At 40.8% G+C, this 57671-nt stretch carries 54 protein-coding genes, 1 tRNA gene and 1 rRNA gene (1 of these 56 running past the window's edge); 18 read left to right on the forward strand and 38 right to left on the reverse strand.

Going from position 1 to position 57671, the window contains the following annotated elements; translation table 11 throughout:
* Positions 1-221: ribosomal RNA gene (locus LQ216_RS03875) — 16S ribosomal RNA — on the reverse strand; the annotation flags it as partial.
* 758 nt (positions 222-979) lie between these two features.
* Positions 980-1876, reverse strand: a complete 897-nt coding sequence (locus LQ216_RS03880; RefSeq protein WP_230126900.1) for a DMT family transporter — start codon at positions 1874-1876, stop codon at positions 980-982.
* A 171-nt stretch (positions 1877-2047) separates the two neighbouring features.
* Here LQ216_RS03880 and LQ216_RS03885 point away from each other — a divergent pair, with 171 nt between their 5' ends.
* Both LQ216_RS03885 and LQ216_RS03890 read left to right on the forward strand, forming a co-directional pair.
* A complete protein-coding gene (locus LQ216_RS03885) occupies positions 2048-2755 on the forward strand; it encodes an MgtC/SapB family protein (RefSeq protein WP_230127475.1) in 708 nt (235 codons plus the stop codon).
* A gap of 102 nt (positions 2756-2857) precedes the next feature.
* A tRNA-Ala gene (locus tag LQ216_RS03890) sits at positions 2858-2930 on the forward strand.
* 133 nt (positions 2931-3063) lie between these two features.
* Here LQ216_RS03890 and LQ216_RS03895 read toward each other — a convergent pair.
* The 4 genes from LQ216_RS03895 to LQ216_RS03910 all read right to left on the reverse strand — a co-directional run bounded on the left by LQ216_RS03895 (position 3064) and on the right by LQ216_RS03910 (position 8627).
* Positions 3064-4164, reverse strand: a complete 1101-nt coding sequence (locus LQ216_RS03895) for an HD-GYP domain-containing protein (protein ID WP_230126902.1) — start codon at positions 4162-4164, stop codon at positions 3064-3066.
* A 576-nt stretch (positions 4165-4740) separates the two neighbouring features.
* Positions 4741-5757 carry an STAS domain-containing protein gene (locus tag LQ216_RS03900; RefSeq protein WP_230126904.1) on the reverse strand — a complete coding sequence of 339 codons (1017 nt, stop codon included), beginning with the start codon at positions 5755-5757 and terminating at the stop codon, positions 4741-4743.
* 144 nt (positions 5758-5901) lie between these two features.
* Positions 5902-6309: a YkvA family protein gene (locus LQ216_RS03905; protein WP_230126906.1), complete on the reverse strand. Its 408-nt coding sequence runs from the start codon at positions 6307-6309 to the stop codon at positions 5902-5904.
* 71 nt (positions 6310-6380) lie between these two features.
* Entirely contained in the window at positions 6381-8627 is a 2247-nt protein-coding gene (locus tag LQ216_RS03910) for a GGDEF domain-containing phosphodiesterase (protein WP_230126908.1), read from the reverse strand.
* Positions 8628-9039: 412 nt separating this feature from the next.
* Between LQ216_RS03910 and LQ216_RS03915 the strand changes: the two genes are divergently transcribed.
* A complete protein-coding gene (locus LQ216_RS03915; RefSeq protein ID WP_230126910.1) occupies positions 9040-10605 on the forward strand; it encodes a hypothetical protein in 1566 nt (521 codons plus the stop codon).
* A gap of 61 nt (positions 10606-10666) precedes the next feature.
* Here LQ216_RS03915 and LQ216_RS03920 read toward each other — a convergent pair whose 3' ends face one another.
* Positions 10667-11818 (reverse strand): CapA family protein, encoded by a 1152-nt coding sequence (locus LQ216_RS03920; RefSeq protein WP_230126912.1) that lies wholly within the window; start codon positions 11816-11818, stop codon positions 10667-10669.
* A gap of 230 nt (positions 11819-12048) precedes the next feature.
* On the opposite strand from LQ216_RS03920, the gene LQ216_RS03925 reads away from it, so the two are divergent.
* The gene (locus LQ216_RS03925) at positions 12049-12321 is read left to right on the forward strand and encodes a hypothetical protein (RefSeq protein WP_230126914.1); all 273 of its coding nucleotides are present in this window, start codon (positions 12049-12051) and stop codon (positions 12319-12321) included.
* A gap of 138 nt (positions 12322-12459) precedes the next feature.
* Here the strand turns inward: LQ216_RS03925 and LQ216_RS03930 are convergent, their stop codons facing one another.
* Both LQ216_RS03930 and LQ216_RS03935 read right to left on the reverse strand, forming a co-directional pair.
* Positions 12460-13419 carry a proline dehydrogenase family protein gene (locus LQ216_RS03930; RefSeq protein ID WP_230126916.1) on the reverse strand — a complete coding sequence of 320 codons (960 nt, stop codon included), beginning with the start codon at positions 13417-13419 and terminating at the stop codon, positions 12460-12462.
* A 67-nt stretch (positions 13420-13486) separates the two neighbouring features.
* Entirely contained in the window at positions 13487-14107 is a 621-nt protein-coding gene (locus LQ216_RS03935; RefSeq protein ID WP_230126918.1) for a LysE/ArgO family amino acid transporter, read from the reverse strand.
* A 130-nt stretch (positions 14108-14237) separates the two neighbouring features.
* On the opposite strand from LQ216_RS03935, the gene LQ216_RS03940 reads away from it, so the two are divergent.
* The gene (locus tag LQ216_RS03940; protein WP_230126920.1) at positions 14238-15686 is read left to right on the forward strand and encodes a PLP-dependent aminotransferase family protein; all 1449 of its coding nucleotides are present in this window, start codon (positions 14238-14240) and stop codon (positions 15684-15686) included.
* 625 nt (positions 15687-16311) lie between these two features.
* On the opposite strand, the gene LQ216_RS03945 is transcribed toward LQ216_RS03940, so the two are convergent.
* A complete protein-coding gene (locus LQ216_RS03945; protein ID WP_230126922.1) occupies positions 16312-17037 on the reverse strand; it encodes an MOSC domain-containing protein in 726 nt (241 codons plus the stop codon).
* Between the two features lie 168 nt (positions 17038-17205).
* Between LQ216_RS03945 and LQ216_RS03950 the strand changes: the two genes are divergently transcribed.
* Complete coding sequence (locus LQ216_RS03950; protein ID WP_230126924.1) at positions 17206-17604, forward strand: GNAT family N-acetyltransferase; 399 nt, start codon at positions 17206-17208, stop codon at positions 17602-17604.
* 278 nt (positions 17605-17882) lie between these two features.
* Here LQ216_RS03950 and LQ216_RS03955 read toward each other — a convergent pair whose 3' ends face one another.
* The gene (locus tag LQ216_RS03955) at positions 17883-18599 is read right to left on the reverse strand and encodes an SDR family oxidoreductase (protein ID WP_230126926.1); all 717 of its coding nucleotides are present in this window, start codon (positions 18597-18599) and stop codon (positions 17883-17885) included.
* Between the two features lie 169 nt (positions 18600-18768).
* The gene (locus LQ216_RS03960) at positions 18769-19197 is read right to left on the reverse strand and encodes a cell wall hydrolase (protein WP_117306897.1); all 429 of its coding nucleotides are present in this window, start codon (positions 19195-19197) and stop codon (positions 18769-18771) included.
* A gap of 325 nt (positions 19198-19522) precedes the next feature.
* Between LQ216_RS03960 and LQ216_RS03965 the strand changes: the two genes are divergently transcribed.
* A complete protein-coding gene (locus LQ216_RS03965; protein WP_230126928.1) occupies positions 19523-20893 on the forward strand; it encodes an amino acid permease in 1371 nt (456 codons plus the stop codon).
* A gap of 43 nt (positions 20894-20936) precedes the next feature.
* Here the strand turns inward: LQ216_RS03965 and LQ216_RS03970 are convergent, their stop codons facing one another.
* From LQ216_RS03970 to LQ216_RS03985, 4 genes are all read right to left on the reverse strand, one after another.
* A complete protein-coding gene (locus LQ216_RS03970; RefSeq protein WP_230126930.1) occupies positions 20937-21320 on the reverse strand; it encodes a YkvA family protein in 384 nt (127 codons plus the stop codon).
* Between the two features lie 29 nt (positions 21321-21349).
* Positions 21350-22243, reverse strand: a complete 894-nt coding sequence (locus tag LQ216_RS03975; RefSeq protein WP_230126932.1) for a DUF4349 domain-containing protein — start codon at positions 22241-22243, stop codon at positions 21350-21352.
* 126 nt (positions 22244-22369) lie between these two features.
* On the reverse strand, positions 22370-22576 hold the full coding sequence (locus tag LQ216_RS03980) for a hypothetical protein (protein WP_230126934.1): 207 nt from the start codon (positions 22574-22576) through the stop codon (positions 22370-22372).
* Between the two features lie 48 nt (positions 22577-22624).
* Positions 22625-26164 (reverse strand): bifunctional 2',3'-cyclic-nucleotide 2'-phosphodiesterase/3'-nucleotidase, encoded by a 3540-nt coding sequence (locus tag LQ216_RS03985; protein ID WP_230126936.1) that lies wholly within the window; start codon positions 26162-26164, stop codon positions 22625-22627.
* Positions 26165-26534: 370 nt separating this feature from the next.
* Between LQ216_RS03985 and LQ216_RS03990 the strand changes: the two genes are divergently transcribed.
* On the forward strand, positions 26535-26753 hold the full coding sequence (locus tag LQ216_RS03990; protein ID WP_230126938.1) for a DUF3006 domain-containing protein: 219 nt from the start codon (positions 26535-26537) through the stop codon (positions 26751-26753).
* Between the two features lie 195 nt (positions 26754-26948).
* Here the strand turns inward: LQ216_RS03990 and LQ216_RS03995 are convergent, their stop codons facing one another.
* The 5 genes from LQ216_RS03995 to LQ216_RS04015 form a co-directional block, all read right to left on the reverse strand.
* On the reverse strand, positions 26949-28202 hold the full coding sequence (locus tag LQ216_RS03995; protein ID WP_230126940.1) for a methyl-accepting chemotaxis protein: 1254 nt from the start codon (positions 28200-28202) through the stop codon (positions 26949-26951).
* 146 nt (positions 28203-28348) lie between these two features.
* Positions 28349-29575, reverse strand: a complete 1227-nt coding sequence (locus tag LQ216_RS04000; protein ID WP_230126942.1) for an MFS transporter — start codon at positions 29573-29575, stop codon at positions 28349-28351.
* 131 nt (positions 29576-29706) lie between these two features.
* Positions 29707-31023, reverse strand: coding sequence for an amino acid permease (locus LQ216_RS04005; RefSeq protein WP_230126944.1), 1317 nt, complete (start codon positions 31021-31023; stop codon positions 29707-29709).
* Between the two features lie 192 nt (positions 31024-31215).
* Positions 31216-32598, reverse strand: coding sequence for an amino acid permease (locus LQ216_RS04010; RefSeq protein ID WP_230126946.1), 1383 nt, complete (start codon positions 32596-32598; stop codon positions 31216-31218).
* Positions 32599-32887: 289 nt separating this feature from the next.
* Positions 32888-33715 (reverse strand): undecaprenyl-diphosphate phosphatase, encoded by an 828-nt coding sequence (locus LQ216_RS04015; protein WP_290369228.1) that lies wholly within the window; start codon positions 33713-33715, stop codon positions 32888-32890.
* A 249-nt stretch (positions 33716-33964) separates the two neighbouring features.
* Between LQ216_RS04015 and LQ216_RS04020 the strand changes: the two genes are divergently transcribed.
* A complete protein-coding gene (locus LQ216_RS04020; protein ID WP_230126948.1) occupies positions 33965-35251 on the forward strand; it encodes a glycoside hydrolase family 18 protein in 1287 nt (428 codons plus the stop codon).
* Between the two features lie 105 nt (positions 35252-35356).
* Complete coding sequence (locus LQ216_RS04025) at positions 35357-36367, forward strand: potassium channel family protein (protein WP_230126951.1); 1011 nt, start codon at positions 35357-35359, stop codon at positions 36365-36367.
* Here LQ216_RS04025 and LQ216_RS04030 read toward each other — a convergent pair.
* A complete protein-coding gene (locus LQ216_RS04030; RefSeq protein ID WP_230126953.1) occupies positions 36358-36768 on the reverse strand; it encodes a YugN-like family protein in 411 nt (136 codons plus the stop codon). The two genes, LQ216_RS04025 and LQ216_RS04030, sit on opposite strands and share 10 nt — an antisense overlap.
* A 489-nt stretch (positions 36769-37257) precedes the next feature.
* On the opposite strand from LQ216_RS04030, the gene LQ216_RS04035 reads away from it, so the two are divergent.
* On the forward strand, positions 37258-38040 hold the full coding sequence (locus LQ216_RS04035; protein WP_230126955.1) for a formate/nitrite transporter family protein: 783 nt from the start codon (positions 37258-37260) through the stop codon (positions 38038-38040).
* Positions 38041-38307: 267 nt separating this feature from the next.
* On the opposite strand, the gene LQ216_RS04040 is transcribed toward LQ216_RS04035, so the two are convergent.
* Entirely contained in the window at positions 38308-39657 is a 1350-nt protein-coding gene (locus LQ216_RS04040) for a glucose-6-phosphate isomerase (protein ID WP_230127479.1), read from the reverse strand.
* 179 nt (positions 39658-39836) lie between these two features.
* Complete coding sequence (locus LQ216_RS04045; protein WP_230126957.1) at positions 39837-41000, reverse strand: iron-containing alcohol dehydrogenase; 1164 nt, start codon at positions 40998-41000, stop codon at positions 39837-39839.
* Positions 41001-41145: 145 nt separating this feature from the next.
* Here LQ216_RS04045 and LQ216_RS04050 point away from each other — a divergent pair, with 145 nt between their 5' ends.
* Positions 41146-41379 (forward strand): DUF378 domain-containing protein, encoded by a 234-nt coding sequence (locus tag LQ216_RS04050; protein ID WP_230126959.1) that lies wholly within the window; start codon positions 41146-41148, stop codon positions 41377-41379.
* A gap of 150 nt (positions 41380-41529) precedes the next feature.
* On the opposite strand, the gene LQ216_RS04055 is transcribed toward LQ216_RS04050, so the two are convergent.
* The 4 genes from LQ216_RS04055 to LQ216_RS04070 all read right to left on the reverse strand — a co-directional run bounded on the left by LQ216_RS04055 (position 41530) and on the right by LQ216_RS04070 (position 45322).
* The gene (locus tag LQ216_RS04055) at positions 41530-42729 is read right to left on the reverse strand and encodes an ornithine--oxo-acid transaminase (protein WP_230127481.1); all 1200 of its coding nucleotides are present in this window, start codon (positions 42727-42729) and stop codon (positions 41530-41532) included.
* Between the two features lie 148 nt (positions 42730-42877).
* Positions 42878-43285: a S1 domain-containing post-transcriptional regulator GSP13 gene (gene yugI / locus LQ216_RS04060; protein WP_230126961.1), complete on the reverse strand. Its 408-nt coding sequence runs from the start codon at positions 43283-43285 to the stop codon at positions 42878-42880.
* A gap of 239 nt (positions 43286-43524) precedes the next feature.
* Complete coding sequence (locus LQ216_RS04065) at positions 43525-44781, reverse strand: hypothetical protein (protein WP_230126963.1); 1257 nt, start codon at positions 44779-44781, stop codon at positions 43525-43527.
* Positions 44765-45322, reverse strand: a complete 558-nt coding sequence (locus LQ216_RS04070; RefSeq protein ID WP_230126965.1) for an RNA polymerase sigma factor — start codon at positions 45320-45322, stop codon at positions 44765-44767. The genes LQ216_RS04065 and LQ216_RS04070 overlap by 17 nt, the downstream gene beginning before the upstream one ends.
* A 231-nt stretch (positions 45323-45553) precedes the next feature.
* Between LQ216_RS04070 and LQ216_RS04075 the strand changes: the two genes are divergently transcribed.
* Together LQ216_RS04075 and LQ216_RS04080 are read left to right on the forward strand one after the other, a co-directional pair.
* A complete protein-coding gene (locus LQ216_RS04075; protein WP_230126967.1) occupies positions 45554-45922 on the forward strand; it encodes a helix-turn-helix transcriptional regulator in 369 nt (122 codons plus the stop codon).
* A gap of 149 nt (positions 45923-46071) precedes the next feature.
* On the forward strand, positions 46072-47025 hold the full coding sequence (locus LQ216_RS04080) for a carbon-nitrogen hydrolase family protein (RefSeq protein WP_230126969.1): 954 nt from the start codon (positions 46072-46074) through the stop codon (positions 47023-47025).
* A gap of 501 nt (positions 47026-47526) precedes the next feature.
* Here the strand turns inward: LQ216_RS04080 and LQ216_RS04085 are convergent.
* Entirely contained in the window at positions 47527-48687 is a 1161-nt protein-coding gene (locus tag LQ216_RS04085) for an aminotransferase (RefSeq protein ID WP_230126971.1), read from the reverse strand.
* Positions 48684-49184, reverse strand: a complete 501-nt coding sequence (locus LQ216_RS04090) for an Lrp/AsnC family transcriptional regulator (RefSeq protein ID WP_230126973.1) — start codon at positions 49182-49184, stop codon at positions 48684-48686. Before LQ216_RS04090 ends, LQ216_RS04085 begins: the two co-directional genes overlap by 4 nt.
* Before the next feature lie 207 nt (positions 49185-49391).
* Between LQ216_RS04090 and LQ216_RS04095 the strand changes: the two genes are divergently transcribed.
* Positions 49392-50225 (forward strand): alpha/beta hydrolase, encoded by an 834-nt coding sequence (locus LQ216_RS04095; protein ID WP_230126975.1) that lies wholly within the window; start codon positions 49392-49394, stop codon positions 50223-50225.
* Between the two features lie 25 nt (positions 50226-50250).
* On the opposite strand, the gene LQ216_RS04100 is transcribed toward LQ216_RS04095, so the two are convergent.
* Positions 50251-50511 carry a DUF1871 family protein gene (locus LQ216_RS04100; protein ID WP_230126977.1) on the reverse strand — a complete coding sequence of 87 codons (261 nt, stop codon included), beginning with the start codon at positions 50509-50511 and terminating at the stop codon, positions 50251-50253.
* 83 nt (positions 50512-50594) lie between these two features.
* Here LQ216_RS04100 and LQ216_RS04105 point away from each other — a divergent pair, with 83 nt between their 5' ends.
* The gene (locus LQ216_RS04105) at positions 50595-51764 is read left to right on the forward strand and encodes a MalY/PatB family protein (protein ID WP_230126978.1); all 1170 of its coding nucleotides are present in this window, start codon (positions 50595-50597) and stop codon (positions 51762-51764) included.
* 56 nt (positions 51765-51820) lie between these two features.
* Here LQ216_RS04105 and LQ216_RS04110 read toward each other — a convergent pair whose 3' ends face one another.
* Together LQ216_RS04110 and LQ216_RS04115 are read right to left on the reverse strand one after the other, a co-directional pair.
* Positions 51821-52579, reverse strand: a complete 759-nt coding sequence (locus tag LQ216_RS04110) for a TraR/DksA C4-type zinc finger protein (RefSeq protein ID WP_230127483.1) — start codon at positions 52577-52579, stop codon at positions 51821-51823.
* A gap of 208 nt (positions 52580-52787) precedes the next feature.
* Positions 52788-53402, reverse strand: coding sequence for a PH domain-containing protein (locus LQ216_RS04115; RefSeq protein ID WP_230126980.1), 615 nt, complete (start codon positions 53400-53402; stop codon positions 52788-52790).
* Between the two features lie 131 nt (positions 53403-53533).
* Between LQ216_RS04115 and LQ216_RS04120 the strand changes: the two genes are divergently transcribed.
* The gene (locus LQ216_RS04120) at positions 53534-54331 is read left to right on the forward strand and encodes a DUF817 domain-containing protein (protein ID WP_230126982.1); all 798 of its coding nucleotides are present in this window, start codon (positions 53534-53536) and stop codon (positions 54329-54331) included.
* A gap of 144 nt (positions 54332-54475) precedes the next feature.
* Here the strand turns inward: LQ216_RS04120 and LQ216_RS04125 are convergent, their stop codons facing one another.
* The 4 genes from LQ216_RS04125 to LQ216_RS04140 form a co-directional block, all read right to left on the reverse strand.
* The gene (locus LQ216_RS04125) at positions 54476-54700 is read right to left on the reverse strand and encodes a hypothetical protein (RefSeq protein WP_230126984.1); all 225 of its coding nucleotides are present in this window, start codon (positions 54698-54700) and stop codon (positions 54476-54478) included.
* 97 nt (positions 54701-54797) lie between these two features.
* Positions 54798-55550, reverse strand: coding sequence for an AAA family ATPase (locus LQ216_RS04130; RefSeq protein WP_230126986.1), 753 nt, complete (start codon positions 55548-55550; stop codon positions 54798-54800).
* A gap of 84 nt (positions 55551-55634) precedes the next feature.
* Positions 55635-56225: a peptidylprolyl isomerase gene (locus LQ216_RS04135; protein WP_230126987.1), complete on the reverse strand. Its 591-nt coding sequence runs from the start codon at positions 56223-56225 to the stop codon at positions 55635-55637.
* Between the two features lie 166 nt (positions 56226-56391).
* The gene (locus LQ216_RS04140) at positions 56392-56700 is read right to left on the reverse strand and encodes an SRPBCC domain-containing protein (RefSeq protein ID WP_230126989.1); all 309 of its coding nucleotides are present in this window, start codon (positions 56698-56700) and stop codon (positions 56392-56394) included.
* Positions 56701-56915: 215 nt separating this feature from the next.
* Here LQ216_RS04140 and LQ216_RS04145 point away from each other — a divergent pair, with 215 nt between their 5' ends.
* On the forward strand, positions 56916-57302 hold the full coding sequence (locus tag LQ216_RS04145) for a kinase-associated lipoprotein B (protein ID WP_230126991.1): 387 nt from the start codon (positions 56916-56918) through the stop codon (positions 57300-57302).
* A gap of 237 nt (positions 57303-57539) precedes the next feature.
* Here LQ216_RS04145 and kapD read toward each other — a convergent pair whose 3' ends face one another.
* A protein-coding gene (kapD, locus tag LQ216_RS04150; RefSeq protein ID WP_230126993.1) for a 3'-5' exonuclease KapD crosses the window boundary here: on the reverse strand, positions 57540-57671 show its end. Its footprint extends 492 nt past the window's final position; the window shows 132 of its 624 coding nt (coding positions 493-624); its start codon lies off the right edge, out of view; its stop codon occupies positions 57540-57542.

The following is a 57671-nucleotide window of genomic DNA, read 5'->3' on the forward strand; positions in this document are numbered from 1 at the left end:
GCGTAAACCGTCTTTCCTTCTCTCTTCATGTGAAGAAAGAATCTATCCGGTATTAGCTCCGGTTTCCCGAAGTTATCCCAGTCTTACAGGCAGGTTACCCACGTGTTACTCACCCGTCCGCCGCTAATTTCAGAGAGCAAGCTCCCTGAAATTCGCTCGACTTGCATGTATTAGGCACGCCGCCAGCGTTCGTCCTGAGCCAGGATCAAACTCTCCGAAGAATGTTTGACTTGCTCACTTGCACATGGATGTGCTGGCATCGACGTTGTCACAGGACGTGACGAACTTAGTCGATGTTCCATTTGCTTTTAAAGTGTGTGCTCACTTAAAATTAACGTTGGCGCTTTGTTTTGTTCAGTTTTCAAAGAGCAATTTCGTTGTCGTTTCTCTCAGAAGCGACTTTAATATCATAGCATTTCTAGCTTGCTATGTCAACAACTTGTTTGAAATAATTTTTTAAAGTTATTTCAAAACTAGCAGGCCACTTACTTAGCGACAAGAGATAATATAACACGTAAAAAATATGTTTGCAATATATTTTTTGTTCTTTTTGGAATATGAATTTCATCATCATACAAGTTAGCAAATCGCTTAAATAATTAAGAAGTGAAGCAATCGAATTCAGGTTATCAGCATACTCCCTCAAAAACAGAATATTATCTTGTATATATAAGTTGAATTAATGATTTAATTTTGGCTCATTCATGTGAAACTAGAGTTTCACATGCCTTTCAGCAAAGCTGAAAGGTTGCTCCAACGGGATAGGCCGAGAGAAAGCTCGCTTTCTCCCCGGCCTATCCTGTTGGAGCTTAAATGAGCCAAAAATTTATTAATGCGTAATCTTTAGTTCAACTTATATAGAAGAAGTGTCAAAGAAACGACATCGGATCTATATCAATGGCATTCAATATCAGCGCTTTTCTTATATCATTTCACGAATGAAGCAGTAGGCCAGTCCAAGCTTACTGCTTTCTCGACATCAAAGTGAACTCTCAGCAGCTTCCGCTTTCTTTTTATCCCTAAGGAACAGCATTAACCCGGCAATTATGACAATGCCGCCTAATGCTTGAGTCCAAATGATCTTTTCGTCCAATATAAAGTAAGCTAAGATCGAAGCTCCCACTGGCTCCATTAAAATTGCCATCGAAATCGTTGTCGTGCTCAGCCATTTCAGCGACCAGTTAAACAAGGAATGTCCTAAAAGGTTCGGGAACACAGCAAGCAGGATGAAATAAATCCAATCTATGGCCGGGTATGGCCCAAAAGATTCTCCCGATACCAGAACATACAGAAATAAAGTAATCGTACTTATTCCATACACAACAAAGGTATACGTCGTCGATGAAATTCTTTTCCTGACTGCTTGTCCAAATAATAGGTAAGCTGTAATCAAAGCACATGCTGTTAAGGCAAGGATATCTCCCCATAACGCGAGCCCGCTGATTTGAAAATCTCCCCAACTGATGATGAGACTGCCTGCAATAGCAATGATTCCGCTAATGATAGCCGTGACCGAAAACCGTTCTTTGAAAAACAAAAACGCCCCGACAAAAGCAAATAGCGGCTGTAGTGTAACTAGGACAGTTGAACTGGCTACGGATGTGTAATTCAACGATTCGAACCACAATATAAAATGAAATGCTAAGAAAACTCCCGCTATAATAGAAAGAAAGAAATCTTTTTTACTGAGCATCTTTAATTCGGAAACGTTCTTTACTAAGAAAAAAGGCAGCATAAGCAGCACGGTAAACAATAAACGATAGAACGCGATGACCCCTGATGATCCTGATGAAGCCTTAACCAAAATGGCTGAAGCTGAAACGGATGCGACTCCTATTGCTAACGCTAAATATGGATTAAATTTAGGCTCTTGCATACAACAACCCTTTCCCACTATTCCGTAAAATTCTATATATAAGTGTACAACAAGTGTTGTACAATGTAGCTTAAGTTTATTGATTTAAGCATTTCTTTTTAGGGTATTAAAAAAAATGCAAAATCAGCAGGAGTCATTAATATTGTGAGATGGACGGTGTTTGTTATGGATATGAATTGGGCATTTAACCCTCAATTAGAAATTCAGATATTATTAAAGCTTGGCATTTCTGCCATTCTAGGTCTAATTATTGGACTCGAGCGGGAGATGAAACGAAAACCCGCCGGATTAAAAACGACGTTAGTTATTTCTATTGTAAGTTGTTTATTGACAATTGTCTCAATTGAATCAGCTTATATGTTTCCTGGGAGCGATGATGTAAATATAACGATGGATCCTTTGCGTCTGGCTGCCCAAATTGTATCAGGTATTGGTTTCTTGGGAGCCGGGGTTATTCTTCGCCGAGATAATAATAGTATCTCGGGATTAACGACGGCGGCGATTATCTGGGGAGCAGCTGGAATTGGGATTGCGGTCGGCGCTGGTTTTTATATTGAAGCAATATTCGGGGTAATCCTGTTAATGCTTAGCGTTGAATTTATTCCGTATAGCTTAAAATTAATCGGACCCAAGCAATTACGGCAAAAAGAGATTATGCTGAAGCTGATGATTCACAAGAAGGAAGATATCGCAAAGGTAATGTCCCAAATCAATGAAGAAAAAATTTTAGTGAAAAATATCAGGATCAAGGATCTTGAAGAAAACCGACATTCGGTTCATCTGCGCATAACAGTTGACGGAAAACGCAAAACAACCGATGTCTATTATGCGGTATCCCAATTTGATGAAATCGCTAAGGTTGAAATCGAAAATCTGTAAATAAAAAAATCCGTTTGAGCAGCTTCAAACGGATTTTTATTTTTTAAAGAAGCATATTGACTTTTTCTTAAAAATGACTAAAATAAATCTTGTGACTTATCCGGGGCATTAGCTCAGCTGGGAGAGCGTTTGGCTGGCAGCCAAAAGGTCAGCGGTTCGATCCCGCTATGCTCCATACATAAAACGCTTAGAGCCGTAAAGGTTCTAAGCGTTTTTTTAGTTTTCGGTAGTTTTTCTGATATCAAGTATTGCAATGAGATTTACTAATAAGGCTACAGACCATAATTTTAGAAATTAGAAAAATTTTATTATAGCAAAGTGTCTGCTCCAACAATCTCAACTGTTAAATTTTCATTAGCATACAAATCAATTTCATATGGTTTTACTTGTTGTCCTTCTTCATCATTAATAATTCTAATCATAGGTCGTCCCACTGCATTGAAGCTATATTCAGTTACGATTCCAGTCCTGCCATCATTTAATTTCACGGTCATTCCTTGAGGATATATCGCAATACAACCTTTAAACAATTCAAGCTGTCTGCTGTCAAACTCAGTCCCATTCCCAGCATAAAGCAGCTCCAGGCCTTTATGTGGCAAGATGGCACGTCGATATGTCCGGTGACTTGTCACGGCATCAAACACATTTGAAATACTTAAGATTTTTGCATAACGATGTATCTCGTCTCCCTCTAAACCTCTAGGATATCCGGATCCGTCGATTCTTTCATGGTGTTGAAGCGCACAATGAGATACAGGCAAAGGGATCTCGTGAACCTTTCTAAGAATATCGAACCCTAAATCAGTATGCGATTTAACAAGTTCGTATTCTTTCTCCGTTAACTTCCCGGGTTTATTTAAAATCTCCGGTGCTATAAACAATTTACCGACATCATGCAACATTGCGCCCAACCCTAGCTCTTCAATGTTTTTTAACGGGAAACCATTCTCAATTCCCATCTGACAAGCATATATGGCCACGTTTACACTGTGGGTATATACATAATTCTCTTGAACCTTTGTCGTGGCCAGTAAATTTAGCGCTTGTCGGTTTTCCATTAAAGAAGTCAGGATATCTTTAAATATCTTTTGAAAAGTTCTTATCGCCCTTCCTGTTTTAATCATACCCTTTACATTTGATGTATTTAACTCAGCGATTGTATTTAATCCTTCTGTTACTACATTTACAGCTTCTGAACGTAACTCTTCAGGTATAGACTCGATTATTTCTATTCCTTCTGATACTTCATCCTCTATATAAATGGTAAAAATATTTAATCGTATTAATCTTTCTATTAAACTGTCTGTTAGTTCAATTCCTTTTGTTAATAGTATTTGTCCATTTTCATTGTAAATCGATTTACCTAATAAAACCCCGGGTTGACAGCTGTCTAAGTTTATTGAACGCATTTTCTATATCTCCTCCTATCAAAAGTTATTTAAGGAACTGATATGTATGATTTACTTTTATTTTCGGTAAATTTCTCCAAATTTTAAGTTATTCTAAGAAATCTTCCTTTTGTCAGCTTATCTTGACATATATAGAAGGAATCTTTTTTCAAATACCTTTTCAGGAATTCCTGATAATTTTTGTGGTCACCCATGGTGTCTGCTTCCCCTTTAGATACTGAAATTGATTTCTAAACTATGCTTGCGGTGGAAGCGGCGAACATACCTGTCCGGCATGTGACGGCAAAGGCTGGACTAACGAAGATTAATATTTTATTTTAAATTAACTGTTTTTATTTCCCTGTATCAAACCGAACGTCTTTCCATTGGAGAGACGTTTTTTAGACATCTTAAGTAAAGAAAAGAGCAACCTAATAGGTTGCTCTGGCAAGATTTCACTGTACGAGGTAATGGTGAAAAGTATGTTTATGTTTCCTTTAATAGAGAGCGATAATCTCCTTGATCGACTTTTTCCCGGTTGTTAAATCGAGGTCAGCAATAAAGGCCTTTAATAATGTTCCCCTGCGTTGTCTGCTACTATCTTTCTATTATATCAAATCCGTTTTGTTCGAGAGCGTATTGAACACCGTGCTGCAAAGTAGAAAAGAATGTAATGCCGCTCATATCGACATTCGAATTGGTAATTGCCATGCTGAGAGATGGAGATATGCCTACTAGAATAGAGTTTCCTCCGATTAAATTAATTGCTTGTATCGTTTTTTGCAAGCCTTGAATCGTGAATTCGTCAAAGTGTTTGATTCCTGTCAAATCGAAAAGCATATATTTAGCTTGATGCCTGGAGAATTCATACAGAGCTTTTTGCATTAATTCTTCAAAGCGCTCTTCATTAAATTTACCGACGAGCGGAATGACAAGAATATCCTTTAATACGGGGATGACGGGTGATGACAGGTCTCTAATAAGTGATGATAGTTCTTCCGTTCTTTGTTCAACCTTGGCCTCCAGAGCGTTTATATGTTCTTGTTCCTTTTGTCTCGTTAAATTATGAATGTTTTTTGATGGCGTAGTTGATGATGCAAAAACCTCAATTTCGTCATAGTCATGGCCCGTTAACTGGCTTTGATTTATTTTATACCACATGTTTTCTTGAAACAGTCCGCTGAAAACCCCGGCCCAATGGCTTGGCAAAAGCACCCCTGCCTGATCTTTATCCATTAATTTAAAAATTCGGTGCTCCCAGCTATTTTTTAACTGAACGATTACTTTTTTCTCTTCTAAAGAATAATAAGCAATCGTGACCTTACCCCAACCGGCGTTTCGGTATATATCTTTATATTGATCAATGATTTCTTCAATGTCGAACCGACCTGCATAATACGTACTAACCAAATGTCCCATACGAAAACCGGTAGCTTCAAATACCGTAGTGGAAACGTCGCTGCCTGAGACTTCTTCAATCGTTTTCAAAAACAATTCAATCGCAGAATCCCAGAATAACAGGGCAGGTGCTCCGTCAAACGTAAATAAGCCTTCGCTTTTATCCCAAATAAACTCATTAGTATTAACCTGTACACGAACTTTTGGATCCGACATGCGATTGGTCCCCCTGATAGATTTCGTTCATTTAAATGATTATAAAAAATAATAAATGATAACGATTAATAGTTCAACTATTGAAGCTTCTCTCTGGAAAATATAAAAAAGCCAGGGCTTTACACCCTGGCACCACCATTTACACTATATAATTTTCCCGTCTATCTCAGATGTGTCTACGTCCGTTCCAAACCATTCTGTTAGTTTCGCTTTTGCTTTATCTTTCGTATCCTCATCAATGTACATCGCCACTTGAATGAGTGCTAGTCCCACCGCGCCTAAATCGTCGGTAAATCCGATCCCAGGCACAAGATCCGGAATTAAATCTAGTGGGAGTATGAAATAACCTAATGCTCCGATAATCGTCGCTTTTACCTTTGCAGGCACTTCCGGTTTTTGCAAGGTATAATAAAGAAGTAAAACGGCGTAAACCACTGATGAACCGGCTTTCTTTCCAAATCTCTTTAATTTACTCCAAAATTTCTCGTCTGAATAATGTTTTTCTGAATTCTTGAGTTTATCGATTGTTTCTGGTTCATTAGCGTGTACCATGAAAATAAACCCCCTTAAACTAACAAATAGTATAATCTTCAACTATTTTATCATCTTTAAACTATTTATGGTCAATCCTTATCTGTAAAAGTGAAATCCGGACTTTGCTCAGGTTTACCAATCAAATAGCCTTGTAAAATGTAGCATCCAAGTTGAATGAGACTGTCCATTTGCTCTTCTGATTCAACCCCTTCTGCGACTACCTGAAGACCCAAAGTCTCAGCCATATTCACGATCGCCTTCACTACCGCATAATCTTCGTTTTTGGTAAGCATATTCTTAATAAACATCTTATCAATTTTAAGGCTTGTAATCGGTAATCTTGTTAAGTAACTTAGTGAAGAATAGCCTGTGCCGAAATCATCAATGGAAATTTGGATTCCTGCTTCTTTTAATCGATCAAGTTTTGCATTCACTTTTTCCATACTGTACATAAATATGTTTTCTGTGATTTCCAGGTTTAAGTTTGAAGGTTCAAACTGCGTTTCTTCCAATATGTCCATAACCTCTTGATCGAAATCCTCACGGAAAATTTGACGTGGGGAAATATTTACACTGAGAGTCAGATCCGGCTGCTGCTCTTGCCAATCCTTAACTTGTTCGCACGCATTTCTTAATACCCACTCACCGATTGGAACAATCAAACCAGTTTCTTCAGCAAGATGTATGAAATCCATAGGAAAAACCATGCCTTGCTTGGGATGATTCCAGCGGACCAAAGCTTCTACACCAATTACTTTCTTCTCTAGCATATCCATTTGTGGCTGGTAATGAATCTCAAGCTCATTCCTATCTAAAGCTTCATAAAGATCATTTTCCAAAACAATTTTGAAGGAATTGATTGACTCGTCTCCATCTTTATAAAACTGAAAATTCCCCTTCTCCAGTTCTTTAGCTTTATACATAGCGGTATCTGCTTTTTTCAATAAGACCTTAATCGTTTCTCCATTGTCAGGGAAAATGGAAATCCCGGTGGTGGTTGCCGTCCTAAGCTTATGTCCTTCCAAAAGAAAAGGCGAGCTTATGCACTGCTGAATCTCTTCTGCCAGCTTTGCCGGATCATTTCTTTCAATATCAGGAAGGATGACTGTAAATTCGTCCCCGCCTAATCGGAAAACCATGCCTCTTTCCCCTACGCAATCGCTCAGGCGGGAGCCTACCTCTTTAAGCAACAGATCCCCCATCTCATGTCCTAATGTATCATTAATCGTTTTAAAACGGTCCAGATCCAACAAAAGTAAAGCAAATTTGCTCTTCTCTTTACTTGCCACCACGATTGATTTCTCTAGCTGCTCTTTGAACTTCCTTCGATTGGAGAGACCTGTCAACACATCGTGATAAGCGACATGAGTTAACTCTTGAATCGCTTGATTCAGCCGCTGATTGGTCCGGTTCAGCTGTCTTGTTCTAACTTCCACCTTTTGCTCGAGTTTTTCTGCCAGATCACTTAACTGATCGAGCAAATGATGATTTTCACGAATGGTTACGACCTGCCTTATAATGATTAATAGAATGGCTAGAGCCGACCCGATAGCCAGACTGTTTATGACTTGATTTTGAATAACCATAACGATAAACAGTAAAATGGTACTAATATACGATAATAGCAGTTTTACTGCATTTAACGTATTGCCGCTGATACGGGCTTCCTCTTTCTGGATGGATCCATTCCGCCCTGAAGTCCCTACTAATAAAATGGCCAGGGAAAACAATGGATCAATTAAGTTCCCTGATGAGTATTGTTGATTGGTTGTTAAAAAGCTATATATGGAATTAGTGCCTACCATAATAATAAGGCCGAAAAAAATATAAAAAAACTCTCGTTTGTGAAAAAAAGAGTTGCTTAGATAAATACTCATAGCGCCAAATAGAAGAATCAAATTGCCAATTGGACTAGCGACGGAAACAAGCAATGAAAAGGCTGATGAATCCACTTGCGATATAATAGGCAATATAGCAAAGTGCCAACTTAACGAAAATGCGGCAAACATGATGATACTAATATCAAATAAAAAACGGATAAAACTAAAAGTGTTTCTATTTTTTTGTAAGGTTGTAATAATAGCAATCAGAAAAAAAAGAAGATACAGTAAATAAAACAAATCTGTCCATCCAGGAAAAGGCACATCCACTTTTAAGATAAGTTCATAATAATTCCACACAGCCTCCGCAATAAAGTAATTAAAGTAAGCTGCAGATAATAGAAGCCAAAAAGTCTTCTTTGTTTTATTTAATTCGTTCTTATAACTGTTAGCTAAACACACAGAAGCAATAAGTGGGGCTATTAAAGAAAATTGGTTTCCACCCCATATGCTCACCGATTCGTCTCCTCGCCAGACAAAAAGCCAAGTATAATAGCTCACAACATAAATCATAGTAAAATACAACCAACGATGTGTTTTTAGTTTCTCCATAGATAGTACCTGTGCCTTCTGAAATTAGGATGATTCCACTCAAGAAAATTCTCTTTCAAGCTGTAAGCCAATCAATTTCTTGGTATAAGAACACTTGCCCTTATATAGGGTCCAATATACTAAGAAGTAGTTATATGACCCTTTCAAATATATCGGTTATCCTTTCTTTTTTTCAATACAGCGATATTTTTTTATTGCGAACGATATCTCTTTTTATGTAGAAATCTTTATCATATCTAAACAGAAAAAAGTATTTGTATTTAATATGAACGGCATATAAGATTATCAAAAGTCTACTCCCCGAGGTGAGATGATCATGTCAATTGAATCCCAGGTTAAAGGTATTTTAAAAAGAGTGGTCAATGAAGACCCCGACCTCCGTTATGAGGCATTGAATGAATTGAATGGGCTAAAAGAAAATAATCATAACGGATTGGATACAGCCGTACTTATCCAAGTTATTGAAACCGCTGCAAACCCTTTTCCTAAGCCTGTAGACAAGTGGGATGAACCGAGCTTCTACCTGATCGACTTTGTCTCTGATTTTCGCGGCCCTGATTTAAGTGATGCCATCGTGAAAAACTTTGCTGATTTTAGCTTATTTGGAAAACAAAGAGCCGTGGATTTTTTACTAGAAGTCGAGGAAGAACGAAGCATCGCGGCATTCTTTGAAATCCTGGAAAGAAATCTAGACGTAAACACTGCGATCATCCCTGTAGATTCATTAATGGAAAGACCAATGCTTGCAAAAAGGGTCATGGAGAAGTTTTATACCTATATCAACAATACGACTTACAAATTAGATTTCTATCACCTACTTTCCTACCTGCATGCCCAGGATGTTTTTTATCAGTTTAAACAAAAAGAAATTCTCCCTATCCTTGTTGCAGATTATCAAGTGGCCTTAAGGCAATATAAAGAATATGAATCTGACTATAATCCAAAGCATGTCTACTGCTCATGGCAAGACAAATATCTTGAGATAAGGGAAAGGTTGGATTTATTACTAGATTTATTTGTTTATTATTTTTCAGATGAAACGGAACAATTTCTTAAAGATGCCTTGTTTTATAAAGATCCAACCTTGAACGCAAGAGCGGCTATCTCCTGCATTCAAAGGGACTTACCGGTGACAAAAGATGTCCTTACGCATTGTGCCACTAATATTGAATCAGCTGGCACTTTTCATTCCAATCTGTTAGATATCCGGAAAGATCATCTTAATCCGATTAAAGATAAACAAACTCACGCTGCAAAGAGCCGTTTATTTTTTCATCTGCTTTATGAAAACGATCAAGAAATATACGCAAAAAAAATAGAGTTAATGGATCAGCTCGAAACGGAAAACAATTATGGACAACCGGTCAGATACTACTTAGCGCAAGTAGAAGCAAACGACGACCAGTTTGCGGCATGGGTAGGCGCCTTTAATCTGGAAGAAGGTGAAGATCCAATATTTATGTGGGACGAGACATACACAGAGTTAGAGCCTTTTAACGCCTATACAGTTGAAGAACATAAGCAACGATTCTTTAACCGCAGAAACACAGAAAAAGAAAAAGATGAAAATGAAATCCATTTTGAAGTGAACCATCAAAAGCACCACGTCAAAATACAAGGAAAACAGCTTTTTGTGTCAACACCGAATGAAACGAAAACCATTCCTTTGCACAAAATCAAAAAAGTGACAATTGAATCAATGAAAGGCGGGCTTTTTGGGCTCGTTAAGAAAGAGCATATTGTCATTTATGATACTCAAGGCGAAGCTTCGATTGTTTTTCCTATATATGTACTGGATTACGGTGAGTTTTGTTATACGATCCTTGAACAAACCGACCATTTAAAAGAGCCACCATTTTTGGAATATATGGAGTTTGAATAAATGAAAAACCGCCAGAATTCCAGGCGGCTTTCTTTATTTATAATGGGGCTGCCTGGAACAATTATTGGCTGGCTTCATATTCAACCCAGTCCGATCCATTAATTTGATTGGACAGATCAATGATTTTCTTCTTCACTCTTTCGGCTTCAAAACCGTGTAATCGTTTCGGCTGATAGTTATTTCTGGAGGTAACGGATGAAATAGAGAACGGCACAATTTTAAGCTCTTTTCGGTTGGAGAGTTCGCCATTTTTCAACTGGAACGTTTGCTGGAACACAAATGTATCCTTGTCACTTGGATTGCTGTGACCGCCGAACATAAAGTTGCCAAGGCTATACACTATAAATTTATCGTTGTATTCTTCTATACCCTGAACGACGTGGGGATGATGCCCTAAGATAAGGTCAGCCCCGCTGTCGATCGCGAAGCGGGCCAATGACTGCTGCGTATCGTTCGGCATGTAACTTTTTTCTGTGCCCCAATGAAAATGAACCAGAATGATGCTTACATCTTGTTCTCTTAATTCTTCAATATCCTCTTCGATGATGCTGCGCAACTCTGGAGTATCTTCCCAGCCCTGATACCCTAAGGCTCCGAGTTTAACTCCTTTAATTGTCGTTACATACTGGGTTTCATATCCGAAAAAACCTATCTTATGGTTCTGCAATGCAGCAAGTGTATCATCATAACCTTTTTGCAGATAATCGAAGGTATGATTATTTGCAAGATTTACGGATTCAATGCCAGCAATTTCAAGAATTTCAGCATAGGACGGGTCTCCTTTAAAGCTGAACCTCTTTTCCGTTCTTTGCGTGGCATTCGTCAGTGTGGTTTCTAAATTAACGGTCGACAGGTCATCCTCCTTGAAAATATCACCCAGTTCTTTCACGAAATAAGGAAGTCCATTTGTCGAAGCCTCATCCGGGAAAGAATCTGTATAAGCAAAATTCTCATCCGTTCCGAGGGTAAAATCACCTGCTGCACTTATTGTAATGGATGCTTCTTCCGTTTTAATTTCCTTCTTTCCCTCAAGCTCGGTTTGCCTTGTACCAACTCCATTGGTGACAGTCTTACCATTTTTATTGTTATTGTAGAAAAAAAGGCACAATACAATCATAAAAATAGCAAAAAGAAAGCGCCGAACTGATTTTTTCAATCGCCTTCGCTTGCGTTTTACTCTTGTCTTTCTTCTCCCGCTCTCTTCACTGCCCATGATCCTCCAGACCCCTTCATCATTTAAACTAGCAATCACTTTTTTCCCGATGATTGGCAGTTTTACTATACTTGTTAAACGGGGGATCTGTTCATTTTGTTTCGCCTTTTTAATAAGATTCTTGATAAAATGTCTGACTTTCTTTAAATAGCTATCGACTGAAGCCAGGCCAAACAGGTAGCACTTATGCTAAAATCTTTATAAGGATGAACTAAACGAGGGAGGTTATGATGGAAAAGTTAATCTTAATTACATGCGTTTCAATTTTAGGCCTTTCGATACCGGCTTGCAGTCATCAAGAGGATAATGAAGCAGCCGAGTTCAAACAGACAAAAAGAAAATTTATCATGATGGATTCCGTTAACGAGCCCCTCCCACCCGAGGCGAAAAATATCGGTAGTATGCTTAACAAACCGGAACCCCAGCAAATTCCAAACGCCAACATAAATGACCCAATCGTGATTACAAAAATGCCAGCCTCTAGAACGGGCAAGTCGAAATAAATTCTCTTTACATGGTATAGCGAGTGACAAATGAACATCGGTGAAATTATTTCAACCACTTGCTTTTCTAATATCTAAAAGAAAGATAGAAAAAGCTCGGCTTTAATAGCCCAGCTTTCTTTTTCATTCTAAAACAATTTAATAAACAGACACTTTCTCTTCAGAAGTTTCAATAACATCTGCAATAGCCCTGTAGATATTGGGAGGATATTCAGCGATTCGATGGGCCAGGTACAAATACCACTCTGTTCCGTAAGTGATGTATACTCTGGCATTATGGCCTTCGTTTTTCACTTTTTTAATTAAATCCGGTCTTGCTCCATCAAGCATTTCAACTTCCACTGTAGAATGTTCTAAATATCCCCGCTCGATGATTTGCTGAAGAAGTTTTTCGTCGTGGGTCGCGATCGAAATAGACTGGTTTGCTTCTATGCTTTCTGCAATAAATTGAAAATAACGATTGTCCAGCTCTTCTGAGCGTGGGATTATAATATCCAGTGGCTCCTGGTAAGCTCCCTTCACAATTCTAATTTTCCCCGGATAATGGAACAATTCATGGAGATCATCTAAAGAACGCTTTAAATGCACCTGTAAAGTAATCCCGACATTGTCATAAGAAGAAGCAACCTGCTTATAAATATCTAATATCGGTTCGGTCTTTTCTGATTCCTCCATGCTGATCATGAGATTTAAATGATTCCGTTTGGCTTCATGCGCCATTTCCTCTAAATGTTTTAAAGCTAATTCTCGATCAATCGACATTCCAATATGAGATAAATCGAATGACACTGTGGATTGAATGCCTTCTTTGCCTAACTCCCTTATCAAGGAAATAAATTCTTCATTCGAGGCGATGCACTCCTCTTTGGACCTGGTGTTTTCTCCTATGTATTCTATGGAAACAAGATAATCTTTTTCAATAAGCTCTTTTGCTTTATTGATTCCTTCCTGCCTCTTCTCCCCCGATACAAATCGTTTTGCGGCACGCATAAATAATGGATATAACTCCGGTGATTCCTGAATGTATTTTTTAATATCTTCATTTCTGGCAACCGATTTTAGCGCTTTCGAAAACCTAGTTTCATCTTTGGAAAACACAAATTTCCAACCCCTTTCATGAATTATCTAATAATTCTAACACAAGAGAAGCTCGCACTGTTTTAATTTAAAATTGTTTTAACAACGATGAGCCGATATAGATAGCTGTACCCCACATCACAATCGCTGAAATTTTATTTAAAACGGTTAGAAACCGTCCGGACTTATCTAGTTTTCCGGTGAGTCTGCCCGCGACCCCTAAACCAAAGAACCAAACCCATGAAACAACTATGCAGGCACAAGCAAATGCCAGCTTTTCTGCTCCGGCATATGTTAACGAACTTGTTCCAATTACTCCCACTGTGTCGAGAATAGCATGGGGATTAAGTAACGATACAGACATCGCAAAAACAATTTGCTTTTTAGGTGAAAGCATTTCGTTTCTCTGCTGCTGTTCACTATTAGGCTTGCTTCTCCAAGTAGCGAACCCCATATAAATTAAAAAGATAATACCCGCAGTCATCAAAATTGTTTTCAACCAAAAAGAGCCAAGTACAACGACTGATACTCCGAGAACGGCCAACGAAATTAAAAAAGCATCACAGATCGACGCTGTAATAATAACTGGCAAGGCTTTTAAAAATCTTGGCTGTGTCGCCCCTTGATTGAATATAAAAACATTTTGTACCCCTAACGGGAGAATGAGCCCAAATGCTAAAATGGCTCCATGAAGAATGGCTTCGAACATGTTTACGCCTCCTGGTTGTTGATTGGTTTCATTGTAGTGGATAAATTTGATTACGTCTCCAACCAATTGGATGGCAGTTATCCCAACCAATCTATTATAATATAAAGAAAATGCAAGGAGCGTATCTTTCATGCCAGAAGAAGAATGGGTCCCCAGCAGATCTTCAACGATTTCTCTGCACCAACAAATTTATGAATATATGAAAAGGAAAATCATGAACGGCGAATGGACGGTTGGAATGAAGATCCCCACGCAACGGACTCTTGCCGATACATTTAAAGTAAATCGGAGCACCGTTGTTTTTGCCCTGGACGAGTTAGCCGCGGATGGATTGATTGAATCAAAGGTTGGACAAGGGACGCGCATTGTCAATAACACATGGAGCCTGCTTGCCGCCGTTCCGCCGCCCGATTGGAACAGTTATGTCAAGTCTGGCAGCTATCAGCCCAATATCAAAATCATCCAAGACATTAATGAGGCGGAGAAAAACCCTGACGTCATTCGTCTTGGCACTGGTGAACTATCACCGAAATTGCTGCCTGTCGAAAAGATGAAAGAAATATTCCAAGCAGGCTCGGCACGCAGCTTTTCTCTCGGATATTCAGAACCAAAAGGCAATTTGCACTTACGGGAAATGATATGCGAGCACCTGAAAATAAAAGGAATCAAGGCTTCTCCTTCATCAATTTTAATTGTTTCGGGCGGGCTGCAGGCATTGCATTTAATATCCCTTGGTTTGTTGCACCGTGGTTCCACCGTTTTCCTTGAAACGCCCTCGTACCTGAATTCGGTTCATGTATTTCAATCGGCGGGAATGAATTTATTAGGAATCCCATTAAATGAAGCGGGAATTATAACCGATTCGATCGGTCGCTTAAAAAGACAGCACAACGGAGCTTTATTATATACGATCCCATCTTTCCATAATCCAACAGGTATTTTAATGTCTGAAGGAAGACGCAAGGAACTGCTGAATGTTTGCAAGCAAGAAAGGCTGCCAATTATCGAGGATGATGTTTATGGGGACCTGTGGTTTGAAAGTCCGCCGCCCGCTCCTCTAAAAGCCATTGATGACCAGGGGCTTGTCTTACATATTGGAAGCATGTCCAAAACATTGGGCCCCGGCTTGCGGATTGGATGGATCGCCGGTCCTGAGCCTGTAATAAACCGGTTAGCCGATATTAAAATGCAGACAGATTATGGTTCCAGCACTCTGTCACAATATGCAGTCGCCGAATGGCTTGCAAATGGTTTTTATGAAGATTATCTGAAAGGGATCAGGGCTGAACTGAAATTCCGCAGAGATTACACTCTTGACCTGCTAAATAAATATTTTTCAGATTCAGCAACCTGGAACATCCCAGAAGGCGGTTTTTATATTTGGCTTCGTTTAAGGCAAGAAGTGTCGATTCTAAAGCTTTTTGAAAAAGCCTTAAAAGAAGGGATTTTGCTTAATCCAGGAAATGTGTATGACCGTAATGACGGACAGCATATCCGCTTGTCCTACTCGTATGCTTCCTTACCGGAGTTAGAAAAAGGGCTGATAAGGCTTTCGGAACTTATACTTGAAAGCAAATAACTCCTATCCTTCTTTTTCTAGGATAGGAGTCCGAACATACAAACAATTATTCGCTATCGCGGTTTGGAAGATGAATCGTAAATGGCTCTAAATCTTTTTCTTCAATAAATCCATTAAAATCAAATTGTAGGATCGTTTCCTGCAACTTGAAGTTATCAATTTTCTCTACTCCATTTAAGAAGAACCCAAAAAAATATAATCAAGGATGTATAAGGAGTTTTAGCAAACTAAATTGATGTTGTGGCCAGTCTAGTTTTATAGCTCAAATTCTCAATTTTTCATAAAAATTCCAAATATCATTTAACATATCATATAAATAGCCGATAATAATTTAGTAAGGTATGAGATTTTTACGCTAAGTTTACAACTTCTTAAATGGTTATTAAAAACTATTAAGTAAAATCATATTCGTACCCATAGTTGTCCGGGCTTGTATACACTCTGGTTTCAGATTTATAAATAGTGAGTTTGTGGCTAAGATAACAAGCTCGGTCAACGACTAAAAAAAACTGCAATTACAGCATATAAAAAAGCCAAAGAAAGATTATTTTCTTTGGCTTTCCGTGTTTAATTTTTCTTTATTAGGTCTTTGAGGACCTGAAGGTTGCATTTAAATAGAATCCTATTAGATTAAAACAATTTCATCTCTTGTATGAATTTCACCTGTTTGTACGACCGTCGCATAAACACCAAAATAATTATTGCGTTCTCTCACTACTGTTTTTAGAAGGGTCTTTTCCATTTCCAATGTGTCAGGTTGGATATTGATAATATTACATCTTTCGCAATGCCTTTTGATTTCAAGAATAACGTTCCCGATTTTTATTCGTTTTCCGAACAGGGTGTCTTCTAAAAAAGGGGTGTCATCATGTAATGAAATAACCAGGTTTGGCCTAAAACGCCGAAAATCGACTTGCTTTCCCCACATTTCTTCTAGCTTTCTTAGCGAAGCCTCATTGACTAGTAATATATGTTCTTCTTCAATTGCTCCAATTGGCACATGACCAGGAGAGTATACTTTTTGATAGATATGTGATTTGCCGGATAGGGCTTTCATCTCTTCTAGGCATTCGTCATCGTCCCAATAAAACTCCCTTCCGTCCGGGGCAACAATCTTAACGCGCGGGAACTGATCATCTTTTTCTTCCCCTTCAAATTGCGCTTTATAAGCCAGCATTTCCGGTATGTACGTTGCTATCAGGTATTTTTTGCGCCTCGCTTCATCTATGAACACATGGCTTCTGTCTCCATATAACCCATAATCCTGAACCTTGCTTTTGGCAACACTCTCGCCATGAAAAGATTTAATAGGATAACGGTAGATCTCTTTTATTAGTCCTATAGAGTCCACACAGAGCACCAACCTTTCAGATTGTTTGTATACAATTACTATAACAAAACTCGGGAGCCCTGACTGCCCTGACTTAAACTGAAACCCTTCCCTATTGCATATCTGGCACTTATCATAATATCAGTTTCCAAATATAATGAAGCCATTACATTTTAGGGGGAATGAATATTGAATATTTCATACAAAACAACCACAGAAATCGGATCAGAGGATCTTTCAAGAGTGTTTAAAGCTTCTGGGATTAGACGGCCATCCGATGACCTGCCTCGGCTTCAACGGATGATTGACAATGCGGATATCATTATCAGTGCCTGGGATGATGGAAAATTGATTGGAGTTGCCAGGGCGATAACCGATTATAGCTATTGTTGTTATCTATCAGACCTAGCAGTGGACAGAGAATATCATAATAAGGGGATTGGCAAAGAATTACTTCGATTGCTGCTAGAGCAACTCGGTGAAGAAGTAACTTTGTTGCTGTTGGCTTCCCCTGTTGCCATGGAGTACTATCCACATATCGGGTTTGAAAAAGTTGATAATGGATTTAAAATCACAAGCAAGCGGTGACACCTTATGATCAGAACTGGCATCGCACAAATTTAGATAATCGAGCATAATTTTCACTTATCGAGCACAAATCTGGATAATCGAGCATAAATCTGAATAATCGAGCACAAATTTCATTTATCGAGCACAAATAAATATGCGAACAATAATTTTTCAATTTCCGAACACAAAAATGCAGAAATTGATAAAATTTCAAACAGACATCTCTTAATTTCATAAGAAAAAGACCGCTCCTCAATTTAACAGAGGCAGCGGCCCGTACTTCAAATTCAGTTAAGTTATACCAAACGTGCTCCCCCGTCGATAAGGATAACGGTTCCGGTAGTAAATCCGTTTTTCGCCAAGTAGACATAGGATTCTGCGATGTCTTCAGATGTTGCCACACGGCCAACTGGCAACTGCTCAGCTATACCATTATACATGGCCTGACGTTGCTCTTGTGGCATCCCGCCGTACATTGGCGTATCCACGATTCCAGGTGAAACAATGTTTACCCTTACAGGAGCAAGGTCTACTGCAAGTCCGCGAACCAATCCTTCAAGCGCTGAGTTAATCGCCGCTAAGGTAGAAGCACCCTTAGGAGGTCGCACACCGTACACACCGGAAGTTAACGTGATGGAACCTGCTTCATTTAAAAACGGGATAGCAGCCTTAACGGTTATGTACTGTCCCCAGAACTTGCTATCAAACGCAGCTTTTGCATCGTTAACAGGCAAGTCGCTAAATTGGCCCATCGCCCCTTCCCCTGCCGTAACGACTAAATGATCAAATTTCCCTACTTTATTGAAAAAGTCTGCCAGCTTCTCATCGCTGCGAAAATCGACTTCATAAGTTTCTACACCATCTCCAAGACTCTGTTTTGCCTCAGAAAGCTTCGATGCAGAACGGCTCGCAATAATGATTTGGGCGGATTCCTCAAGGAATGCCTTAGCTGTTGCCAACCCAATACCGGAAGTGCCCCCAACAACGACAACTCGTTTTCCTGTCAATAACATAGTAAAAACCTCCCTCTATATTTCTGGTGATTAGTCTATCCAATTTGCAATACTTGAGACATCTTATAGCAGTCTCCAGTTGACTATATTTTACTCGTGCCTTACCCATAAAGAAAATAATCTGTTCATAGACAACCAAAAAGGAGCTGCAGCACAGCTCCTAGACAAATTAATAGGTATTATAAACATTCTCACACTCAGCCCCTGTTGGCTGATAAAAACAATGGAGCTTGTAACGTCCAACATGAGGCTGATTATACCAAGTAGCTGGACAATCTCCCGGTGGCCTGAAGTACCATAGAGCATATTTTGCCGGCCATATTCTCTCACCATTTACTGCCCGGCGTGCCAGCCTTCTTTCACGTTCCCTAGGCTTCTGATAAAAGTATCCTTTTTGGACAGCTTCAAAAGCGTGGGGCTGATAAATCATTTGAGGAACAGTCCGCAGTCCTTTAAAATCTGAACAATTCGCCCTTATTCGGTTTATTCCTACATTTCCGATGAGCAGCATACCCTGTTGGCCCTCTCCCTCACCCTCCGCTCTTAGCAATCGTGCCAATAAATCAATATCGGTCTGCGTGGTTTTTACAACTGCCATCCTTCCACCTCCACTAAATATTCCCTTTATCATATTCCATCCCGCCCGAATGATGACCCATAAAAGGAAAATACTAATGGTAGCTGATGTTTTTTTATGTTTAAATAATTTTACTAACTATTGGTCTTAAAAACTTTACTGAATTTTCCTTATATTAAAGGATATATACCTATTTCCCTCCTTTACTCTTTACAAAATAATGTTTTATTAATATTATTTTTATTATAAATAATGAAAAAATATCATTTAAAAAGTGAAAGCGATTTCCGAAAAAGCTTCTATTTCTATTAACATCGCAGTTAACATTCAAACTAAGGAGAATCGTATGCAAAACAACAGAGAAGAGTCACAGTTACATAGAGGTTTGGAACAGAGACATATTACATTAATGTCGCTCGGCGCAGCGATTGGAGTCGGTCTGTTTCTTGGTTCCGCCGATGCAATTAAACTTGCGGGGCCTGGGATTTTGTTAGCTTACACGCTTGGCGGCCTTGTTATTTTCTTTATTATGAGAGCGCTTGGTGAAATGGCCATCAAAAATCCCGTTGCCGGTTCGTTTAGCCGTTATGCCCGGGATTATATTGGACCGCTCGCAGGGTTTATCACCGGTTGGAATTATTGGTTTTTGTGGATTGTAACATGTATGGCTGAAATTACGGCAGTCGGAATCTATATGCAGTACTGGTTTCCTGGTACGGCGCAATGGGCCTGGGCTCTTGGTGCATTAGTGATCATGGTAACGGTTAATTTCCTGGCAGTCAAAGCATATGGAGAGTTAGAGTTTTGGTTTGCTCTCATTAAAATCGTAACGATTGTATTAATGATTATTATGGGGCTCGGGATCATCCTGTTTGGCTTTGGAAATGGTGGTGTTGCTACGGGGTTTAGCAATCTTTTTAGTCATGGTGGCTTTTTCCCGAATGGCATCTCAGGCGTATTACTTTCTTTCCAGATGGTTATGTTTGCGTATCTTGGCGTTGAAATGATTGGGGTAACAGCGGGGGAAGTAAAAAATCCGACAAAGGCGTTATCTCGCGCGATCGATTCCGTATTCTGGCGTATTTTGATATTTTATGTGCTTTCGTTAACTGTCATTATGGCCATTTATCCATGGAATGAAATCAGTCCGGAACAAAGTCCGTTTGTAATGACATTTGAGCAGTTAGGGATTAAAGGAGCAGCCGGTATTATTAACTTCGTTGTCCTTACCGCCGCTCTCTCTTCCTGTAACAGCGGCATCTTTAGCACGGGACGGATGCTTTTTAATCTGGCACAGCAAAATGAAGCTCCAAAAAGCTTTGAAAAAACAACAAAAAATGGGATCCCCGGCATCGCGATAATCGTCTCTGCCGTTGTATTACTATTCGGTGTTTATCTAAACTATATCGTTTCAGAAAAAGTGTTCAGATGGGTAACAAGTATCGCTACTTTCGGAGCCATCTGGACATGGGGAACGATACTGATTTCCCATATTCTATACCGGAGAAGAATGGCGGAAGAAGAAAAAAGGCAAATAACATACAAAATGCCGTTATATCCGTTAAGTTCCTATATTTCATTAGCATTTTTGGCGTTAGTCATCGTCCTGATGGGCTTTTCCGAAAATACAATTATCGCCCTCATTGTTGGTCCGATATGGATTATCCTGCTTGTAGCCTGTTACTTTGGATTCGGATTAAATAAACGAACAAATTGAATTGCTAACACCTCCCGGTCAAACGATCAGGAGGTGTTTTTCCTTAGCTAAAAAAATAATTATATAATAGGCGAGCGAGCCACAAGAACAGTAGAAACCATAAAATTAAAACAGCCCCGGCCATAAGCCAATTTTTCGGTTTACTGCCTTTTTTGTCTTCCACATGCGTCATTGCATCTGCGAGCACGTCGCCGGGCATTAATTTTAACGCAATCATGATCCCAATAGGGACGATTATTATATCATCCAGGTAACCAAGGATTGGGATAAAGTCCGGAATAAGGTCAATCGGGCTGAAGGCATATGCCACTATTAAAGCGGCGAATATCTTAGCGTACCAAGGAGTTCGCTTATCTTTATAGGAAAAATACACGATCAAAATCTGTTTCTTCAATGCCCTTGCCCAGTCATTTATTCTTTTAAGCAACAGTTCTCATTTCTCCTTCTTCCTTGTATTTATTCTCTTCTCTTCTTTCTTATCCTTACTATATAGTAAATGAGAAATGCGATCGCGAAAAGAATGATGAAAACCGGGAGATTTCCGATGAAGAAGACCGTGATTCCTGAAAGGACAGCCATTAAGAAATTAATGCTGCCGGCAAATTGTTTTTTTGTTTTTCCCCATGTATTTAAGTCTTTTTTATCAATAGTTGGCACGACTACTTTTTCCTCAAAAGTATTGATTGTCACAGTGGCATATGCCACCTGGTTATCGAGGAACTTCATTCTACCAACGATTGTCTCTATTTCTTCCTGCACATTTGCGAGATCACCCGAGATTTTCAGAAGGTCCTCGGTTTTTTCTGCTTTTTGCATGAAGACCAGCAGCCTAGCTTCCACTGCTTTTTTCGATTTGAGGCGTGATTCCAAATCGACATATTCCTCCGTGACATCCTCGCCTCTTACATTTCGTTCAATGACCTTTGCAGCTGTTGCTTCAGTCTCACTCAGGAACTTCTGAAAGCTTTTCTCGGGCACCCTGGCTATCACCATTCCGTTCAGATAGCCCTTATCTTCGCTGAACACATTCGATTGCACAATATATCCACCGTACTGTTTCACCTTATCCTCAAGCTTTACATGATGTTTTTCGAGGTTTTTCACTTCCAACCGCAGTTCCGCATTATGAATCACCTTTCTCTCGGTTGCGGCAGGTTCACTATCCTCTTTCACTGTTTCTGCTTTTCCTTCCCCCTCTGAGATGTTCTCGGTTGTCTTACTTGAATCCTTCATGTTTTCTGTTTGCAAGTCCGGCTGAGCTTTATCGCTCGATTCATTGTCTCCTGAGCAGGCAACCAGCAGGAGCAAAAAAAGAAATGCGAATGCAGCAATCACGTTTCTTGATTTCATTCTATTTCCCCCTCTTTTATTAGAAGAGACGAAAAGAAAGGAAATTAGTTACAATTTTTTCTAAGAAAAGCACAAGCGTCCTGCCAATAATTCTAGCTTGCGTCTTATTTCGATAACGCCGGAAGATTATATTGCCTGAATGTCACGCTTTGTTGCCGCTTCTCCTATTTTTGTTGCCGGGACAATGAAGATTGTTGCCGGAATTTTCATTTTGTTGCCACCGCAAGATTTCGTTGCCAGTTTGTCACGTTTTGTTGCCGCTTTACCTATTTTTGTTGCCGGGACACTGAAGACTGTTGCTTCTATTTTCATTTTGTTAAATATTCGTTGCAAAAAAATAACCCGGGCGGCTAAGCCTCCCGGGTTATTTTTCTGCTTCACTTATTTATTTATATTTACAATTCTACCTTCAACAGAAGCAGTAATCTTGCCGCCATTGAATATCTTTTTCACATAGTTCACAAATGCGTCAAGGTCTGGGGAGCCATAGGTTCTTTCTTTCCCTTTAAGGACGAGATAGTTATCGCCGCCACCAGCCATGAAGTCATTCACCGTTATGGTATACGTTTGTGTATCTTCAATTGGTGTGCCGTCTGCCTTCGTTAACTCAACTACACGTTCAGCAACAGGTTTGCTGAAGTCAGCCTTATATTTCAAGCCGGAGATTTGCAGCGTTTTTGGAGAGCCTTCAACTGTCCATTGTTGCTGCAGCAACGTTTTAATTTCGGCTCCTCTTAGATTCAGCTTTACAAGCGTGTTTCCGAAAGGCTGAATTTTTGCCAGTTCGGCGTATGTGATCGTTCCTTGAGGAATATCCGCGCGGATGCCTCCCGGATTCATAAATGCAAAGTCAGACTTCAGGTCATCTCTCATGGAATCGGCAATTAGGTTGCCAAGCGGTGATTCAGCATTATAAGCATCCGTTCTGGTAATTGGTGCGTCCGTTGTACCCAACGGTTCCTTTAATTCAGGGAACATATCCAGATATTTGTTAATGAAAGCTGTCGTTTCTGCGTGAGGAGTAACACCTGATTGTGCGACGGTCACGATTTCAGCTGACTTTGTCACAATATCATTTGTAGTTGGATCGATTTCAAAGTCAACATCTGCAAAAGCTGTTCCATAAGAATAAGCCTGAACAATCAGCTTGTTGTCGACGACATTATTCAATTTAGCATGATTATCTCCTGCAAAGATCACGTCCACTTCATCATCAATTGCGTTTGCCAAGTCAACTACTTCGCCGGAAACCACACCATTTCTCTCACTGCCCGGGTCATGGGATACAACAACAATTGATTCTACACCTTTAGTCTTTAGCTCTGCCACTGCTTTGTTGACAGCAGGCGCTTGCTCGATAAATTCTACTTTTTCAATTCCCGCCGGAGTGACTTTCGAAGGTGTCGCATTTGTTACCACACCGATAAATCCGATCTCCTGGCCGCCAACTTTTTTAATGACATACGGATCAAGAATTGGCTTCTTTGTATCCTTGTATACTACATTGGCAACGACATAAGGAAAATCCAATCCTTCAAATTCAACATCGGAATTTGGTGCCTTTCCGCCATTGATTTGCGCCATTAACATATCGACGCCTTTATCGAATTCATGGTTTCCGACCGTACCAACATCGAAGCCCATATCATTCAGGAACTCAAGTGTCGGCTTGTCCTGAAGCTTGGAAGATACCGGGGCACTTGCTCCGACAGCATCCCCTGCCGTAACCAATAATGTGTTTTCTGGATTTTCTGCTTCCCGGTTCTTTAAATAAGTTGCCAGGTAATCCACACGGCCCTGCTTCACTCCTCCAAATTCAGAGGTTGTATCCAATTGTCCGTGAAGATCATTGACTCCTAACATTTGTACCTTTACATTTTCAGGTTTCTCGCCTTTTAGATCGAATTTGAAAATGCCGAAGCCTTGGTCATTTGTTCTGTTTGTATAAGAAATCTTGCTGTCTGCATTTAAATAGTTTGCTCCTTTTGGAGAAGAAGTGAATGTTACATTTACATCCCCGTAGATAGGCGCGATAGACCAATTGTTATCAGCAGTCGGGTTGATTTCTTTTACCTCTGTGATATAGTCCATTAAGATCTGGCGATTTTCATCCGCTGAATCTACAACGTACTCGCTCCCCTTCACGCCAGGGAAGTTTCCGCCGCCGGAAGCGCGGTAGTTATTCGTGACCACGATGAATTCCTGGTCAGGGTTTACAGCTTCACCGTTATACTTCAGATTCTTAACCCGGCTGGAGTCAGAGATCTTTGTCCCTCTGTCATCATAGCGGGCAGGCTTCGTAACATCTACTTGATAGGTAACCCCATCGATAACATCAAAATTGTACGCTTGGAATTTACTGTTTAACAGCTCTTGTTCCTCTTGTTTAGCAGGGTCGATTGTATTGAATTTGCCTGCAGACATCTCGATCCATTCTTTGACGACAGAGCCTTTTACTTTAATCGCTTTAAGCGTATTGTCATATAGATACAGATCTCCGGCGCTTCTGATAGTCAGGTCGCCTGTTTGGATTTCCGTAAACTCTTCGACACCATTTCGTCCAGCTTTGAAAGGTGCCCCAACGGAAAGGATCGGCAAGTCTTTATATTGTGGTTTGTTATTTGTAATATACTTTTCTACATACCACTTTTGCGCATTGGTTACGACCTGCACGGAAGGATCGTCCTGTACCAGCGCGAAGAAGCTGTGAATCGGCGCTGTTGTTGTTCCAATTGGCGTATTTACATATTTAACGGTCGCGTCATGGTCTTTTTTTACTGCAGCTGCAATCCATTTGTCTTCTTCAGCTTTTTTGCCTGTTGTTTTATCGAAAACGGTGCGGGTAGAGGATTGGGAACTAACGATCTTCCATTTTCCTTTAGCGCGTTGCATTTCAAGGTCGATAATGCCTAAGTTACCGCCGCCATAGCCAGCTTGTACAGCCGGTACACCGTTAATCGTACCTTTGCCGTTGTTTACTCCGGGCAATACTTTACCATTGTTGTCTTTAAACAAATTGTCTAACGTTGTTTCGCTAGCAGCAGGAAATACCTTGTGCGTATGCGAGAAAGTAATCGCGTCAATTCCTTGTACTTTGCTCAATGAATAGATGACATCTTCAGTATTGTTTGTGTCTCCGTTAAAGCCTGAATGTGTCATGGCAATGACAACATCAGCACCTTTTCGTTTCATTTCAGGAATGAATTTTTTCGCTGTATTAACAATTTCTTTGGTGTTCACTTTGCCTTCAAGATGCGCTTTGTCCCAGTCCATGATTTGCGGTGGGACAAATCCGATATAACCGATTTTCACCTTTGCTTTTTTCCCTCTGTTGTCGATGATATTTTTCTCGACAATTTTATAAGGTTGGAAGGCATTTTTATCATTATAAGGATTTTTATCATGATCATCCTTGTATATATTTGCATTCACATAAGAAAATCTTGCATCATTAATCGCTTCTTTTAAATAGTCCAATCCATAATTAAATTCGTGATTGCCAAATGTTGCTGCATCGTAGCCCATTTGATTCATCGCTTTATAAACTGGATGGATTTCTCCTTTTTTAAGAGGGGCCACATTAGCTTTATACGTCCCCAGCGGTGTACCCTGGATTAAATCTCCGTTATCAACCAGTACACTGTTCTTCGCTTCTTTTCTTGCTTGTTTAATTAAAGTAGCCGTACGTGCCAAGCCGACAGTATCCGACGGAGCATTTTTGTAATAATCGTAACCTAGAAGATTGGTGTGGACATCAGTCGTTTCCATGATTCGTAACGAAAATTCCGAGTTTTGACGAGGGTGGTTCCTATCGTTTTCGTTATTCCCATGAGCCAGGGTTGGAATCGTAAAATGAGTAGTTACCAGTCCAATTGCAACACAAGAGGCAAGCCATTTCTTCATACTGTGCTTTATTGACATAAATCCTCACATTCCTCTCAAAATATTAAAATCCAAGATAAATATATCACGCTATTATTAAAGTAAGATGAAGATTTTGAAAAAAGGAATCATTTTAGTTATTTAGCACTAAAACCATGTCTATCATTAGTATACTATTGTTTTTTTTAGATCTTATTTACCAGTTCATATAAAAAAGATCACCTACATTCACATTCACTTTATAAAGTATGTTAAATAGGATAATTACCATAAGTCCGAAAATTTGCTTTGATACTGTTTTTCCTTCATTTGGAAGAAAAGAAATGGTACTCGTTTGTTTAAGTCTGAGTTGAAAACGGGAATAGCATGGCTAAATGAATAAAAAAACTTTGAATAGGAGCGGATAAATATGAATGAAATAATGAAAGGTATCATCGACCGCTTTGAAGGAGAGTATGGAATCGTCACAATTAATAGCGAAGCGGAAGGCTTCCCAATCAATCTTTTTCCGCTTGAATCAAAGCCGGGCGATGTCGTCGAAATTGACGGAACGATCATAACGGTAATGGAGGATGAGACGGAAAGACTGCGCCTCGAAATGGAAGATATCATGGACGACGTCTTGTAGGAAATCTACACGGCAATGTTATTTCTAAGATTCTGATGGGAGAGAGATACGAAGCTGAAGATATGACTGATTTAGTCCGTATCATTTAATTCAAACAATAGATTAACAGAATTCTGGATGAAAAATAAAACCGTACCGGCACAGAAAAAATAGGATACTAAAGAAGGAGGCCTAGCTTGGCCTCCTTCTTTAGTATCAAATCTTAAAAGTATGGATCGTTGATTTCATGTCACCGGCCAATTTTGCAAGTGATTTTGAAAATGCGCTCATTTCTTCCATGGATGCAACCTGTTGTTCTGTTGCAGCCAACACGCTTTGTGTGGCGGATGCAGATTCAGCGGCAACATTGGAGATGTTATCCATTGAGCCCACTGCCAATTTCGTTCCTGCTGCCATTTCCTGAATAGCCGCTGAAACTTGTTCTATCTGACTTGAAACAGAGTTGATGGAAAGCTGGATTTGAGTAAATGAATTACCCGCTCCGGTCATGACTCCAATTCCTTCTGTTACTCCGCTTTTTACTGATTCCATCGTTTCGACAACCTGTTGTGTATCATTCTGTATCTGTGTAATGATTTCCCCAATTTGCTGTGTAGCATTGCCTGATTGCTCAGCCAGTGTACGTACTTCGTTGGCAACAACAGCAAACCCTTTACCCTGCTCCCCTGCCCGAGCCGCCTCAATGGCTGCATTTAAGGCAAGCAAGTTGGTCTGAGCGGCAATTTGCGTTATGACATCGACTATTTTGCCAATTTCATCAGATCGCTCTCCAAGGCCTTTCACAACTCTTGAAAGCTCGTTAACATTGGTATGAATCGAATTCATCTGCCTGCCGGCCAGTTGAATGGAATTCGTTCCTGCATTAGCCTTCTCTAACGATTCGTTAATGCTCTCCGTCACTGTTAATGCGCTAGAAGCAACCTGTGAAAGGCCTGCGGACATTTGATAAATAACAGAAGATGTTTGACTGACCCCCTGAACTTGGCTTTCAGCACCTTGTGCCATTTCTTCAATCGTATTGGAAATATGGTCAGTAGCCTTGGTTGTTTGATCCGCTCCCTGCGATAGCTGGGCCGAGTAGTCATTAATTTCGTTCGAGGCTTTCTGAACATTACGAAGAACATGGCTCCACGCCCCGACAGCACGATTGACGCTTGTTGCCACTGACTTCAATTCGCCTAAATTTTCATCACTCAAACTTTTTTGCATATTACCGTCTGCAATTGTTTCTAAATACTCGTTAATCGACTCTATCGGTTTGATAAATCTTTTGTGATTCAAGACCGATGAAAGAACGCCGACAACGGCACCCATAATGGTTGTAGACATGATGGTGATCCAAAAGTGCCAGCCCTGTATGCCATTAAATAAATTAATGAACAAGCCGATTAGCGCCGTCGCTGGTATTACCACAGCACTTGTCCTGATAATATACTTTAACAGACTCATACCACTTCCCCCTTCTGTATTATAACAGACCTACTAGGTAATTTATATCATATATGACAAAAAATTTCCAGTACTTTTTTCACAGGAAGGGGGATGTGTAAGAGAAAAGACTGGTTCTATTATATTAGAAGATGTCGTAATGACTGCTAGATTTTCTGAATACTTTCTTTTTCTTCTCCTCTGACAGTTTGATAGCTGACACCTATAAATAAACAGGATAAGACAGCTAATATAAGCAAGCTGCTAATCAACCCGATGACACCAAACCAGCCGTATTGTTGTAAAAATACTCCTCCAAATGCCCCAATAAGGCTTGAGCCTGCATAATAGAATAATAGATAAAGCGACGATGCCTGAGCTTTTTCACTTTTATGGGCAAACAATCCGACCCAGCTGCTTGCGATCGAATGTGCCCCAAAAAAACCAAACGTAAACATGGCGAGCCCTGCAATTTTCACAAACAGAGGATCACACATCGTTAACAGCGCACCGATTCCCATCAGAAGAATTCCGGATAAAGTAACCTTTGTCCGGTTCATCCGGTCTGCGAGTTTTCCCATCCATGCTGAGCTGAATGTTCCAACTAGATAGATGATAAAAATAAAGCTTAGCAACGTCTGCGATAAATTGTATGGATCCTTCATCAAGGGAATTCCGATATAATTATAGACGGTGACAAAGGATCCCATCAGTAAGAACCCAAGTATATACAACAGGATGAGCCCCCTGTTTTTAATAGTATGAGAAATAGATGTTTTCAATCTACGGATGGATATGTTGCTTCGGCGATTCTGATGTTTCGATTCCGGCAACAAAAACCAAAACAAAACGCTAATACCTAAACTCAGAAATCCGAGGCACCCTATTGCCACATTCCATGTGAAATAGTCAGAAATTGTACCTACCAGCAACCGACCAGCCAGACCTCCAATGCTTGAACCACTCACATAAATTCCAATCACGTACCCTAAATTCTTCGGATTGAATTCTTCATTAATATAAGCCATCGCAATGGATGGGAACCCTGCTAATACCGCTCCCTGCAATGCTCTTAGAATCAGAAGCAAATATAATTCTTCTGTGAATCCGACGCAAATAGATAGAGTTGCCGAAAGCACCAAGGAAGCAGCCATGATCCGCTTCCGGTCAATATTATCAGACAAAAACGAGAGAATCAGCAGACAAACAGCCAGAGTTCCCGTAGCCACGGATAGCGTCAAGCTTGCAGCTGCCGGGGTCACATTATATTGCTCAGTAATAATAGGAATAACGGGCTGGGTGCTATATAAATCAGCAAATGTTACAAAACTGCCTAAAAACAAGGCAATAATCGTTCTTCTATATGACTTGCCTGCCGGCTCAATATATTCCATTACATCTCAGACCTTTCTTTTTACTCAGGTATTATTCATGTTAATACGATTGCGCCTGCCTGTCTAATAGTGGATTAAAAGATTAATATAAAAATCTCCCTTCACCGAAATGAAAGGAGCGTTTGTAAGCATTATATTTTTTTTACTGTTCTTTTCGTCAACAGCCAATAAACAGGAAGGCCGATGATGGTGATGGCAATGGAAAAGAACGCATCCATAGGTGTATCGATTAATGTACAAACGACTATATATACCGCCCCTAATATCGCTACGATTGGGGTGAATGGATAAAGCGGCACTTTGTATGTGTCTGTTTCTTGCTTTTGTTTCCTTAAAATAAACACGGCAAAGAAAGCCATGCCATAAAAGGAGAACACGCTGAAAATCGCTATGTTCGACAGTCTGTCAGGATTAGCGACAAGCATCATTAAGATGGCCATAATCAGTTGAAAGACTGTCGCATTCAAAGGCGTCTTAAAGGTCGGGTGAACGCTTGATAACGTCTTTGCGGCTGGAAGGAGATTGCTCTCTGCCATCGCAAACGGAATTCGTGGAAAGGTCATTATTTTACCGTTCAAGCATCCGAAAATCGAGATTAGAATTCCAATCGTGATTAATTTACCGCCAAAGTCGCCGAATAGTATCGTTGCTGCTACATTCGCTGCATTCGGGCCTAATTCAACAATTTGAGCGGCAGGAAGCACGTGCAGCAAAGCAATGTTCACGGACAGGTAAGCAACGATTACAATTACGATGCCAGTAATGATCGCCCGTGGCATCGTTTTCGCCGGATTTTTCATTTCACCGGCCATGAACCCGACATTCATCCAGCCGTCATAAGCCCAAAGTGTGGCAAGAATTGCTGCACCCATGCTGATAGTCTGTGAAGTGCTGCCGCTGTCAATATTCAAAATTGGCATTTCACCCTTAATCATGCCGAAAAGAGCTATGGCAATAATCGGAATCAGCTTTCCAACCGTGGAAATATTCTGGATGAACCCTCCATATCGGGTTCCTAAGATATTCATCCCACCCAAAAATAAAACGGTTAAAATCCCAATAATCTTAATGCTATCATTTGAATAACCGAAGAATCCCGCTAGCAGGGTTCCGAAATACAGGCCTAACGCGCCCATGACGGCGGGACCATATATAAACGTCTGTACCCAGCCGCATAAAAAACCCCATAGTCTTCCGTAGACCTCTTCAAGATAAGCATAAAGCCCTCCTGTCTTTGGAATCTTCACACTGATTTCAGCAATCGTTAAACCGCTTGCCAAAGTAATGAGTCCTCCTATGAGCCATGCCAGCAAGGCATTTGTTGAATTACCGCTCTGGGAGAGGACAATTCCCGGTTTCATAAAGATCCCCGAACCAATTACCGTACCAATCACGATAGATGTCGCAACAACAAATCCGATGTTTTTCTTTAATTGGTCTTTTCCCACTGTCCTTCCTCCCCGTACAAGTGTGTAGATTTTCTTGCAATTATATCATAAATATTATTTGGATATAATTTTTAGAAAAATTAATCTATTTTTGGAACATTAAAAATATGAATATTCAAGTAATAAAATTATTCAAAAATAACAAAAGGTAGTCCTTAAGAAGACTTTCCTCTTCTTTCAGGACTACCCTATTTAATTCAAATTGCTGTGTTTTCGAGAATAGACCATATAAACCATAAAACCGAATGCAAGCCAAATTACAAATGCGACCCAAGTCATTCCCGGAAGGCTTAAAGATAAGTATATACAAAGCAGTGCGCTAATAGCAGGCAGTACCGGAACAAATGGCACGCGGAAGGTTGCCTTAATTTCAGGATGCTTCTTGCGCAAGACGATAATGGCTATGGAAATCAATGTAAACGCTGCAAGTGTTCCCATATTCACAAGGTGTGCCAATGTTGTTAAATCAACAAATCCGGCAATACCTGCGGCAACAAAGCCTGTCAGCCAGGTGTTGAAAAAAGGTGTTTTATACTTCTTATGAACAGTAGCCATTTTTTTAGGCAATAATCCGTCACGGCTCATCGCATATGTTAATCGAACCTGTGCGTAGATTAAAGCTAGTATTACCGTAGTAATTCCGGCAACTGCCCCAACCGAAATAATTCCGGCGATAGAATCCTGTCCTACGAGTCTAAGTGCCAGGGCAACTGGATCTCCTACATTTAGCTGTTGATAAGGAACCATCCCTGTTAACACAAGCGAGACACCAATATATAAGACCGTACAGATTAAAAGGGAACTAATGATTCCGATCGGCATGTTTCGCTTCGGTGACTTCACTTCCTCAGACGCTGTCGCGATCACATCAAATCCGATATAAGCAAAAAATACGGTGGCGGCACCTGTTACGATTCCATCAAAACCAAATGGAGCAAAGGGTGTCCAGTTTTCAGGCTGCACATACCCAATTCCTACCACAATGAACAGCAAAATAATCGCCAGCTTTACGAACACCATTACATTATTAAAACGAGTGCTCTCTTTCACTCCCCGGCTGACAAGAGCCGTAATTAGAAGGATGATCAGCATCGCTGGAAGGTTCATAATGCCACCTTTGTTGGTGCCGGGTGCTGAAGAAAGAATTTCCGGAATATGCAGGCCGAAACCTGAGATAAGAGATTGAAAATAGGCCGACCAGCCAGTCGCAACAGCGGCGATTGCCAGCACATATTCCAGCATTAAATCCCAGCCGATCAGAAAAGCAAAAAGTTCTCCAAGTGTAGCATACGTATAGGTATATACACTTCCGGATACAGGAACTGCCGAAGAAAACTCAGCGTAACAAAAAGCAGCCAACGCACAAGCGATACCGGCAATAATAAAGGAAATAACAATGGACGGTCCAGTGCTCTCAGCCGCAACCACGCCGGTGACGACAAAAATCCCTGTCCCGATTACACAGCCAACCCCAAGAAAAATTAAATCGAGTAAACTGAGCGAACGGTTAAGTTCGTTCTTACGGCTATTCGCCATTAAATCACTTATTGATTTCTTTCGAAAAACATTGTTCATGTATATCCCCCAGCTCGTCTATCTAAGAAGTTATCTAAATATTCATCGTTTTGTAGTATATGGACGATTACTGTTGAAGTCAAGTAGTTTACCTGTCCCAAAGCAAGCTTTTTCAATATAGTTTTTAAGGGAATCCTTATAAATCAATCGAGTAAGCGTTTTATTATTTTTTATCCTTTCCTAATTGTACTAAAAAAATTTAATAGTTTCCTGAAATAATTTTGCGCATAAATCAGCTTAATAGGAAAAATGCATTGCCGCAGGAAATCCGGCAATGCATTTAAGCTTTTTATACAGCAACCATAAACAAAATAATCGCTAATACGATTCGATAAATCGCAAAAGGGGTCAGTTTGATTGTATCGATAAGCTTCAAGAAAAAGCGGATGAAGATTAATGCAAAAACGAATGCACTGATGAATCCGGCAACAAAAAACGGCAAATCCTCCAGAGAGAAGTAACTCCAGTATTTAACTAACTTTAAAAGAGTTGCCCCGGCCATAATCGGTACAGCCATAATAAATGTAAAGTCTGAAGCAGCACGGTGACTCATTCCAAGTAAAACACCACCGGAAATCGTTGAGCCTGAACGGGAAAAGCCGGGCCATAACGCTAAACATTGAATTAACCCTACACCTAACGCCTGTTTATATGTAATTTTATCGACTGTGTCCGCCTTTACCTTAGGCTGAAATCTATCTGCCGCAAGCATTAGGAAAGCACCAAGCAATAATCCTACAGCTACGGTCTTAGTTGTAAATAGATTATCATCAATATAGTCTTCAAATAAAACACCCAATACACCCGCAGGTATCAGTCCGACAAGTACTTGCAAAAGGTTGAGTTTCTTTCCGGGTTCACCTGATTCAGACTGTATTTTTTTAATACCAAGCAGATCCATAAATCGGCTCCAAAATACTACCACAACAGCTAATATAGAACCCAATTGGATAACTACTTTAAAAGCATTGGCCACTTTGCTACCAAAAATCTCTTTCGATTGAAACCAAAGGTCATCCACGATTATCATATGGCCGGTAGAGGAGACAGGAGCAAACTCAGTCAGCCCTTCCACTAGTCCAAGAACAATTGCAACAAAAATTTCCCAGATATTAATTACTGCCACCTCATTTAATCCTTTTATTCATAATTTCGATTGTACCCCGCTTGCTGAAAATTGTCTAATGAATGTTACGATTTTTGCAGTGCTTAGCGGAAAGTAAAGAAAACACTCCAGTGACGAGTCTTAAGGCGAAGATTATCCGTAGTTGTACTGATGATTATTACTCATGTATCTCTCAGCGGAAACATATAATGGCTGTAGCGTTCTTCTAGATCACTATCCGCTAATAAGGAGGGAAGATACTTGCACATTCACGTAGTTAATCAAAATGAGACTTTAAATATCATTGCCCAATCCTACAATGTAAGTGTTGATGAACTCATTAGAACGAATGAAATCCCTAATCCGAACGACCTTGTAGTTGGGCAAACAATCGTCATTCCCATCGCCGGCAGCTATTATTATGTTCAGCCAGGAGACAGTCTTTGGTCCATCTCACAAAGAGTAGGTGTTCCATATCAGGAGCTTGCAAGAATTAATGGAATTTCGGTTAATCAAACACTAAACGTAGGCCAAAGACTTTATATTCCGCCAAGGCCAAAGACTGATGCTGAATTCAATGCATATGTGGAGCCGAGGGGCACCTCAGTCAGTCCCGCTCTCGAAAACGAAACCAGGAGAGTAGCACAATATCTCACTTACTTAGCTCCATTCAGTTTTCAGGCGTTGCGTGATGGATCATTAAGAGAACCGCCGCTAAACGCCTTACCGACTATTGCAAGAGAAAATAATGTCGTATTGATGATGGTCATTACCAATCTGGAAAATGGCGCATTCAGTGAAGAACTTGGGCAAATTTTGCTCAATAATCAGGAGATCCAAACCCGGTTCCTCGATAATATTGTAAGGGTCGCCAATCGATATGGCTTTGGCGATATTCATTTTGATTTTGAATATCTGCGGCCAGAGGACCGGGAAGCATATAACCAATTTTTGCGCAGGGCAAAGGCAAGGTTCAATGAACAAGGATGGCTATTATCAACAGCCTTAGCCCCGAAGACGAGTGCGACCCAGCAAGGTCGTTGGTACGAGGCCCATGACTACCGGGCCCATGGAGAAATCGCTGATTTGGTCATCCTTATGACCTATGAGTGGGGCTACAGCGGCGGCCCGGCAATGGCTGTATCACCAATCGGTCCGGTCAGAAGGGTCGTTGAATACGCGATTTCGGAGATGCCTTCCTCTAAAGTCATGATGGGTCAGAATTTATACGGATATGATTGGACCCTTCCATTTGTCCAGGGATCAACTGCCAGGGCCGTGAGCCCGCAGCAGGCCATTGAAATCGCCGCCCGTTATAATGTAAGTATTCTCTACGATTATAATGCCCAGGCACCTCATTTTAACTATACCGATGAAAATGGGAGAAGGCATGAGGTTTGGTTTGAGGATGCGCGTTCGATCCAAGCTAAATTTGATTTGGTTAAAGAATTGAATCTGCGTGGTATGAGTTATTGGAAGCTCGGTTTATCTTTCCCGCAAAACTGGCTGCTCATATCGGATAATTTTAATGTTAGAAAACGCACATAAGTACAGAGCGGACTCAGGCTGATGAGTCACGCTCTTTTTTAAGGCTTTTGTTGATATGAGACCGCATCTTTTTGTCCATAATGATATGGATGGGAGAGATGAAGAATGCTGAGGATCAGACATATAAGCGGAAATTTCCCTCGTTTACCGAGATTAACGAGGTTGTTACTTATAATCATCATAGTGTTCATTTGTTTCGGCCTGCTTATACATTTAGTAGAGCCTGAAACTTTCGGAACTGTTTATGATGGAATCTGGTGGGCCGTCGTGACCATTTCTACGGTCGGTTATGGTGATTTCGCCCCATCAACAGCCGTAGGGAAAGCCATAGGCATTATATTAATTCTATCCGGCGCTGGACTGGTTTCTTCTTATTTCGCTTCGATAGCTGCGGTTGCCGTTTCATCGGAACATCTTTATATGGAAGGGAAAAAGCTTTTTACAAAGGACAGGCATATCATTATCGTCGGCTGGAATGAACGGTCGAAAGAAATCATCAGAGAAATGGGAATCCTACAGCCCCATATCTCTATCGTCCTAATTGATGAATCCATACAAAAGCATCCCCTCCCAAAGAAAAACGTCCATTTTATCCGTGGAAAAGCTACGATTGACGAGGTCCTGGTCATGTCCAATATAAAAAAAGCAGAGAAAGTACTCATTACTGCTGATCTGAAGCGGGATGAATCTCAAGCTGATATGTTTTCCATTTTAGCACTGCTCGCCGTGAAGGGGGCCAAGCCTGATATATTTTGCCTGGTCGAGATCCTGACAAGAGAACAAATCGCAAATGCCTTCAGGGCAGGTGCGGACGGGATCATTGAAACGAATCGTTTTGCTAGTGAGTTAATGGTTAAAAGTTTGATTGATAGAATCGTGCCTGAATTTAATGAAGAAGAACATGTTAGGGAACAAGACAGTAAAATTGAATTCAAGTCCATCCCTGCAGAGCATGAATGGCAAGGACTTACTTATCGGGAATTGAATCATATCTTAATTGATGAAGGCAGACTTGCGGCAGGCATAGAAAGAGAAGGCCAGAGATTAATTAAGCCTTCTCTGGATTCCAGAATTCAAGAAGGTGACAGTTTGTTAATCATTGATAATTACGATTGATCGAGAAGATTCTTCTCCAAATCATGAACTAAAGCTTTTCCCAAACCAATATAATTTTCCGGGAACTCGGCATCCGGGTTTTTTGGTTCCTGAAATTGATTGAAAGAAGCGGTGAGATTCCCGATATTACCTTCGTCATCAACATCATCCTGATATTGATGGTCAAGGAGAAATGGTTTTTGCAGCTGAACTGTCGCCCCACCTGCATCCAATTGTCCATCCACAGCCCTAAATGGAACCCGCAGGAATTGATAGCCGTCATCATCATCAATTTTATAGTCAAAATACCCATGGTCATAATCCCAATTCCCAGAAATGACATAACCCATCGGCTTCATTTTGGATTCCAGTTCATATAAAACAAACGTTTTTCCTTCCAGCCGGGAAGCAACCTCAATCATCCTTAAAACCCCTTTGTGCGCTTTTGATTAGTTTTGCCAATGGACAAGAAATCATTCTAACTAGAAAAGCGTAAGCGCCCTGTAAAAGGAACATCGACTAAGACCTGCCACATCGTTATGTCTTACGTCGATGCCAGCCCCTTTTAAAAAGCAAGAACGACTAACACCGACACGTCCTGTACGTCGTAGCTAGAACTAGTCAAAGTTAAAAAACATACTCTTACTTATAATAAAAAACCTTACTGTACTTGAACTGTACCCCGAATAAAGGACACTTAAAAAGTCCCTTATTCGGGTTTTTGCGTTCTTATCGATAAATTCTTCCGTTTGGAATCAAATCAAAGGAAATAGCGGGAGCTTACATGAGCACGTTTGAGCAGGTTGAGAAACCCTCGGTAATAATCGCTATATATAAATTTATACGATTTTTAACTTTGGAGAACAATAAAAAACGAATCATTGTTCGCTGAAAACAAGGAGGAAGACACCGTGGCGTTTAACAATTACTCGCAAATTGCAGAAAAAGCAGTCGAAGCCGGTGTAACAAAAGCATCTTTACCGCTTTTAAGCATGCTGGTTCTTGGTTTTTTGGGCGGGGCCTATATTTCATTAGGTTATTTATTGGATATAAGAGTGGTTGCGGGGCTGCCCGAGGAATGGGGAACATTGAGTTCATTTATTGGAGCTGCTGTCTTCCCTTTAGGATTGGTACTGATTATCGTTGGCGGCGGAGAACTTTTAACAGGCAACATGATGGCTGTGTCTATAGCTGCACTACATAAACATGTTTCGATCTCCAAACTGATAAAAAACTGGTTCTGGATAACAATCGCCAATTTTGTAGGAGCTATTTTTATTGCTTACTTTTTTGGTCATATCGTCGGTTTAACTGAAGCTGAGCCATACTTGCATACGACGGTTGCAACTGCCCAAGCTAAGCTGGATTCAACCTTCATTCAAAGCCTAGTCTCTGCAATCGGCTGTAACTGGCTTGTCGGAATGGCTGTATGGATGGCGTACGGAGCTGAAGATATCGGCGGAAAAATATTGGCGATATTCTTCCCGATCATGGGCTTTGTGGCGATAGGCTTCCAGCACGTAGTCGCTAATATGTTTATCATACCGGCAGCGATATTCGCAGGACATTTTACTTGGATAGACTTTTTAACGAATTTTGTTCCTGTATTTATCGGCAATGCCATTGGCGGTACGGTATTTGTTTCATTGGTATACTGGATTTCTTATTTGAGACTTACCCATAATAAGCACTAGACGATTATCCTTCTAAGTATAAAAAGAGCCCAAAAATCATTGACCTAACAAGTCCTGTTAAGTTAATCATTTTTGGGCATTTCCCCTTGAAACCTTTGCAGTTAGATATAATGACCACCGGTTATATTTATAGTCACGTATAGAGTATGGCGAATCAATCATAAATAAATTTTCGGAGTACTCAGCCGGCTAACCTTTCTTAGCAAGAAATATGGTCATCCGGTTTTTGTACTCCTTATATAGATGGTTATTTTGTACGATTATTCTTTATTTCAAGCGTTTTTCAAGCTCTGCTTTTTTCTCTTCAAATCCAGGTTTTCCTAAAAGCGCGAACATATTTACTTTATAGGCTTCCACACCGGGCTGGTCAAATGGATTGACTCCCAGTAAGTATCCGCTCATGGCGCATGCTTTCTCGAAGAAATAAACAAGATAGCCAAATGTATAAGCATCAAGTGCCGGAATGCTGACAATAAGGTTTGGAACCCCTCCGTCAGTATGGGCAAGCAATGTGCCTTCAAATGCTTTATTATTTACAAAATCGACTGATTGTCCGGCAAGATAGTTCAAGCCGTCCAAATCATTGCTTTCTTCTTCGATTGTTAATTCATGGCGGGCCTTCTCAACCTTAATGACGGTTTCGAACAAATCCCGGCGGCCTTCCTGAACATATTGTCCTAATGAATGCAGATCCGTCGAAAAGTTTGCGGAAGACGGAAAAATGCCTTTCTGGTCTTTTCCTTCACTTTCTCCGAAAAGCTGTTTCCACCACTCGGAAAAGTATTGCAGTCCCGGTTCAAAGTTAATCAGCATTTCAATCGTTTTGCCTTTATTGTACAAAAGGTTGCGAACCGCCGCATATTGATAGGCAGGGTTGTCAATCAGTTCGGATTTACTGAAATCCTCTCTAGCTTCTGCTGCGCCTTTCATCATTGCTTCGATGTCTGCTCCGCTTGCTGCTATCGGCAACAGGCCTACCGCTGTTAAAACGGAATAGCGTCCGCCGACATCATCAGGAATCACAAACGTCTCATAGCCTTCTTCTGTTGCAAGCGTCTTTAAGGCTCCCTTTGCTCTATCAGTAGTGGCATAAATGCGTTTACGCGCTTCAGCGGTGCCATATTTCTCTTCTAGAAGCTTACGGAAAATCCGGAACGCAAGGGCAGGCTCAGTCGTTGTACCGGATTTGGAAATCACATTAACGGAGAAGTCTTTGCCCTCAAGTAAATCCATTAGATCTTTCATATAGGTGGAGCTGATGTTATTTCCTGCGAACAATACTTGCGGCGTTTTTCTTTTTTCTTTTGGCAAAGCATTGTAAAAGCTATGCTGAAGCATTTCAACCGCCGCGCGAGCGCCTAAATAAGAGCCTCCGATTCCAATGACCACCAAAATATCCGAGTCACTTTGAATCTTGGCAGCAGATTTTTGAATACGGGAAAATTCTTCTTTATCGTAATCAACCGGCAGGTCGATCCATCCAAGGAAGTCATTTCCCGCTCCTGTTTGTTCATGTAGGGAATGATGCGCTACCTTCACCGCATCCTGTAAGTATGTAATTTCATGCTCTCCAAAAAAAGATAATGCTTTTGAATAATCGAAACGTACATGTGTCATGTTAGTTCCTCCATCTTCTAAAGAATTCACCTTCACTTTACCGAAAGCTTGCATGATAATCAAGGAAACCTCCCTTGCGTAATCGCAACCAAACGGACATTTAACAAAAGTTTCATAAAAAACCTGGAATTCGGCGATTTTCTCCCGCATTCCAGGTGCATTTTTAAACTAAATCAATCTTAGAGGGAGGCCCTTAAAATCGCCAGCACATCTTCTCGGTTCAATTTTTTGAAGTTGCCGAATTCACCGTTCACAACTGCCTTATCTGCCATTGTTTCCACTTGGGAATCATCGATATCATAATCGGCTAGTTTGACTGGAGCACCCAGGCTGCTCCAGAACTCGCGGAGCTTTTCAATGCCTTCAAGAGCCGTTTCTTCATCAGTCTTTCCTTCCGGATTTACATTAAAGACACGTACGGCCAACTGTTTAAATCGCCCGACATCTTCGGACATAACATGCTTCATCCAATTCGGGAACAGAATCGCAAGTCCTCCGGCATGTGGGATATCATAGACGGCTGAAACAGAATGCTCAATGTTATGAGTGGCCCAGTCTCCGCGGTAGCCAACTTGCAGATAACCGTTTAAAGCGATGGTTCCTGAATAAAGAATCGTTTCACGGTGCTCATAGTTCTCCAAATCTTCCAATAGTTTAGGGGCCGTTTCCATTACAGTAATCAAAAGCGACTCACAGAAACGGTCCTGCAGGGGCGCGTGAGTAGGCTGATGAAAATATTGTTCAAGTACATGGCTCATCATATCCACGATACCGTATACCGTTTGATTTGTTGGTACGGTAAATGTATGGACCGGATCCAGGATTGAAAATTGAGGGAATGTCAACGGACTACCCCAACCGTATTTTTCTTTAGTTTCCCAGTTAGTAATTACAGAGCCGGAATTCATTTCAGATCCTGTTGCTGCAAGCGTCAGTACTGTTCCAAATGGTAAAGCTGCCTTTACCTGCGCTTTTTTAATGACAAGGTCCCAGGCATCCCCATCATATTTTGCGCCTGCGGCAATTGCTTTCGTACAATCGATGACACTTCCACCGCCGACCGCAAGGATGAAGTCAATGTCCTCCGTCTTACAAATCTCAACACCTTTACGGACTGTTGAAATGCGGGGATTTGGTTCGACTCCAGGCAGTTCGTGAATTTCGGCTTCTATTTCTCGCAGCTGGCTGATTACCTGATCATAAAGGCCGCTCTTTTTAATGCTGCCTCCACCGTAAACAAGCAGCACCTTCTTGCCGTACGAAGGGATTTCCTTCTTCAGTTGATCCACTTGCCCTTTGCCAAAGATTAATTTTGTAGGATTTTTATATGTGAAATTCTCCATATCACTACCTCCTTTTTTTCATTATGACCTAACTCCATGTATTATTTCAAAAAATGTGATTAAACATTTTAAGAAAAACCTGCATATTTTCAGAACATGAATAGCACCATATTACTTGAACTATCTATTTTAAGGAGGAAATACAATGAGTGGCATTCAAAGAACTGCACTTGTGCTTACAATTATCGGAGCGATTAACTGGGGGCTTATTGGATTTTTCCAATTCGATTTAGTCGCTGCTATTTTTGGCGGACAAGACTCAGCGCTTGCCCGTATCGTCTATGGTTTGGTTGGAATTGCCGGCTTGGTGAATTTGGCTTTGCTATTCAAGCCTAGTGAAGAACGCGTAAAAGAAGCTATAGCCAAACCAGTTAAATAAAGAAAACTCGTCGATTGACAAGCCATAAGGCGGAGATTAGACGTAGTTGCGCTTATACAGAAAGGAAAATTTATACTTTCCTTTTTGCATAAGAAAAAATAGCCGGTGAAATACCGGCTATTTTTATGCCTTACTTAAAAAGATGTCTATTTATGATAGAACCTTTTGAATGCGCTCGATTGCCCAGTCAATTTCTTCCTTCGTAATGACTAACGGCGGGGCGAAACGAATGACCGTTTCATGGGTCTCCTTACAGAGCAACTCCTCTTCTTTTAATGCCTCGCAATACTTGCGTGCCGGCTCTCTTAGCTCGACCCCGATAAATAAGCCGCGGCCGCGCACTTCCTTAATGTTTGGATTTTTGATTTCCTTAAGCTTGCTCATAAAGTATTCCCCAAGCTCAAGCGAACGCTCGGCCAGCTTTTCATCGACAAGCACATCAAGCGACGCAATTGAAACCGCACTGGCCATAGGATTTCCCCCAAAAGTAGACCCGTGGGAACCCGGGTTGAATACACCAAGAATATCCTTATTGGCAACAACACATGATATCGGGAAAACTCCTCCGCCCAATGCTTTGCCAAGGATATACATATCAGGGGTGACCCCTTCCCATTCGCAGGCGAACATTTTTCCGGAACGACCAAGTCCAGCTTGAATCTCATCGGCAATGAACAAAACATTGCTTTCTTTACAAAGTTCATACGCCGCTTTCAAATAGCCTTCCTCAGGAATTATAATACCCGCTTCTCCTTGGATAGGTTCAATCAGGAAAGCTGCCGTGTTTGGAGTGATCGCTGCCTTCAATGCTTCAAGGTCACCGTAAGGAATAAGCTTAATCCCTGGAAGCATTGGACCGAATCCGCGCTTGTATTCCTCGTCGGAAGAAAGCGAAACAGCGGTCATCGTACGCCCATGAAAGTTTCCGATACAAGCAATAATTTCCGCCTGATTATCAGCAACACCCTTTACATCATAAGCCCAGCGGCGTGCCGTTTTAACAGCCGTTTCTACGGCCTCGACTCCGGTATTCATCGGAAGTGCCATCTCTTTATCAGTCAGTTTGCAGATCTTTTCATACCACGGTCCGAGCTGATCGTTATGAAACGCACGTGAAGTCAGAGTGACCCTGTCGGCCTGATCCTTTAGTGCCTGAATAATTCTTGGGTGCCTATGTCCCTGATTGACTGCAGAATATGCACTAAGCATATCCATGTATTTATGGCCTTCGGGATCCTTGACCCATACTCCTTCGGCCTCGGATATAACAATCGGCAACGGATGATAGTTGCTAGCGCCATATTGTTCGGATTGTTGAATCAGTTTTTCAGACTTTGTTTCGATTGACATCATAATGCCTCCAATCATCTTTATACTTCCATTTTACAAGGTTAAAAAGAAATGTAAATTATGTACTTCGTTTCAATCAAAATATTCAATCATCTTCACTAAAAAAATAACCGGCCTAATGGGTTTGCCATCTTGGCCGGTCACTTTATTACTTTTTGATTAAATCCTCACGCTCAGACTGATCAATCCACTCTTGAAGCTTGTCCTTCAATGTGTTGAATCCTTCTCCATTATCATTTGCAGCAGCTTTTACAGCAGCCTGACGATGTTTCTTAGGAGACCGATTGGCTGGTGCCTCTGGACGTTCCGGAGCTTCTTCAGTAGCCCGGATGGATAATCCGATTTTGCCTGCAGCTTCATCAATAGAAAGAACCTTGACCTGCACTTCATCTCCTACTTTTAAGTGATCATTGATATCCTTTACATAACCGTGAGTAATTTCAGAAATATGCACTAAACCTTGTGTTGAATCGTCTAGAGCAACAAACGCACCGTACGGCTGAATCCCTGTTACTTTACCAGCAACAACGGTTCCAACTTCAAATTTTTCAGACATGGTAACACTCCTAAATAAATTATATTTTTCCACTTTTTCACACAATATAAAATTATATCATACATATTGGTTTTTATCAAAATTAGCTATCATCGTGGAACTTTCCAGTATAGATTTTGTCTTATTATTCCGATCGCGCAAAATTTCATCCTAAAACACGCGAAAAGAGGGAACAAATCCTTATAGGTTTGTTCCCTCTTTTCCAATCTTTTCAAACATATTTTGTTTATTAGAGACTTTTATTCATCCGCGAAGGAAGGAAAGGAGACTTTTTCATTTGCGTAGCCTTTTGGCAGCCTGAATCCATCCTTTTCGAGTTTTTCATATTCTTCTTCCACTTTCGCAGCAGTCTCTGTATCAGGATAAGACGTGCTCACACTCTTCCAGGCAGCTCGATCCCCGTTACTTAACATTCCTGCTACAACGGTAAGAGGGTAGTTATCCTTACCTCTAATAAAGGCCTCATAGTAAAAATGATAATCAGCTATTAAATCGTCCTTTAAAGCTTTCTCATTCGATTTAATAGCTTCCTCGTATTTCGCCAATACCTGTCCCAGTTCCTCCCTTGAGCCATTAAAACCTGATTCTGATTTGGGGTAGTTTTCTTTTAAACTAAGATAACTTTCTGCGGCCGCATTCAATTTTCCTTTTTCCGATTCACTTAAACCCTGATAATCAATCGTGATTGCAAGCCCCTCTCCCTCAAAGATGAACTTAAAGCCTTGTTCGACCACCCGCTGGCCAATCTCATCCAGGTCTTTATCTCCCGTTGGCTGGTTGGCATTTAATCGTTCTAAGGTCTCCTCCGTCAGGCTGACATTACCCAAATTCGCTATTTCATGAATTCGTGACAAATGCTTATCCTGGAAGATTTTAAGAAAGGTTTGCTGCTGTGCCAAATAAACATTTAGCAGGCGGTTATATTCCTTGCCTTCTGCTGAATTCATCTCCTCCTTGATTTCGGATGGTGTAATCAGTTTGGACTCGATTTCCATCCTCACCTCTTCAAGCGCTCTTGGCAGCTCATCCTCCGTAATTTGTTTATCTCCGATTCGCCGATCCGTTTCACGAACACGCAAATTGACCTCCATGGCGTACTTTGTGTTTTGGAAATCGCTCATCCCAATGATATTGCTCGTATTGCGCACCCGATGTTGATAATACTCCCTAAGTTCATCTACGCTCAAAATCGTGTAACGCTTTTCATTTTCTTTCGTTTCGCTGAACGGTTCTGTATTCTCGGTAAAAGAAGGATTTTCGTGATCACCTTGTCTTAAATCACCTAACAATTGCATCAGCAATATTCCTGAAATCATGCCAACCCCCAGTATACAAGCCACATAAGAAAAAGGGGTAAGACGGCGTCGTGGTTTTTTGACGTTCTTTTTGACCCCGGAGGCGATTTTATCAGGATTGGATTGTAAAGGAATCTCGGAATAGGCTTCTTTCAGGCTGTCAAGTTTTTCAACTAGTTGGTTATCATCCAATGCTTTCACCCTCTTTCTCCGCTGAAAGCTTCATTTGCTTCTTCAGCAGATTTTTCCCCCGCAGCAATCTTGTCTTCACCGTAGAAACATTGATCGTTAGAATGTCCGAAATCTCCTCATATTTTCGATCATGAAAGTAAAAAAGAATAATAGGTACACGATATTTCTCGTCAAGCTTCTGGATACATTCATGAAGCACCCGGTCTTCCTCACTCCTAAGCATGTGCTGCTCGGAATCCAGCGAATGGACCTGCCTTTCATTTTGCAATGAAAAGAGCTTCCTGATGTGACTTTGCTTTTTCCGTGAATAATCTCTTGTGACATTCAGCGTTATTTTGTAGAGCCACGTTGAAAATTTCGACCGTGAAAATTGATGGATGAATCTGTACACTCTAATAAAGACTTCCTGGGTGATATCCTCTATGTCATCGGCTTTATTGCCCATTTGATACGCAAATCTTTCAACAGTGGGGGAATAACAGCTAATCAGTTCGCTAAATGCCTGCATATCGCCGTTTTGCGCTCTGGATATGAGTTCTTCTTCAGTCAACTGGCTTTCCTCCTAACCTAACAAACTGCCTTACATCTATAAAACGACAGAACTTTCGTTTTTGTTTCATTGCTTTAAATAACATTTCCATTATATAGATTTGAAAATAGCAGTAAAATAAAATTTTATCATGATCACGAAATGTTCATTTTTTCCTCACTTTTCCATGGGAGATAAATGGTAAAATAAAAGTGAAAGATCATCTACATTTTTTCGAAAGGGTGTATGATCATGACAAACATTGGCAGAAATATCAAACTGCATCGTCAGCTTAGAAATCTGTCCCAGCAGGATCTTGCTTTTAAAGTATGTGTAGGAACAAAAACGATTGAAAAATATGAGTCAGGCGAGAAAATCCCTGATATGTTGACCGGACTCAAATTATCGACCGTTCTCGATGTCCCTGTTTCTGAAATCTTTGACCAACATGACAAAACAAACCCTTATGGAATGGATCATGAAATTGAATTACTCGTTAAACAATTAGGAACAAAGAAAGCAAAGCTCGCTTTGCGTAAGGCATTGGAATTTAGCGAGGAAGACTTTTTGCCGAATATGCAAATGCTTATGATGTATGAGGCTAACCATGCGAATAACTAAGACAAAAGTTCATTAAACCCAGATTCAAATCTTTAGATTTGCATTTGGGTTTTTATTTTTATTACAACTTTTGCATTGTAAATGATTTTTATATAAAATAAACATAATAGACTAAATATTTAGAAAATAATAAGGAAAGGTCGATGACTATGACAGCCATTCATATTCCAGAAGTTAAAGTAGCTGCAATCCAACTTCAGCCTGTGCTTGGAGATGTAAATGCGAATTTGTTAATGTGCGAAAAACTCGCAGATGAAGCAGCAGCAAAGGGTGCGAAATGGATTGTTCTCCCTGAATTTTTCACAACGGGGATGGGCTTTGACGAGCGAATCGCCAGTACGGCGTTGCCTCCGGACGGTAAAGCTTCAACTCTTTTGATCACGCTGGCAAAACGGCATCACGCGTTTGTTGGAGGGTCTTTTTTATGCCGCGACAGCGACGGACATGTTCGCAATGCATTTCTGCTTGCTTCTCCCGAAGGGGTAATCCTTGGGAGGCATGACAAAGATTTGCCAACGATGTGGGAAAATTGTTATTATGTCGGCGGTGAAGACGACGGTATCATACATACTCCTGACGTGACTGTCGGTTCTGCGTTATGCTGGGAATTCATGCGTTCACAAACCGCTCACAGGGTTCGTGAAAAAGTGGATATGATTATTGGCGGAAGTTGTTGGTGGAGCGTTCCTTCGTGGTATCCTAAATCATTGACAAGCAAATGGGAAACGGAAAACGCTAAAACAGCGTTGGAAAGCGTTCGTTCATTCGCGACGCTCGTTGGTTCCCCCGTCGTTCACGCGTCACACTGCGGGCCAATTGAATGTCCGTTGCCTTTGATGCCTTTGCGTTATCGCGGCTATTACGAAGCAGGCGCCATGATCGTTGACCAAGAAGGAAGTGTTTTAGCGATTCGAAATCGCCATGAGGGACCTGGTGTTGTTGTCGCGACTGTGCAACCCGGCAGACATCAGCCAAAACGCGATATACCCGATCAATTTTGGTTGTATAAACGGGGACAGTTGCCGGCATTTTCCTGGATGTATCAACGATGGCATGGAAAGCGTTGGTATGCAAAACATATGGCAGGAGAGAAATCCGGATAACCACTTTGCACGGCTTTTAATCCATGGCTCTGTTAAATTCCATTGTTGATTTTCAAATGGTCATGGAATCTACTCGCTTTCCGCGGACGAACTGGCAAGCCTCCTCACTCGTACCTCGCCGCGGGGTCTTGCCAGCCCGTTTTTCCGCAGGACGTTGAATCATCATCCTTGAATAGACACCGCACGAGAAAATGCGTATGCATTTTCGAGGAGTCTCGCAGATTCCCTTCCCAAAAACAACATTATCGTTTAACAGAGCCTAATCCATAAAAATAGACGTGTTCAGAAAACACGTCTTTTATCCTTTCATGTATAAAACATCAATAACTTGTCTATAACAGGGATAAGACTTTCTCGGTAATCACAAAATGATTACCTGAAAAACAATCGTAATCCATTTTGATTGTTTTTCGAGTATTCCCCCTTTTTGAGCAGGATTCTAAAACCGGGTGCTTAATAATGTATTAAGCTCATCCAATACGGAATCCTGCTTTTTTTATTTCACTTATTTAGGAACCGCTCAATTCTTCTGACGGCTTCTTGTAATTGTTCCATCGAAGAAGCATAGGAACAGCGAATGTGTCCTTCTCCACTGTCCCCGAATACATCACCTGGCACAACAGCAACCCGTTCCTCGAGCAGCAATCGCTCTGCGAATGCTTGAGAGCTTAATCCGGTCACTGCGATAGAAGGAAAGGCATAGAAGGCTCCACCCGGATTATGGCATTCTAAGCCGATTTCATTAAAAGACTTAACGATATAATTTCGTCTTCTTCGATAACTCGTCCGCATTTCTTCCACATCCGCCATTCCATTTCTCAATGCTTCCAAGGCGGCATATTGAGCCATGGTTGAAGCACACATCATCGCATATTGATGGATTTTCAGCATGGCTTCGGAAATTTCCAAAGGCGCGCAAACAAAGCCGAGGCGCCATCCGGTCATCGCAAATCCTTTTGAAAAACCGTTGATTAATATCGTCCTTTCCATCATGCCATCGATGGCTGCAATCGAAGTGAATGCTTCGTCATAGGCGAGCTCGGCATATATTTCATCCGCGATCACAAGTAAGTCATGCTTTTTAATGATTTGGGCGAGGTTTATTAATTCTTCTTTTCCAAGCTGGGTGCCTGTCGGATTGTTAGGCGAACAAATCATGACCGCTTTCGTCTTCGGAGTAATACTCGCTTCAAGTTCCGCCGGCATCAGCTTAAAATCGTTTTCCTTTGCAGTCTGAATCGTTTTTGGGATTCCGCCGGCCATGGTCACAAGCGGGGCATATGATACGAAGCACGGCTCTACCACCAAGACTTCTTCTCCGGGATTGACAATGGCACGCAAGGCAATATCTATCGCCTGGCTTGCTCCGACCGTTACAATAATTTGGTTTTCCGGATTATAGGAGACGCAAAACTCCTTTTCCATGTACCGGGCAATTTCCGTCCTGAGCTCCATTAAACCTGCGTTGGCTGTGTAGGAAGTACGTCCCTCTTCTAACGATGCAATCGCAGCTTCTCTTACAGACCAGGACGTTACAAAATCAGGTTCGCCCACACCGAGAGACACAACCCCTTCCATATTTGCGGCGAGATCAAAAAAACGGCGTATTCCAGATGGTTTGAGGCTTGCTACCGTTTTTGAAACATAACTGGTTTTAATCATGGAGACACCACAATTCGCTTATCTTCTTCCACTTGTTCAAATATTGTGCCGTCATGCTTATACTTTTTCAAAATAAAATGTGTCGTTGTCGAGATTACAGAATCGAGAGTAGACAGCTTTTCAGACACGAACTTGGCCACTTCATTCATCGAACGTCCCCTGACCACTACTGATAAATCATATACACCGGACATTAAGTATACGGATTCTACTTCTTTAAATCGGTAAACTCTTTGGGCCACCTCATCAAAGCCAACACCTCTTTTAGGGGTCACCTTCACATCGATCATTGCCGTTACACCCTCATATCCTTCGACCTTTGCCCAGTTAATGACGGTTGCATAACGGACAATCACTCTCATATCTTCCATCTTTTTAAGTACCGTTTCGATTTCGTCCTTTGACAGGTCGGTCATTTTCGCAAGATCACTATGATCAATCCGACTATTTGTCTCGATAATGCTAAGTACTTCGAGTTCTTTTTCATTTAAATTCATATGCTTTTCTCTCCCAGTTGAAACCATATTTATTTTCCTAACATCGTTTTCCACACAATATACAGAATTATCAAACAAAAGTAAACTCCAATCATTATAACAAATGCAACAAGCACTCCCAAGGGGTAAAATCTTTTTTTTATAAAATAGCAATAGACCATATGCATAATGGGTAAAATAGGAAAAACTTTCAGCGGGGTGACGCAGATGAAAAAGGTTCTCCATATTAGAGGCAATGACATCTATTACGAGCAGCAAATACTTTCGAAGGAAGCTCCTACGTTAGTCTTGCTTCATGGTTTTTTATCTTCTTCCTTTTGTTATCGAACGTTACTGCCAAAACTGAGCAGGGATTACAATGTGATTTCAATTGATATTCCGCCTTTTGGACATAGTGGCAAATCGAGGCGCTTTAGTTATTCTTATCAAAACCTGGCATTGACCCTGCTCGATTTCTTGGATGCTATTGGCGTTAGAAAATGCACGCTCGTAGGCCATTCCATGGGCGGACAAATTTGTTTGTATATGATTAAAAACCGTCCCGGGCTGGCCAAAAATGCCATTCTCCTCTCCAGCTCCGGCTATCTGCCAAAATCCAAGCGTTTATTACGATACACAAGTTATATCCCCTACTTCCCAAAAGTCGTGAAACGGTGGCTTGAGAAAACAGGGGTAGAAGTGAATTTACGAAATGTCGTGTATAACAAAGAACTCATTGATGATGAAATGCGAGAGGGTTATCTGGAGCCATTTCTGAATGATAATATTTTCAATGCTTTGACACGGATGCTACGTGACCGTGAAGGCGATTTGCCCGAAATGGATTTACAGGCAATCGAGACCAGCTGCCTTTTGCTATGGGGAAAACATGACCGGGTCGTACCTTTGAGCATCGGAAGGCGTCTCCAAGCTGACTTGAAGAATTCGGAATTAATTGTCATCGAAGATGCGGGACACCTAATCCCCGAAGAAAAACCTGATGAGGTTTACAAATATATCAAGGAGTTTCTTGTAAAAGAAAAGCTGATGCAAAAAGCATAATTTCGCTTTTTGGCATCAGCATAAATCATAAAGAACAGCTTGCGTTATGTTTAATAAGCAGTAACTTTTCCGAAATGGCTCGGCACTCTTTTAAATGAATCTCTATTTCAAACGACAATTCATAGATCCCTTGAATTTTGACTGCCAGTTCTTTCGGGTCATCCAGATCACTAACGGCCATAACGCAATCCGCGATTTCCGTTTCGTAAGCATCCCGACCCCAGCCAATAGGGTCCCATTCCTGCAAAGCCTGGACAAGCTCCATGTTCATTTGCTGTCTTTCCATCAGTAAATCACCTGCAATAATTATTTCAACCTGTTATCATTATAATATTATTATGAAAAAAATAAAACGGCGGTGATCAGTTTATGGACAACAAGTTATTTGAAACCTTAATAGAGAGAAAAAACACCGGTGCGGTCAAGTGGGATTATCTCGGGGAGATATACGGCGCTGAAGACCTTCTGCCCATGTGGGTGGCAGATATGGATTTCCCTTCCCCAGAACCTGTCCAAAAGGCATTGATTGACAGAATCAAGCATCCGGTTTTTGGCTATTCAGCACCATCCAAAACCATTAACGATACGATCCAAGCATGGATGAAAGCAAGACATGGCTGGGATATCAAAAAATCATGGATCATGTTCAGCCAGGGAGTCGTGTCGGCGCTTGCTGTCACGATCCAGGCATTTACGGAACCGGGTGATAAGGTGATGCTGCAATCCCCTGTGTATACGCCTTTCTTTGACATGATCAAAAACAATGAACGCGAAGTAGTCAACAGCCAGCTACATGTATCAGAAAACCGTTTTACAATTGACTTTACCGATTTCGAAGAAAAACTGAAAAGCGGGGTAAAGCTTTTTTTATTGTGCAATCCCCATAATCCTGGCGGTAGGATTTGGACAAAAGAAGAATTGGCGCAAATCGGTGAGCTCTGTGAAAAATATGGAGTTATCATCATCTCGGACGAAATCCATGGCGATCTTTATCTGCCGGAATTTAAGCACATTCCGCTTGCCTCCATTGATAAAAGGTATGCAAACATAACCGTTACACTAATGGCTCCGAGCAAAACATTCAATATAGCCGGATTGCAATCTTCATTAATGATCACAGAAAATATGGAATTGCAGAAAAAAATTAAAGCCGTTCAGGACCGGAATGCCTTTCACGGATTAAACCTTTTCGGATTGACCGCGATGGAAGCGGCATACCGTGATGGGGAAGATTGGTTGAACGGATTGGTGGCATACTTAAAAGAGAATGTTGAAATAACCAGGGATCTAATAAGTCGTGAGTTGCCGGAAATTGGCTTCATGTATCCGGAGGCTTCTTATTTAGTCTGGCTGGACTGCCGCAAATTAGGGCTGACTGATGAAGAATTAAAAAAATCGCTGGTTGAAAAAGGGAAGCTGGCTCTAGAGCCAGGCACTAAGTATGGACCAGGCGGCGAAGGTTTTGTCCGCATGAATATCGGATGCCCACGGTCTATCCTGTTGGAAGGTTTACAGAGGCTGAAGAAGTCTTTTTCATAAGGGAAGCATTAAAAAACGTGGAGAAAAGTTGAAAGTTTCTCCGCGTTTTTTATTTTTTATTCGTCTTTTTCATCTTCTTCAACATATGGATCATGTTCATAAGCAGGCAAGTCACCCAATATGCTCATAACTCCTTCTTCATCCAGCATTTTCTCATATTTTTCATGCTTCGGATATATGGTTATATTCTTGCCTTCGATATCGACTCCGACAAAATTCTCATAATCCTCTACATAGCCGATATTTTCTTCGCTTTCTTCATACCAATCATTGGGGTGATCCTTAGGGCTGGGCAAGTCTGATGGAGAACTCGAGGTTCCGAACGTCGCTACTTCCTGCCAGGTATCTTCTGCATCCGTCACAACATTTTCGTCTTCCTCATCCATATCAAACTTGCCGAACGGCGGCATAAGAACCCCTTCCTCGACCGGCCGATTGTGGGAGGTCTCATGAGAAGGCGTATGTTCAATACAATACAGGGTTGTAGGCAGGGCTTCGAGGCGAAGGGCAGGAATATCCTCTCCGCACACTTTACATTTCCCATAGGTCCCCTCATCCATAGCTTGAAGCGCTTTTTCATTATCCCTGATTTCATTTCGGTAATGTTCTAAAAGTGCGAGGTCCTTTTCCCTTTCAAACAATTCTGTGCCTTCATCACCGGGATGGTTATCATAACTGGACAATTCAAAAGAAGAGTCGCGAAGAAGGCTCTGTTTTAAATTGAGATCGTTTGACTCGTGTAATCTATTTCTTAAATCTTCACTTGTTTGCTGCAACTGATTTTTCAACTCGGATAACTTTTGATCTGAGAGCATCTGCGCCAATCCTTTCTGGTTGCTAAACGTAAATCCGATTCGTACGACATTACACATGTTAAGCGCTACTTCCCTTAGTATTTTCTATCTCCCCTCCTTTATTTAGGTATTTTTTCCCGACATAATTTATGGTCCGTATCCAAAAGATAAAAAGGCTGTATTCTAGGGTTGGGTTCGTTTGTTTTTTACAGGCGAAGCCTCTTCTCGTTTAATTATTAATATATTTCTCGAATACATATCCGAAATCTTTTACATGATATTTCTTCCGGCTTTCCATAAGCCAATTGAACGAAGCCTCATTTATCTGCTTGAAGTTTTCAACAAGTTGGGCTTCAGGGGACTTTACCCGGCTTAATGTATTCGATGCGAGATCGATGCTTTGATGCGCATAGTTTAATGAATACTCGTTTTCATGGCAGGTTTCTGCGATCTTGATTAAAGCTTTGAATAGGTCTTTAAGCTCCTCAATGAACTTTTTATGTACATCAATGGAAAATGGAACAGAACCGATGACAAATTTTATTTCGACATCCAAATCGACTGTACCCGCCGTTTCAAGAGAAACGTTGGAAATGGTATGCTCACTATAGCTGTAACGACGGAGAATGCGTTTTTTACTAACTGCGCTCGTGCCATCAAGGTGAATTAATGCTTTATTTGTAAAACAGTATTCATCCATTCTGGATTTAATAAGGAAATAAATTTTCTCACCGTCTTCATGCATAACATAATCATCCGCATCGACTTTGTCATAATCAGCAGGCTTGATGACACTTCCGATATCGCTCAAGCCAAGCATATCCGCAGCCACTTTTTTAAACATCCCATCATTCCTCTCCGTCCAATTAGTAAATAAAAAAAAATCAGAAAATATTTCCATATTCCCTTATCATTCTATTTGCGCTAGTGTAGTGTGAAAGCAAACAAACTTTAACTTACTATAGGGAGTATTTTATGAAATACATTCATCATTTATTATCTTTCGGCTATCATCAGGCCATGTCCTGCCTATTTCCTGTGATTATTTTTCTGACGCTGGCGGTTTCGAAGTTCATTCCGGGAGACTTTATCGCACGCTATGACTTTATTCTGCTGGTCTGTCTCATTTATCAGCTTCTATTTTTGGTCACCAGATTGGAAACCTTTGATGAATTCAAGGTCATATGCCTATTCCATGTCATCGGCCTCGCCCTTGAATTGTATAAGGTTCATATGGGGTCCTGGGCTTATCCGGAAGAAGCATGGTCTAAGATTGCTGGAGTCCCTTTATACAGTGGATTTATGTACGCCAGTGTCGCCAGTTATATGTGCCAGGCATGGCGCCGAATGGATTTGCAGCTGGTTAACTGGCCAAATACCTGGATGGTAACCCTGGTGGCTGCGGCGACTTACTTTAACTTTTTCACCCATCATTATATGTGGGATCTGCGCTGGGTTCTAAAGGCGGTAATCCTTCTGCTCTTCTTTAGAACGTTTGTAACGTTTACCATTCAAAGAACGACCTACAGAATGCCGCTTTCACTATCCTTTGTTTTGATTGGCTTTTTTATCTGGATCGCGGAAAACATCGTCACTTTCTTCGGTGCCTGGCAATATCCAAACCAGCAAGCTGGATGGCAGCTCGTACATGTCAGCAAGATCAGTTCCTGGCTCCTGCTGGTCATTGTCAGTTTTCTGGCGGTCGCTCTATTGAAACATGTAAAAAACAAGGAATTGACAGAAATGAAGGATAAAAACATTTCGTTTAAATAAGGGGAGTTTTTCGTTTGAATCGAGGGTATTTTCGTATAAATTAACCTTGTTTTCGTTTAAGAGACGAGATTTTTCGTTTAAATCAATTGACCTCTTTTTTGTATACAAACTTTCAGAAAAAGCTGTGCATTTCATGAATGAAATTCACAGCTTTCCTGACTCATGGCTGGACTCGTTTCTTCTTGTGATTTCATCCTCTAATTCCTTTGTTTTGAGCGCTTCCTTGCGGGAATATTTAATGATAAACCTCATGGTAAACACCGCGGCGATAAAAAAGATTGCCGAGGTTATGCCTGCAGGGATATATTCAGATTTATCTTCAGGGAAGTAAAGAAAAAGTACTAATACTGCATTATTAAGAAAGTCCATTTGTTACATCCTTTCTATAAGGCCACATTCTTTGATTTATTATATCAATTTACCAAGCTTCTCTCTATCATATCCGTGTAACAGAAATATGCTTTTGTTAGTGACTGTTTCTTAGCAAGTGATGGAGAAGCCGGTCTTTATCGTCAAAAAATTGTTTCATTAACCTAAAGTGATTCGTATCCTCAAGTTCGGTTTCCCTGATTCCGTCTACTGATAACTCTAAAATTTTCGCCTCTGGATAGGCCATTAAGATGGGGGAATGTGTTGCGATGATGAATTGAGAGTTTTCCTTTACCAGTTCATCAAGCCTTGATAAGATGGACAACTGACGTAACGGAGATAATGCTGCTTCCGGCTCATCCAGAATATAAAGCCCATTTCCTCTAAATCGGTGTGAAAATATTGAAAAGAATGATTCTCCATGTGATTGTTCATGAAGAGAAACACCTCCAAATGAATCGATAATCCGTGGGCCCCCGACTTCCCTATCCAGCTCTTCAATATTCGTTGCCAGATTATAAATCGTCTCAGCCCGCAAATAAAATCCGTCCCCGGGCCTGTTGACTCCTTTTATAACCTTGATATATTGCTCAAGCTCAGAATGGGAATCAAAGGTACTGAAGTTAAAATTAGCGCTTCCTCCCTCTGGATTAAAACCAGCAGCAACGGCAATTGCTTCAAGGAGAGTCGATTTACCCATACCATTTTCACCGATTATATATGTAACCTTAGGATGCAGAGACAATTCGTGTAAATTAAGGATAACTGGCAAGTTAAACGGATAGCTTTCAAATGAAGGCACTTCCTTGCGTTTTAATTCAATTCTTCTAATAAATTGAGTTAAATTCATAACAACCCCTCCAGAGCTTTCCTCCATGTTCTCTCAAACCCTTAAAAAAGAAACGAAAGCTTTTGCCTCGTTTCTCTTATCTCATTATAAAACTTTGATTGATTGAATGACAACATCTTCAACCGGCTTATCCCCAGATCCCGTTTCTAAGCCGGTGATTTTGTCGACGATATCCATGCCTTCGATAACGTGGCCAAAAACCGTATGCTTATGATCCAGCCAAGGGGTGCCGCCTTTTTCCATATAAGCGGTGATAATTTCATCCGGATAGCCCGCTTGTTTCATTTGCTCGCCCATGCTGCTGTCGACATGTGGTGCTTGAACGATGAAAAATTGGCTTCCGTTTGTGCCGGGTCCTGCATTCGCCATCGACAATGCGCCGCGTAGGTTGAATGCCTCCATCGAAAATTCGTCTTCAAACGGAGCGCCCCAAATGCTTTCTCCGCCCATACCCGTTCCCTGGGGATCGCCGCCCTGGATCATGAAGTCTTTAATGATGCGGTGGAATATGACTCCTTCATAATAGCCATTTTCGGCATGCGTAACGAAATTTTCTACCGTTTTTGGAGCTAATTCCGGAAATAGCTTAATCTTGATACTTCCCTGGTTTGTTTCCATGATAACTGCTTTTTCATTTTCCAGTACTTCTGTCGTTAATTGAGGAAAGTCTGTCATAATTGATTCACTTCTTTCTTCTTAATTTTCCTAAAATCTTGGCTTCTCTTCTATTTTATTGCCTTCATTTGTCAACTTTACACGACTTTTTTTAAAAAATCATCTTTTAAGAAACTTCTATTGTTCTGCGAGTTCTTTTATTTTTTGTAAGCTTCTTCAGCAAATTCTACTCGAAGTATTTTTCTCCATCAGGAAGCTTCCCAAAGTCCCCGATTTCAATTGAGAGCAGAATCTGTCCGTCACTACCAGATAAGCTGTAAGTATAGGCGAGGTCTTCGGGAGCCAAAGGCTGTTCCCACCTTGAATTATAAAGGGAAAGCCTAAGCAAGATCTTCGGTTCCCATGTAATGACAGTCAATTTCGTATATTGACCGTCATCCAGGTTCCATGAAATTTCACTGTCGATGCTTAAATCGACATTATAATCGGGATCTTCAGGCAAGTCATCCCACTGCTTGATAAATAGAGGCTTCACCAAAACTCCCCATACCTTTGAAGCAGGTGAATGAATAGTAATCTCGTCTTTCACAATTAGTTGATTGTCATTTTGTTTGCTCCTTCATTTTCCCCCATATTATCATTATCTAAATCTTCGTTCCAACCATGGAAAAAGAAATCGGCTGACTGTAAAAATCCAAGCATCTTATGTATCATGGAGAGTAGAAATGTATTGAAAGGGCGGATAAAGACATGACGGAAGACAACTTCAAGGTTGGGGATAAAGTAACGGCGATTTATAAAACGGGAAAATATATCGGAGAGCTTACAGACATTCGTCCAAATGCCTATCTTGTAAAGGTTCTTGCCGTAGCAAAGCATCCGATGCAAGGAGATCTCCATAATCCTAGGCAGACGGATGTGACGATGTTCCATCAAAGACGGGCCCTTGCTTTTCGGGAGCAGGCCAATATCCCTAAAAATATGGTTAAACATTATGAAGAGGAGATCCCGGAATATAAGACTTCACTAAAGGAGTCTATGGACAAAATGAAGCAGCAGCTTTCTGAAGATAGTAAGGAATGGAACCAAAGAAGCCTGGAAATGCTCGGCGAACTGGAAGCAGATTATTTTAAATAAAGGCCTGTTAAGGAATAATGTTGATTTTACTATTTTTGGCTTATTCGTGTGAAACCGAGGTTTCACACGCCTTTCAGCAGTATGCTGAAAGGTAGCAACAGTCCCTGAGACGTAAGAGAAAGCTCGCTTTCTCCTTCGTCTTAGGGACTGTTGCAAAAATGAGCCAAAAGCTACAGAGATATGTAACATTGCTTAAATAAATACTAAAAGCCAAATCAACTGTATGTGATTTGACTTTTATAATGCAAGATTATCAAATACTTTTGATAAATCGATACGGTCACCTATTGTGGTAGGTTGATGATTTTTCATGTAGCTTTTATCCTTTTCTACCAGTTTGAAGATATTGTAAGTAGTCAGTGCGTCATC

It is taken from the genome of Bacillus sp. CECT 9360 (genome assembly GCF_918741275.1).
GTDB lineage: Bacteria > Bacillota > Bacilli > Bacillales > DSM-1321 > Peribacillus.

What these genes read in the sequence shown, in the direction of transcription:
- LQ216_RS03880 (WP_230126900.1), bottom strand. Translation starts at nt 1,876, where the DNA reads ATGCAAGAGCCTAAATTTAATCCATATTTAGCGTTAGCAATAGGAGTC.
- LQ216_RS03885 (WP_230127475.1), top strand. Translation starts at nt 2,048, where the DNA reads ATGAATTGGGCATTTAACCCTCAATTAGAAATTCAGATATTATTAAAG.
- LQ216_RS03895 (WP_230126902.1), bottom strand. Translation starts at nt 4,164, where the DNA reads ATGCGTTCAATAAACTTAGACAGCTGTCAACCCGGGGTTTTATTAGGT.
- LQ216_RS03900 (WP_230126904.1), bottom strand. Translation starts at nt 5,757, where the DNA reads ATGTCGGATCCAAAAGTTCGTGTACAGGTTAATACTAATGAGTTTATT.
- LQ216_RS03905 (WP_230126906.1), bottom strand. Translation starts at nt 6,309, where the DNA reads ATGGTACACGCTAATGAACCAGAAACAATCGATAAACTCAAGAATTCA.
- LQ216_RS03915 (WP_230126910.1), top strand. Translation starts at nt 9,040, where the DNA reads ATGTCAATTGAATCCCAGGTTAAAGGTATTTTAAAAAGAGTGGTCAAT.
- LQ216_RS03920 (WP_230126912.1), bottom strand. Translation starts at nt 11,818, where the DNA reads ATGGGCAGTGAAGAGAGCGGGAGAAGAAAGACAAGAGTAAAACGCAAG.
- LQ216_RS03925 (WP_230126914.1), top strand. Translation starts at nt 12,049, where the DNA reads ATGGAAAAGTTAATCTTAATTACATGCGTTTCAATTTTAGGCCTTTCG.
- LQ216_RS03935 (WP_230126918.1), bottom strand. Translation starts at nt 14,107, where the DNA reads ATGTTCGAAGCCATTCTTCATGGAGCCATTTTAGCATTTGGGCTCATT.
- LQ216_RS03940 (WP_230126920.1), top strand. Translation starts at nt 14,238, where the DNA reads ATGCCAGAAGAAGAATGGGTCCCCAGCAGATCTTCAACGATTTCTCTG.
- LQ216_RS03955 (WP_230126926.1), bottom strand. Translation starts at nt 18,599, where the DNA reads ATGTTATTGACAGGAAAACGAGTTGTCGTTGTTGGGGGCACTTCCGGT.
- LQ216_RS03960 (WP_117306897.1), bottom strand. Translation starts at nt 19,197, where the DNA reads ATGGCAGTTGTAAAAACCACGCAGACCGATATTGATTTATTGGCACGA.
- LQ216_RS03965 (WP_230126928.1), top strand. Translation starts at nt 19,523, where the DNA reads ATGCAAAACAACAGAGAAGAGTCACAGTTACATAGAGGTTTGGAACAG.
- LQ216_RS03975 (WP_230126932.1), bottom strand. Translation starts at nt 22,243, where the DNA reads ATGAAATCAAGAAACGTGATTGCTGCATTCGCATTTCTTTTTTTGCTC.
- LQ216_RS03985 (WP_230126936.1), bottom strand. Translation starts at nt 26,164, where the DNA reads ATGTCAATAAAGCACAGTATGAAGAAATGGCTTGCCTCTTGTGTTGCA.
- LQ216_RS03990 (WP_230126938.1), top strand. Translation starts at nt 26,535, where the DNA reads ATGAATGAAATAATGAAAGGTATCATCGACCGCTTTGAAGGAGAGTAT.
- LQ216_RS03995 (WP_230126940.1), bottom strand. Translation starts at nt 28,202, where the DNA reads ATGAGTCTGTTAAAGTATATTATCAGGACAAGTGCTGTGGTAATACCA.
- LQ216_RS04000 (WP_230126942.1), bottom strand. Translation starts at nt 29,575, where the DNA reads ATGGAATATATTGAGCCGGCAGGCAAGTCATATAGAAGAACGATTATT.
- LQ216_RS04010 (WP_230126946.1), bottom strand. Translation starts at nt 32,598, where the DNA reads ATGAACAATGTTTTTCGAAAGAAATCAATAAGTGATTTAATGGCGAAT.
- LQ216_RS04025 (WP_230126951.1), top strand. Translation starts at nt 35,357, where the DNA reads ATGCTGAGGATCAGACATATAAGCGGAAATTTCCCTCGTTTACCGAGA.
- LQ216_RS04030 (WP_230126953.1), bottom strand. Translation starts at nt 36,768, where the DNA reads ATGATTGAGGTTGCTTCCCGGCTGGAAGGAAAAACGTTTGTTTTATAT.
- LQ216_RS04040 (WP_230127479.1), bottom strand. Translation starts at nt 39,657, where the DNA reads ATGACACATGTACGTTTCGATTATTCAAAAGCATTATCTTTTTTTGGA.
- LQ216_RS04045 (WP_230126957.1), bottom strand. Translation starts at nt 41,000, where the DNA reads ATGGAGAATTTCACATATAAAAATCCTACAAAATTAATCTTTGGCAAA.
- LQ216_RS04050 (WP_230126959.1), top strand. Translation starts at nt 41,146, where the DNA reads ATGAGTGGCATTCAAAGAACTGCACTTGTGCTTACAATTATCGGAGCG.
- LQ216_RS04055 (WP_230127481.1), bottom strand. Translation starts at nt 42,729, where the DNA reads ATGTCAATCGAAACAAAGTCTGAAAAACTGATTCAACAATCCGAACAA.
- yugI (WP_230126961.1), bottom strand. Translation starts at nt 43,285, where the DNA reads ATGTCTGAAAAATTTGAAGTTGGAACCGTTGTTGCTGGTAAAGTAACA.
- LQ216_RS04075 (WP_230126967.1), top strand. Translation starts at nt 45,554, where the DNA reads ATGACAAACATTGGCAGAAATATCAAACTGCATCGTCAGCTTAGAAAT.
- LQ216_RS04080 (WP_230126969.1), top strand. Translation starts at nt 46,072, where the DNA reads ATGACAGCCATTCATATTCCAGAAGTTAAAGTAGCTGCAATCCAACTT.
- LQ216_RS04085 (WP_230126971.1), bottom strand. Translation starts at nt 48,687, where the DNA reads ATGATTAAAACCAGTTATGTTTCAAAAACGGTAGCAAGCCTCAAACCA.
- LQ216_RS04090 (WP_230126973.1), bottom strand. Translation starts at nt 49,184, where the DNA reads ATGAATTTAAATGAAAAAGAACTCGAAGTACTTAGCATTATCGAGACA.
- LQ216_RS04095 (WP_230126975.1), top strand. Translation starts at nt 49,392, where the DNA reads ATGAAAAAGGTTCTCCATATTAGAGGCAATGACATCTATTACGAGCAG.
- LQ216_RS04100 (WP_230126977.1), bottom strand. Translation starts at nt 50,511, where the DNA reads ATGGAAAGACAGCAAATGAACATGGAGCTTGTCCAGGCTTTGCAGGAA.
- LQ216_RS04105 (WP_230126978.1), top strand. Translation starts at nt 50,595, where the DNA reads ATGGACAACAAGTTATTTGAAACCTTAATAGAGAGAAAAAACACCGGT.
- LQ216_RS04110 (WP_230127483.1), bottom strand. Translation starts at nt 52,579, where the DNA reads ATGCTCTCAGATCAAAAGTTATCCGAGTTGAAAAATCAGTTGCAGCAA.
- LQ216_RS04115 (WP_230126980.1), bottom strand. Translation starts at nt 53,402, where the DNA reads ATGTTTAAAAAAGTGGCTGCGGATATGCTTGGCTTGAGCGATATCGGA.
- LQ216_RS04120 (WP_230126982.1), top strand. Translation starts at nt 53,534, where the DNA reads ATGAAATACATTCATCATTTATTATCTTTCGGCTATCATCAGGCCATG.
- LQ216_RS04125 (WP_230126984.1), bottom strand. Translation starts at nt 54,700, where the DNA reads ATGGACTTTCTTAATAATGCAGTATTAGTACTTTTTCTTTACTTCCCT.
- LQ216_RS04130 (WP_230126986.1), bottom strand. Translation starts at nt 55,550, where the DNA reads ATGAATTTAACTCAATTTATTAGAAGAATTGAATTAAAACGCAAGGAA.
- LQ216_RS04135 (WP_230126987.1), bottom strand. Translation starts at nt 56,225, where the DNA reads ATGACAGACTTTCCTCAATTAACGACAGAAGTACTGGAAAATGAAAAA.
- LQ216_RS04145 (WP_230126991.1), top strand. Translation starts at nt 56,916, where the DNA reads ATGACGGAAGACAACTTCAAGGTTGGGGATAAAGTAACGGCGATTTAT.